This window comes from Amycolatopsis sp. NPDC104587 (genome assembly GCF_055583645.1).
The window spans coordinates 1-55,864 of sequence record NZ_JBVJNO010000018.1 but is presented as its reverse complement, the minus strand read 5'-3'; the positions used below and the strand labels follow the sequence as shown (position 1 = coordinate 55,864).

At 71.9% G+C, this 55,864-nt stretch carries 52 protein-coding genes and 1 pseudogene (1 of these 53 cut by a window edge); 29 read left to right on the top strand and 24 right to left on the bottom strand.

From position 1 onward, the window contains the following. On the top strand, positions 1 to 496 hold the 3' portion of the coding sequence (locus ACZ61C_RS41090) for a TetR/AcrR family transcriptional regulator (protein ID WP_465313356.1). 113 nt of this gene lie to the left of the window's left edge; the window shows 496 of its 609 coding nt (coding positions 114-609); the start codon falls outside the window, past its left edge; its stop codon occupies positions 494 to 496. On the opposite strand, the gene ACZ61C_RS41085 is transcribed toward ACZ61C_RS41090, so the two are convergent. Then, positions 481 to 1,689, bottom strand: a complete 1,209-nt coding sequence (locus ACZ61C_RS41085) for a fatty acid desaturase family protein (RefSeq protein WP_465313355.1) — start codon at positions 1,687 to 1,689, stop codon at positions 481 to 483. The genes ACZ61C_RS41090 and ACZ61C_RS41085 overlap by 16 nt on opposite strands. 16 nt (positions 1,690 to 1,705) lie before the next feature. Then, entirely contained in the window at positions 1,706 to 2,803 is a 1,098-nt protein-coding gene (locus ACZ61C_RS41080) for a ferredoxin reductase (protein WP_465313354.1), read from the bottom strand. A gap of 381 nt (positions 2,804 to 3,184) precedes the next feature. Between ACZ61C_RS41080 and ACZ61C_RS41075 the strand changes: the two genes are divergently transcribed. From ACZ61C_RS41075 to ACZ61C_RS41065, 3 genes are read left to right on the top strand one after another with little or no spacing between them, the layout of a single operon-like run. Further along, on the top strand, positions 3,185 to 3,721 hold the full coding sequence (locus ACZ61C_RS41075) for a YbaB/EbfC family nucleoid-associated protein (protein WP_465313353.1): 537 nt from the start codon (positions 3,185 to 3,187) through the stop codon (positions 3,719 to 3,721). Between the two features lie 14 nt (positions 3,722 to 3,735). Next, positions 3,736 to 4,071: a hypothetical protein gene (locus ACZ61C_RS41070; RefSeq protein WP_465313352.1), complete on the top strand. Its 336-nt coding sequence runs from the start codon at positions 3,736 to 3,738 to the stop codon at positions 4,069 to 4,071. Next, a complete protein-coding gene (locus ACZ61C_RS41065) occupies positions 4,068 to 5,414 on the top strand; it encodes a hypothetical protein (protein WP_465313351.1) in 1,347 nt (448 codons plus the stop codon). Before ACZ61C_RS41070 ends, ACZ61C_RS41065 begins: the two co-directional genes overlap by 4 nt. 54 nt (positions 5,415 to 5,468) lie before the next feature. Here the strand turns inward: ACZ61C_RS41065 and ACZ61C_RS41060 are convergent, their stop codons facing one another. After that, positions 5,469 to 6,119 carry a DUF4230 domain-containing protein gene (locus tag ACZ61C_RS41060; RefSeq protein ID WP_465313350.1) on the bottom strand — a complete coding sequence of 217 codons (651 nt, stop codon included), beginning with the start codon at positions 6,117 to 6,119 and terminating at the stop codon, positions 5,469 to 5,471. Positions 6,120 to 6,296: 177 nt separating this feature from the next. On the opposite strand from ACZ61C_RS41060, the gene ACZ61C_RS41055 reads away from it, so the two are divergent. Next, the gene (locus ACZ61C_RS41055) at positions 6,297 to 7,250 is read left to right on the top strand and encodes an NAD(+)/NADH kinase (RefSeq protein ID WP_465313349.1); all 954 of its coding nucleotides are present in this window, start codon (positions 6,297 to 6,299) and stop codon (positions 7,248 to 7,250) included. Between the two features lie 9 nt (positions 7,251 to 7,259). Continuing rightward, positions 7,260 to 7,832, top strand: coding sequence for a hypothetical protein (locus tag ACZ61C_RS41050; protein ID WP_465313348.1), 573 nt, complete (start codon positions 7,260 to 7,262; stop codon positions 7,830 to 7,832). Between the two features lie 63 nt (positions 7,833 to 7,895). Here the strand turns inward: ACZ61C_RS41050 and ACZ61C_RS41045 are convergent, their stop codons facing one another. Both ACZ61C_RS41045 and ACZ61C_RS41040 read right to left on the bottom strand, forming a co-directional pair. Next, entirely contained in the window at positions 7,896 to 8,651 is a 756-nt protein-coding gene (locus tag ACZ61C_RS41045) for an MBL fold metallo-hydrolase (protein WP_465313347.1), read from the bottom strand. A 20-nt stretch (positions 8,652 to 8,671) separates the two neighbouring features. Next, entirely contained in the window at positions 8,672 to 9,451 is a 780-nt protein-coding gene (locus ACZ61C_RS41040) for an alpha/beta fold hydrolase (RefSeq protein ID WP_465313346.1), read from the bottom strand. Positions 9,452 to 9,547: 96 nt separating this feature from the next. Between ACZ61C_RS41040 and ACZ61C_RS41035 the strand changes: the two genes are divergently transcribed. After that, positions 9,548 to 9,979, top strand: a complete 432-nt coding sequence (locus tag ACZ61C_RS41035) for a MarR family winged helix-turn-helix transcriptional regulator (RefSeq protein WP_465313345.1) — start codon at positions 9,548 to 9,550, stop codon at positions 9,977 to 9,979. Next, positions 9,979 to 11,217, top strand: coding sequence for an acetyl-CoA hydrolase/transferase family protein (locus tag ACZ61C_RS41030; RefSeq protein ID WP_465313344.1), 1,239 nt, complete (start codon positions 9,979 to 9,981; stop codon positions 11,215 to 11,217). The genes ACZ61C_RS41035 and ACZ61C_RS41030 overlap by 1 nt, the downstream gene beginning before the upstream one ends. A gap of 15 nt (positions 11,218 to 11,232) precedes the next feature. Here the strand turns inward: ACZ61C_RS41030 and ACZ61C_RS41025 are convergent, their stop codons facing one another. Both ACZ61C_RS41025 and ACZ61C_RS41020 read right to left on the bottom strand, forming a co-directional pair. Continuing rightward, on the bottom strand, positions 11,233 to 12,687 hold the full coding sequence (locus ACZ61C_RS41025; RefSeq protein ID WP_465313343.1) for a sulfatase family protein: 1,455 nt from the start codon (positions 12,685 to 12,687) through the stop codon (positions 11,233 to 11,235). A gap of 35 nt (positions 12,688 to 12,722) precedes the next feature. After that, entirely contained in the window at positions 12,723 to 14,327 is a 1,605-nt protein-coding gene (locus tag ACZ61C_RS41020) for a long-chain-fatty-acid--CoA ligase (RefSeq protein ID WP_465313342.1), read from the bottom strand. Between the two features lie 111 nt (positions 14,328 to 14,438). Here ACZ61C_RS41020 and ACZ61C_RS41015 point away from each other — a divergent pair, with 111 nt between their 5' ends. The 5 genes and pseudogenes from ACZ61C_RS41015 to ACZ61C_RS40995 all read left to right on the top strand — a co-directional run bounded on the left by ACZ61C_RS41015 (position 14,439) and on the right by ACZ61C_RS40995 (position 18,751). Next, entirely contained in the window at positions 14,439 to 15,377 is a 939-nt protein-coding gene (locus ACZ61C_RS41015; protein ID WP_465313341.1) for a beta-ketoacyl-ACP synthase III, read from the top strand. Between the two features lie 253 nt (positions 15,378 to 15,630). Next, complete coding sequence (locus ACZ61C_RS41010) at positions 15,631 to 17,265, top strand: alkaline phosphatase family protein (protein WP_465313340.1); 1,635 nt, start codon at positions 15,631 to 15,633, stop codon at positions 17,263 to 17,265. A gap of 110 nt (positions 17,266 to 17,375) precedes the next feature. Further along, positions 17,376 to 17,468, top strand: a pseudogene (locus ACZ61C_RS41005) (hypothetical protein); the annotation flags it as partial. Positions 17,469 to 17,649: 181 nt separating this feature from the next. After that, on the top strand, positions 17,650 to 17,811 hold the full coding sequence (locus ACZ61C_RS41000; protein ID WP_465313472.1) for a hypothetical protein: 162 nt from the start codon (positions 17,650 to 17,652) through the stop codon (positions 17,809 to 17,811). 109 nt (positions 17,812 to 17,920) lie between these two features. Then, entirely contained in the window at positions 17,921 to 18,751 is an 831-nt protein-coding gene (locus ACZ61C_RS40995) for an undecaprenyl-diphosphate phosphatase (protein ID WP_465313339.1), read from the top strand. Here the strand turns inward: ACZ61C_RS40995 and ACZ61C_RS40990 are convergent. Genes ACZ61C_RS40990 through ACZ61C_RS40970 form a run of 5 tightly spaced genes read right to left on the bottom strand, consistent with a single transcriptional unit; the run spans position 18,741 to position 23,659 of the window. Next, positions 18,741 to 19,043: a hypothetical protein gene (locus ACZ61C_RS40990; protein ID WP_465313338.1), complete on the bottom strand. Its 303-nt coding sequence runs from the start codon at positions 19,041 to 19,043 to the stop codon at positions 18,741 to 18,743. The genes ACZ61C_RS40995 and ACZ61C_RS40990 overlap by 11 nt on opposite strands. After that, complete coding sequence (locus ACZ61C_RS40985) at positions 19,040 to 21,679, bottom strand: ABC transporter permease (protein ID WP_465313337.1); 2,640 nt, start codon at positions 21,677 to 21,679, stop codon at positions 19,040 to 19,042. Before ACZ61C_RS40985 ends, ACZ61C_RS40990 begins: the two co-directional genes overlap by 4 nt. Beyond that, the gene (locus ACZ61C_RS40980; protein WP_465313336.1) at positions 21,676 to 22,356 is read right to left on the bottom strand and encodes an ABC transporter ATP-binding protein; all 681 of its coding nucleotides are present in this window, start codon (positions 22,354 to 22,356) and stop codon (positions 21,676 to 21,678) included. The genes ACZ61C_RS40985 and ACZ61C_RS40980 overlap by 4 nt, the downstream gene beginning before the upstream one ends. Continuing rightward, a complete protein-coding gene (locus ACZ61C_RS40975) occupies positions 22,353 to 23,036 on the bottom strand; it encodes an ABC transporter ATP-binding protein (protein ID WP_465313335.1) in 684 nt (227 codons plus the stop codon). Before ACZ61C_RS40975 ends, ACZ61C_RS40980 begins: the two co-directional genes overlap by 4 nt. Beyond that, the gene (locus ACZ61C_RS40970) at positions 23,036 to 23,659 is read right to left on the bottom strand and encodes a hypothetical protein (RefSeq protein WP_465313334.1); all 624 of its coding nucleotides are present in this window, start codon (positions 23,657 to 23,659) and stop codon (positions 23,036 to 23,038) included. The genes ACZ61C_RS40975 and ACZ61C_RS40970 overlap by 1 nt, the downstream gene beginning before the upstream one ends. 210 nt (positions 23,660 to 23,869) lie before the next feature. Here ACZ61C_RS40970 and ACZ61C_RS40965 point away from each other — a divergent pair, with 210 nt between their 5' ends. The 4 genes from ACZ61C_RS40965 to ACZ61C_RS40950 all read left to right on the top strand — a co-directional run bounded on the left by ACZ61C_RS40965 (position 23,870) and on the right by ACZ61C_RS40950 (position 27,668). Continuing rightward, positions 23,870 to 24,808, top strand: coding sequence for an ABC transporter ATP-binding protein (locus ACZ61C_RS40965; RefSeq protein WP_465313333.1), 939 nt, complete (start codon positions 23,870 to 23,872; stop codon positions 24,806 to 24,808). Next, the gene (locus ACZ61C_RS40960; protein WP_465313332.1) at positions 24,805 to 25,638 is read left to right on the top strand and encodes an ABC transporter permease; all 834 of its coding nucleotides are present in this window, start codon (positions 24,805 to 24,807) and stop codon (positions 25,636 to 25,638) included. Before ACZ61C_RS40965 ends, ACZ61C_RS40960 begins: the two co-directional genes overlap by 4 nt. Before the next feature lie 66 nt (positions 25,639 to 25,704). Continuing rightward, positions 25,705 to 27,000, top strand: a complete 1,296-nt coding sequence (locus ACZ61C_RS40955) for a sensor histidine kinase (RefSeq protein WP_465313331.1) — start codon at positions 25,705 to 25,707, stop codon at positions 26,998 to 27,000. Further along, positions 26,997 to 27,668 (top strand): response regulator, encoded by a 672-nt coding sequence (locus tag ACZ61C_RS40950; protein ID WP_465313330.1) that lies wholly within the window; start codon positions 26,997 to 26,999, stop codon positions 27,666 to 27,668. Before ACZ61C_RS40955 ends, ACZ61C_RS40950 begins: the two co-directional genes overlap by 4 nt. A gap of 1 nt (position 27,669) precedes the next feature. Here ACZ61C_RS40950 and ACZ61C_RS40945 read toward each other — a convergent pair whose 3' ends face one another. Beyond that, positions 27,670 to 28,143, bottom strand: coding sequence for an SRPBCC family protein (locus tag ACZ61C_RS40945; protein ID WP_465313329.1), 474 nt, complete (start codon positions 28,141 to 28,143; stop codon positions 27,670 to 27,672). 61 nt (positions 28,144 to 28,204) lie between these two features. After that, positions 28,205 to 29,083 (bottom strand): IniB N-terminal domain-containing protein, encoded by an 879-nt coding sequence (locus tag ACZ61C_RS40940; protein ID WP_465313328.1) that lies wholly within the window; start codon positions 29,081 to 29,083, stop codon positions 28,205 to 28,207. Between the two features lie 267 nt (positions 29,084 to 29,350). On the opposite strand from ACZ61C_RS40940, the gene ACZ61C_RS40935 reads away from it, so the two are divergent. Continuing rightward, positions 29,351 to 31,732 carry a helix-turn-helix transcriptional regulator gene (locus ACZ61C_RS40935; RefSeq protein ID WP_465313327.1) on the top strand — a complete coding sequence of 794 codons (2,382 nt, stop codon included), beginning with the start codon at positions 29,351 to 29,353 and terminating at the stop codon, positions 31,730 to 31,732. A 48-nt stretch (positions 31,733 to 31,780) separates the two neighbouring features. After that, on the top strand, positions 31,781 to 32,212 hold the full coding sequence (locus ACZ61C_RS40930; RefSeq protein WP_465313326.1) for a DUF6292 family protein: 432 nt from the start codon (positions 31,781 to 31,783) through the stop codon (positions 32,210 to 32,212). A 4-nt stretch (positions 32,213 to 32,216) separates the two neighbouring features. On the opposite strand, the gene nicT is transcribed toward ACZ61C_RS40930, so the two are convergent. Next, positions 32,217 to 33,326, bottom strand: a complete 1,110-nt coding sequence (gene nicT / locus ACZ61C_RS40925; protein ID WP_465313325.1) for a Nickel transporter NicT — start codon at positions 33,324 to 33,326, stop codon at positions 32,217 to 32,219. A 236-nt stretch (positions 33,327 to 33,562) separates the two neighbouring features. Here nicT and ACZ61C_RS40920 point away from each other — a divergent pair, with 236 nt between their 5' ends. The 4 genes from ACZ61C_RS40920 to ACZ61C_RS40905 are packed head-to-tail and all read left to right on the top strand — an operon-like array spanning position 33,563 to position 38,381. After that, positions 33,563 to 35,179, top strand: a complete 1,617-nt coding sequence (locus ACZ61C_RS40920; protein ID WP_465313324.1) for a DUF4331 domain-containing protein — start codon at positions 33,563 to 33,565, stop codon at positions 35,177 to 35,179. A 60-nt stretch (positions 35,180 to 35,239) separates the two neighbouring features. Continuing rightward, a complete protein-coding gene (locus ACZ61C_RS40915; RefSeq protein WP_465313323.1) occupies positions 35,240 to 36,553 on the top strand; it encodes a tetratricopeptide repeat protein in 1,314 nt (437 codons plus the stop codon). Then, positions 36,550 to 38,055 carry a nickel/cobalt transporter gene (locus ACZ61C_RS40910; protein WP_465313322.1) on the top strand — a complete coding sequence of 502 codons (1,506 nt, stop codon included), beginning with the start codon at positions 36,550 to 36,552 and terminating at the stop codon, positions 38,053 to 38,055. Before ACZ61C_RS40915 ends, ACZ61C_RS40910 begins: the two co-directional genes overlap by 4 nt. Before the next feature lie 2 nt (positions 38,056 to 38,057). Next, on the top strand, positions 38,058 to 38,381 hold the full coding sequence (locus tag ACZ61C_RS40905; RefSeq protein WP_465313321.1) for a hypothetical protein: 324 nt from the start codon (positions 38,058 to 38,060) through the stop codon (positions 38,379 to 38,381). Here the strand turns inward: ACZ61C_RS40905 and ACZ61C_RS40900 are convergent. The 6 genes from ACZ61C_RS40900 to ACZ61C_RS40875 all read right to left on the bottom strand — a co-directional run bounded on the left by ACZ61C_RS40900 (position 38,378) and on the right by ACZ61C_RS40875 (position 46,030). Beyond that, a complete protein-coding gene (locus ACZ61C_RS40900; protein WP_465313320.1) occupies positions 38,378 to 38,908 on the bottom strand; it encodes a sigma-70 family RNA polymerase sigma factor in 531 nt (176 codons plus the stop codon). The two genes, ACZ61C_RS40905 and ACZ61C_RS40900, sit on opposite strands and share 4 nt — an antisense overlap. Positions 38,909 to 39,019: 111 nt before the next feature. Further along, complete coding sequence (locus ACZ61C_RS40895) at positions 39,020 to 40,915, bottom strand: ABC transporter ATP-binding protein (protein WP_465313319.1); 1,896 nt, start codon at positions 40,913 to 40,915, stop codon at positions 39,020 to 39,022. Positions 40,916 to 40,984: 69 nt separating this feature from the next. Continuing rightward, positions 40,985 to 41,998 (bottom strand): NlpC/P60 family protein, encoded by a 1,014-nt coding sequence (locus tag ACZ61C_RS40890; RefSeq protein WP_465313318.1) that lies wholly within the window; start codon positions 41,996 to 41,998, stop codon positions 40,985 to 40,987. A 21-nt stretch (positions 41,999 to 42,019) separates the two neighbouring features. Then, entirely contained in the window at positions 42,020 to 42,502 is a 483-nt protein-coding gene (locus ACZ61C_RS40885; RefSeq protein WP_465313317.1) for a poly-gamma-glutamate biosynthesis protein PgsC/CapC, read from the bottom strand. Continuing rightward, a complete protein-coding gene (pgsB, locus tag ACZ61C_RS40880; RefSeq protein WP_465313316.1) occupies positions 42,502 to 43,680 on the bottom strand; it encodes a poly-gamma-glutamate synthase PgsB in 1,179 nt (392 codons plus the stop codon). The genes ACZ61C_RS40885 and pgsB overlap by 1 nt, the downstream gene beginning before the upstream one ends. A 1-nt stretch (position 43,681) precedes the next feature. After that, positions 43,682 to 46,030 carry a HAMP domain-containing protein gene (locus ACZ61C_RS40875; RefSeq protein WP_465313315.1) on the bottom strand — a complete coding sequence of 783 codons (2,349 nt, stop codon included), beginning with the start codon at positions 46,028 to 46,030 and terminating at the stop codon, positions 43,682 to 43,684. Between the two features lie 193 nt (positions 46,031 to 46,223). Here ACZ61C_RS40875 and ACZ61C_RS40870 point away from each other — a divergent pair, with 193 nt between their 5' ends. Further along, complete coding sequence (locus ACZ61C_RS40870; protein ID WP_465313314.1) at positions 46,224 to 47,138, top strand: hypothetical protein; 915 nt, start codon at positions 46,224 to 46,226, stop codon at positions 47,136 to 47,138. Position 47,139: 1 nt separating this feature from the next. Here ACZ61C_RS40870 and ACZ61C_RS40865 read toward each other — a convergent pair whose 3' ends face one another. Together ACZ61C_RS40865 and ACZ61C_RS40860 are read right to left on the bottom strand one after the other, a co-directional pair. Further along, positions 47,140 to 47,868 carry a VOC family protein gene (locus ACZ61C_RS40865; RefSeq protein ID WP_465313313.1) on the bottom strand — a complete coding sequence of 243 codons (729 nt, stop codon included), beginning with the start codon at positions 47,866 to 47,868 and terminating at the stop codon, positions 47,140 to 47,142. A gap of 50 nt (positions 47,869 to 47,918) precedes the next feature. Further along, on the bottom strand, positions 47,919 to 48,272 hold the full coding sequence (locus tag ACZ61C_RS40860; RefSeq protein ID WP_465313312.1) for a hypothetical protein: 354 nt from the start codon (positions 48,270 to 48,272) through the stop codon (positions 47,919 to 47,921). A 102-nt stretch (positions 48,273 to 48,374) separates the two neighbouring features. Here ACZ61C_RS40860 and ACZ61C_RS40855 point away from each other — a divergent pair, with 102 nt between their 5' ends. From ACZ61C_RS40855 to ACZ61C_RS40840, 4 genes are all read left to right on the top strand, one after another. Continuing rightward, positions 48,375 to 48,983, top strand: a complete 609-nt coding sequence (locus ACZ61C_RS40855; protein ID WP_465313311.1) for a hypothetical protein — start codon at positions 48,375 to 48,377, stop codon at positions 48,981 to 48,983. A gap of 245 nt (positions 48,984 to 49,228) precedes the next feature. Further along, entirely contained in the window at positions 49,229 to 49,981 is a 753-nt protein-coding gene (locus ACZ61C_RS40850) for an SDR family oxidoreductase (protein ID WP_465313310.1), read from the top strand. Then, entirely contained in the window at positions 49,978 to 50,748 is a 771-nt protein-coding gene (locus tag ACZ61C_RS40845) for an SDR family oxidoreductase (protein WP_465313309.1), read from the top strand. Before ACZ61C_RS40850 ends, ACZ61C_RS40845 begins: the two co-directional genes overlap by 4 nt. Beyond that, entirely contained in the window at positions 50,745 to 52,292 is a 1,548-nt protein-coding gene (locus tag ACZ61C_RS40840; protein ID WP_465313308.1) for an acyl-CoA carboxylase subunit beta, read from the top strand. Before ACZ61C_RS40845 ends, ACZ61C_RS40840 begins: the two co-directional genes overlap by 4 nt. Here ACZ61C_RS40840 and ACZ61C_RS40835 read toward each other — a convergent pair. After that, positions 52,289 to 52,801, bottom strand: a complete 513-nt coding sequence (locus ACZ61C_RS40835; RefSeq protein WP_465313307.1) for a dihydrofolate reductase family protein — start codon at positions 52,799 to 52,801, stop codon at positions 52,289 to 52,291. The genes ACZ61C_RS40840 and ACZ61C_RS40835 overlap by 4 nt on opposite strands. Before the next feature lie 188 nt (positions 52,802 to 52,989). Here ACZ61C_RS40835 and ACZ61C_RS40830 point away from each other — a divergent pair, with 188 nt between their 5' ends. Continuing rightward, a complete protein-coding gene (locus ACZ61C_RS40830; protein ID WP_465313306.1) occupies positions 52,990 to 55,644 on the top strand; it encodes a lectin in 2,655 nt (884 codons plus the stop codon). The last annotated feature ends 220 nt before the right edge of the window (positions 55,645 to 55,864 follow it).

Here is a 55,864-nt window from a genome sequence, read left to right as displayed (position 1 = left end):
GTCGGTGGCCGTGCGCGCCCGCACCAGCGAGCCGGTCCTCTACCGCCGCTGGGCCAACAAGGACGAAGTGGTGCTCGCCTCGATCGAGCACCACCGGAGCACGCACCCGGTCGAGGTCGCCGACACCGGCTCACTGCGCGGTGACCTGCTCACCCAGCTGACGGCGTTGAGTGACGCCTTGGCCGGCTTCTTCGCCGTCGCCGCGGCCGCCGCCTTCTCCGGGCTGCTGGCCGACACCGGTCTCACGCCCGCCCAGGCCCGCGACAAAGTCCTGGCCCAGGACCGGCTTCCCCCGCTGCGCGCCCTCTACCGGCGGGCCCACGACCGCGGTGAGCTCGACCTCGGCCGGGTTCCGGCGGCGGTCCTCGCCATGCCGTTCGACCTCGTGCGCCACGACCTGCTGATGAACCTCGAACCGCTGAAGCCCGCGCGGATCCGCTCGATCGTCGACGAGCTCTTCCTGCCCCTGGTGCGGGACGCTCAGACGCCTTCGTAAGGGCCGGGCTTCGGCCGCGGCCGCCCGCCCGGGAACGCCAGCCGCAGGATCGTGCGGTGCACCGTGCCGAGCTGCCGGGACAGCGGCCCGGTGTTGTACGGGAGGCCGTAGCGGCGGCAGATGTCCCGCACCTGTGGCGCGATCTCGGCGTAGCGGCTGCTGGGCATGTCCGGGAACAGGTGGTGCTCGACCTGGTAGCCGAGGTTTCCGCTCAGCAGGTGGAACAACGGCGACCCGGTGATGTTCGCCGCGCCGACGAGCTGCCGCACGTACCAGCCGCCGCGGGTTTCGTCGCGCACCTCGTCCTGGCTGAACGTGTAGGTCTGGTCGGGGAAGTGGCCGCAGAAGATGATCGAGTGCGCCCAGAGGTTGCGGATGATGTTCGCGGTGAAGTTCGCCCGGAACGTCGCGGCGAACGTGCCGCCGCCTTCCGCGCGGGCGGCGTCGAGCTCGCCCCGCGGCGCGCCCTTCCGGAGCCGGCCCACGGCGAGCGCGGCGAGCGCGCTGACGAGCGGCCAGCCGACGTAGTCCTTGAGGATCTGGTCGCGGGCCTTGCCGGAGATGCCCTTCAAGTCGTGCCAGACGTCCTTCATCGGCTTCTCGCCGGCGCGGATGGCTTCGACGTCCAGGTCGTGCACCGCGACGCCCCACTCGAAGAACGCCATCAGCAGCAGGTTGTACAGCGGCTGCGCCAGGTACGCCGGGTGCCACTTCTGGTGCGGGTCGATGCGCATGATCTCGTAGCCGAGATCCTTGTCCTTGCCGCGGATGTTCGTGTACGTGTGGTGGATGTAGTTGTGCGAATGCTTCCACGCCGTCGCGGTCGACGCCGTGTCCCAGTCCCAAGTGGACGAATGGATGTCCGGGTCGTTCATCCAGTCCCACTGGCCGTGCAGAACGTTGTGCCCGATCTCCATGTTCTCCAGGATCTTCGCGACGGCCAGGCAGCCGGTGCCCGCCGTCCAAGCCACCTTGGACCGGGAGCCGAGCAGCAGCGCCCGGCCGGCCACCGCGATCTGCCGGTGCAGCCGGATGACCCCCTTGATGTAGCGGCGGTCGCGGTCACCGAGGTCGGCGCGGACCCGGTCGTGGATGGCGTCGAACTCGCGGGCGAGCTCGTCCAGCTGGTCCCCGCTCAGGTGGGCGAACGGGTGTGCGCTCTTCGGGGGCAGCGTTGTCGTCGTCGAGGACATGGGTTCCCTTCTCCGCTCAGAGTTCGACCGTGACCCGGCCTTCGGCGCCGTGCACGCAGGTGCGCACGATCTCGTTGTGCTTCTCGCTGACGGCGTTGGTGCGCAGGTCGCGGATCCGGCCCTCCCGGATCGGCAGCACGCAGGTGTGGCAGACCCCGACCCGGCAGCCGAACGGCATCTCGACTCCCGCGTTCTCGCCCGCGACGAGGATCGGGGTGCCGGGCGGGCAGTCCGCGTCGAGGTTCCGGTGCGCGAACCGCACGGTGCCGCCCGTCCCGTCGGCGGTTCCGCCGCCGACGACCGGCTGGAACCGCTCGTGGTGGAGCCGGGCGACGTCGCCGTGGCTCTTCCAGTGCGCCTGCAGGGAATCCAGGAGCTCGCCGGGCCCGCAGCCGTAGGTTTCCCGCTCGCGCCAGTCCGGGCACAGCGTGTCGAGCTCGGCGGGGGAGAACCGGCCGTCGCGGCTGGTGATGCGCAGTTCGAGCCGGAAGCCGTCGTGCCGGTTCTCCAGCGCGGCCAGCTCTTCGCCGAAGGTGACCCCGTCGGCGTCCCGCGCCGAGTGCACGTGGACGACGTCCCGCAGGCCAGGGCCCGGGTCGAGGTGCCGCAGCATGCTCATGACCGGCGTGATGCCGCTGCCCGCGGTGACGAACAGCAGCCCGCGGTCGAGGCGCTCCGGCAGGGTGAAGGAGCCTTCGACCTCACCGAGCCGCACGACCTCGCCGGGGTGCGCCCGCTCGACCAGGTACGGCGAGACGACACCGCCGTCGACCTTCTTGGGGGTGACGGAGATGAGCCCGTCCGCGCGGTCCGGGCTCGACGTCAGCGAGTACGCGCGCCAGTGGTGGACGCCGTTGATGACCACGCCGAGCCGCACGTACTGCCCGGGCTCGTGCCCGACCCAGTCGAACCCGGGGCGGATCAGCACGGTCGCCGCGCCGCCGCGTTCGGGCCGGACGTGCTCGACCCGCCCGCGCAGCTCCCGTGTCGACCACAGGGGGTTGATCAGCTCCAGGTAGTCGTCCGGCCGCAGCGGCGTGAACAGCCAGCGCAGCGCGCGCAGGGCCCGCCGCCGCAGCGGCGACGCCGGCGGCCGCATCCCCACTTCGGCCATCAGGCGCCACCCCGTCCGGGACGGGTGGTCACGACCTCGGTGTGCACCATGCTTGTTGAGTGTACATGCGTGCACTCAATCCGCAGTGCGAGTCGGGCCGCCGAGGTGGGCCGGTCGCACCGTTCGTACAGCCCCCGGCGCTGACCGGACCGCGGCCGGGCATGCGGTCGGCGGCGCGGCCACCTTCGACCGGCACCCGCGCGGCGGCCGATCGCGGCTCCCGAAGCCGCCGGTGTTTTGTCCGGTATCACCGGCCGTTCCCGACGAAAACCTCGCCGATCCACGCCCCGTTCAGCCGACGGATCTGTGCGTGTCATCTCGAGTTAGAACGGCGCTGATTGACTTCTCAGCACTCCAGATCTTTCTCGCGACGAGGACAAATTGACACAGTCAGTGCCCCCCGGCGGCGGTGACGGCGACCCGCTGGCCGCGTTCAACGCCGAGCTCGAGCAGATTCAGGCCAAGGCCGCGGCGGCCCAGGAACGACTCCAGTCCGCCGTCGCCACCGTGCAGGCGCCGGACGGGGCGGTCCAGGTGACCGTCGGCCCGAGCGGGGTCCTGCAGGACCTCCGGTTCGGCCCCCGCGCGTACGAGCGGTCCCCGCAAGCCCTGTCCGGCCTGGTGATGCAGCTGATCGGCCGTGCGCAGCAGAAGGTCTCGGCCCAGGTCGCCGACGCGTTCGACGGCATGGTCGGCGAGAGCTCCGCGGCGCGTGAGCTGCTGTCGGAGTTCCTGCCGGCGCCCGAGCCGGACGAGGGAACACCGCCGGACGCAGGCGCCAAGTTCATGCCGGAGGGCGGCGACCGCCCGCCGCCCCCGCGTCCGCAGCCGCCGAGCCCACCGCAACCGCAGCGTGGTCAGCCGCGCCGCCGTCCCCGGCCCGAGCCGGAGGACGACGGCGAGAGCAACCCCTGGTAGGAGGAGGAGAACCAGTGGTTTCCGGAGACGGTTTCACGGTCGACCCGAACGAGCTGCAGAAGTTCAGCCAGTTCCTGTCGGGCACCACACAGCCGGCGGTGCAGGAGGCCGCGAACCGGATGCAGGCGGCGAACGGGTTCGACAACGCCGCGTTCGGCATCCTGCTCGCGCAGGTCCTCGCCGTGCCCTCGCGCATCACCATGGGCGTGATCGCCGGGGAGATCGGCAAGCTCGTCGGGGACATCGGCAAGTCCGCCGACGACGTCAAGAAGGCCGCCGACACGTACGCGACCCACGACTCGAACACCGCCAAGGGTTTGAGCACCTTCGAGACGGAGCTGGGCAAGTGACCGTTCCCATCACGGCATCGAACTCGACGACCGGCGCCGGCGTCTTCGACAGCTGGAAGCAGGTCGGCGACTCGATCGGCAAGGTCCAGACCGAACACGGCGGTGACCTCGCGGCCGTCAGCGTCGAGCTGGGCATCAACGTCATCAGCGCCGTGCTCGACACCGTCGCGTTCGCCATGGACCCCCTGGCCAAGCTGATCGCGGCCGGGCTGGGCTGGCTGATCGAGCACGTCTCGTTCCTGAAGTGGCCGCTGGACCAGGTCGCGGGCAACCCGGCCGAGGTCACGAAGGTCGCCAACGAGCTGCACAAGATCGGCGAGTCGCTGCGCCACACCGGCACCGAGCTCGACGAGACCCTCAAGTCGACGATCACCCAGTGGCAGGGCAAGGGTTACGACAGCTTCCTGAAGTCGATCAACGACCGGAAGGGCTGGATCGACGCCAACGCCAAGGCGGCCGACGTCGCCGGCTACATGGTCGAGACCACCGGGGCCCTGATCGGCGCGGTTCGCTCGCTGCTGCGCGACATCATCACGACCATCCTCGGCGACATCATCTCCACGATGCTGATCGCCCTCGCGCTCGCCATCCCGACGTTCGGCGCGTCGATCGCGGTCGGCGTGACCAAGTGCGTCGCCACGGTCTCGGTGCAGGTCGCGGCGATGATGGCGAAGCTCGCCAAGGTCATCTCCTACGCCGGTCGCACGCTGGCCCGGCTCACCGGGCTGTCGAAGCTGGTCAAGGGGAAGCCGGGCTCCGCATCGAGCGCGGGGCACGAGATGACGCCGATGCCGCCGCCGGGCACCGCGATCACCCACGACCGTCCCGGTGGTGGCGCCACGCCGAGCACCCGGCCCCCGGGTGACGGCACGACCCCCAACTTCTCGCGGCCGCTGCCGCCACCGGGCACCGCGATCACCCACGACGGCCCGCCCACGACCGGCGGCGGCACGCCGAGCACCCGGCCGCCGGGTGACGGCACCACGCCGAACTTCTCGCGGCCGACGCCGAAGCCGCCGGAGCCCCCCAAGCCGACGCCGCCGAAGTCGCACCTGAGCGACCACGACGTCTCGACGATCAAGAAGCACGAGGACTGGCTGAAGACGAAGTTCGGCGACAGCTACAAGAAGATGAAGTTCGTCGACGACTGGCTGAAGGCCAAGCACCCGGACTACTACCCGATGCTGAAGTCCCTCTCCGACGCCAAGAGCTCGAAGAACTTCGTCGGCTGGGCGGGCAAGGACATCGTCCAGGTCGACCGCGGGCTCACCGACATCCAGATGCAGGCCGAGGCCGCGTGGGCCGAAGAAGACAAGAAGGAACAGCAGCAACAGCCGCACTAGCACCGCGCGGCGGTCCGGTGGGCGGCTCCGCCCGCCGGACCGGTGCCGCGGGCGTCAGCCGCTGGCGTTGTCGGCGTAGTTCACCGTGATGTTCTTGAAGCCCAGGGACTGCAGCAGTCCGGTGAGCATCGTCTTCGTGTTCCGCTCGGCGTCGGCCACCAGCGTGCTCTTCGCGGCCGCGCCCTGGATCTGCTTCTGGGCGAGCTCGTACAAGGCCTGCTGGGAGTTCGGGTTCCCGCTGAGGAAGTCGTTGATCTTGGTGAACAGGCCCTGCCGCTCCGCGTATACGTGCGACTGGTGGACGTCCAGCGTGGCCGGCTCCAGCTGCGCGTGGCCCAGGGTGACCGTGGCGGACTGGCGGTCGTCGGAAACCTTGACCGCGTCACCCTTCAGCTTGGAGAAGTCGACAAAGGCGTTGTCCGTGCCGACGCCGATGAAGAGCGTGTCGCTGCCCACCAGGAAGCTGGGCAGGACCGAGCTGGTCGAGATGTCGACAACCACCTGGAACGAGCCGCTCGCCGCCTCGTAGCGGGAGAGCTCCACGATCGACTGCAGCAGCACCGGTCCTGAGTGCTCTTCGGTCTTTTCGGCGAACGGGTTGCGCAGCTGGGGCAACAGGTGCACGGCCGAGGCGACGAGTGCCGCCGCCGCCAGGACCACCACCGCCACAGCCAGAACGACGAGCCGCTTGCCCCAAGTTCCCATACCGGGAGGAATACCCACGCCGCCGCCGGGCTAAGCGGCTCCGTAGGCGGGCGGGCGGTTGCGCCGGACGGCCTAACGCCGGGAAACCCGTTGGCCTGCGGCGAAAGTCGTCCACAGAGGACGCCCGTGCGGGTGGGCGGGGGAGCGCTCCGGGCTCCGACCGGCCAGAATGGCCTCATGGGAGACTTCGGGATCGGCCGCGTCGGGGTGGTGGCGCACCCGCGGAAGCCGGTGCGGGATTCGGTCGAGGTGCTGGTCTCGTTCGCCGAACGGCACGGGGTCGGGCTGCTCGCGCGGGAAACCGATGCCGCGCAGGTCGGAGCCGGCGTGCCGGTGGTGTCCGACGCCGAGTTCGCGGCCGGGGTGGACGCCGTGGTCAGCCTCGGCGGGGACGGCACGATGCTGGGCGCGATGCGGCTGGCCGTCGAGCGGCCGGTGCCGGTGCTCGGGGTGAACTACGGCAACGTCGGCTTCCTCGTCGAGATCACGCCCCCGGAGCTCGCCGGGGCGCTGGAGCGGGTGCACGCCGGGGACTTCGAAGTCGAGCCGCACAGCTGCATCGCGCTGGCGGAAGGGGACGCGACGGCGGTCGCGTTCAACGACGTGGTCGTCGGCGGAGCCACGCCCGGCGCGACGGTCGAGGTCGACCTGCTCGTCGACGGGGCGCAGTTCGGCTACTACCGCTGTGACGCGCTGATCCTGAGCACCCCGACCGGCTCCACGGCGTACAACTACGCGGCCGGCGGGCCGGTGATCTCCCCGGCGGCGGAGGTGCTCGCGGTGACCCCGGTCGCGTCGATGTCCGGGGTCAGCCGCTCGATCGTGCTGCCCGCCCGCGACGTCGTCACGTTGCGCGGGGTGGCCCGCAGCGCCGCGCCGATGCTGCGCGTCGACGGGAACGCGTGGCGGCCGCTCGAAGCCGCCACGCCGCTGACGGCGACGCTGCGCCCGGACGCGGCCCAGGTGGTGCGCCTGGACCCCGGCCGGCACGCGCAGCGCAGCCGCGTCAAGCTCAGCCTGCTCGACCTGCCGCTGCGGCCCGAGCAGATGGCCGAGCTCCTGCCCACGGACATGCGTGAGGACCTCGCCCGCCTTCGCGAACGCCGTCAGCTGCCGGAACGCCGGGGTTAGGGTCACCGGGTGGTCAAGTCACGCAGTGTCCTCTTCGCCGTGCCGGGGCTCCTGCTCGCGGCTTTCGGCGCGGTCCATCCCGGGGTGCTCGACGCGGCCACCGCGCCCTGGTGGGTGACGCTGCACGTCATCCTGCTCCCGGTCTTCCCGCTCCTGGCGGTGGCGCAGTGGGTCCTGCTGGCTCCGGCGCCCCGGTGGCTCCGGTGGCCCGGCCGCCTGGCGGCGTACGGGTACGCGGCGTTCTACGGCGCGCTCGACGCGGTCGCGGGCATCGCGGCGGGCACGGTGGTCCACGCCCAGCACGGCGCGACCCCGGTCGTCGGCGCCCTGTTCGAGATCGGCGACCTGCTCGGTCTCATCGGGGCGGCGTGTTTTCTCGTCGCCAACGGTCTTGTCGTGGCCGCGGTCGTCGTGCGCGCGGGGTGGTGGGCGGCGGTGCCGGGTGGCATGGTTCTCCTGGTCGCGAGTGTGTCCTTTCTCGACAGTCACATCTTCTGGCCGCGCGGCGTGCTCACGATGATCGGTGTCGCGCTGGGGATGTCCTTGTCGGCTCTCGCTGGAGCGCCCGCAAGGGATCGGTAACTGTGCTGCGCCGACTTCCCGAAGAACCGCGCGACATGATCTCCGGGGTGAACCGACCCTCGCTCACGGGACCGTCACCACGGTTCCGGGCAACACCAGCCGCACCTCGATCTCCGGGGCCAGGCGCGCCACCGCGTCCGCGTAGTGGCGTGGGTCCTGGTCCGCCTTCGTGAGCATCCGGTCGCCCAGCCGTCCACTGTGGAACGCGTAGTGGTGCGGTACCGCCAACGCAGGCTTAAGCGCGGCCGTCAAACCCGCTGCCTCCTCGGCGTCCGTGACCACCTGTCGCAGGTCCAGCGGCCGGACGCACAAGCCGTTGGTGGGCAGGATGGCCAGGTCGACCGGCCCGAACCGGTCGGGGATCGTGTCCAGCTCGGGCACCCGCAGCGAGTCGCCGCCGAAGAAGACCGTGCGGCCGTGGGCCTGGATGACGAACGTGACCTCGTGGACGCCGTGCTTGCCCGGCGCCGCCGTCACGGTCAGGTCGCCGACTGTCGTCGCTTCCCACGCTTCGATGGCGCGGACGTCGCGGAAGCCCTTGTCCCGTGCGATGGCCGCGACCGTGCCCGGCCCGACCAGAGGCGTGCCGAGGTCGAAGCCGCCGTCGACGAGCGCGTCGAGGTCGCAGTGGTCGTAGTGCTCGTGGCTGACCACGACCGCGTCGACCCCGCCGAGGGACTCCACGGTCGAGGCCACCGGCTCGCCCTGGTGGTAGGTGGCGGTCTCGGTGAACCACGGGTCGGTCAGGACGCGGATCCCGCCGACGTCGATCAGCTGGCAGGCGTGCCCGATCCGGGTCACGCTCAGGGGAGTGCTCACGGGGTCTCCTTCGGGAAGGGTCAGAGGTCGAGCAGCGCGCCGAGGAGCTCTTCGGGCGTCTCCACCTGCGGCAGGTGGCCGGTGCGGGGCAGCAGCGTGAACTTCGCCAGCGGGATGGCGTCGGCGAAGGCCCGGCCGTACGCGGGGCCGGCGATGCCGTCGCTTTCGCCCCACAGCACGTGGACCGGGATGTCGATGTCGCCGAGCCGCTTGGCGAGCGTCGGGTCGGCCATCGCCGGCCCGGTGTAGCCGATCAGCGCGCGCACGTCGGGGCTCGGGCCGGCGCCCCCGCCCGGCGGGACCGGCGCATTGCTCGGGTCGTGGAAGGAGAACGCCCGGAGCTCGGCCGGGGAAAGGCCGCTGACGTCGGTGATCGGCTGGCCCTCGACCTCGATGCCGATGCCGTCGACGAGGACCGCGCCGCTGACCCGCGGGCTCTTCCGGAGGGCGATTTCGGCGGCCAGCCAGCCGCCGAAGGAGTTGCCGAGCACGGTCACGTCGGTGAGGTCGAGCCGCTCCAGCAGGTCGACGTACACCCCGGCCAGGTCGGCGACGCTGGTCAGGTCGTCCGGCTTCGGGGTGCCGCCGAACCCGGGGTGGGTGGGCAGCAGCACGCGGGAGTGGGTGCGCTCGGCGAGCAGGTCGGCGAAGCCGGCCATCGTCGCGACGCCGCCACCGCCGTGCAGGAGCAGGAACGGGCGGGTGCGGTCGCGGTCCTGGACGGTCACCTCGACCGGGCCGAGGGTGTGGGTTTCGGTGCGGGTGGGCCGGAGCGAGCCGGCGGCGGGGAGGGTCGTCATGGTTCCTTCTCGGGGATCGGAGGGGACTTACCTAAGGAACCTTATATAAGCTTCTTTAGATAAGCAACCTGTCTTCGATGAGCTAGGGTGGGCCGCATGAAGTACCGCCCCGGTGACGTCGGCCTGGCCGTCAAGCGCCTGCAGTACCGCCACCACCGCGCGCTGAGCCGGGCGCTCGCGCCGCTGGGGCTTTCGCTCGTGCAGTGGGACACGCTGCGGCACCTGCACCGCGAGCCCGAGGCGTCCCTGCACGAGCTGGCGGTGTTGACCTTCCAGACCGACCAGTCCTTCGGCTCGCTGGCCACCCGGATGGCCGACCGCGGGCTGATCGAGCGGGTCCCGGGGCCGGGCCGGGCCGTGCGGCACCGGCTCACCGGCGAAGGCGCGCGGCTGCGCGCCGAAGGGCAGTCGCTCGTGGACGAGGTCATCGAGTCCTCGTTCCGGAACCTGTCCCCGGCCCAGGTCGACCAGCTGGGTGAGCTGCTCGACCACGCCCTCGGCGACGACGACCCTGCCGCGGGGTGGTGATGCGCGTCCTGTCGGAGGCGCAGCTGGGCGCCGTGCTGTCCGGAGTGCCGGCCCGGCGGCCCCGGGTGGTCGTCAGCGGGAACTTCGCCACTCCCCGGCGGGCGCTCGCCGTCCTGGACGCGGCGCTGGCGGAGTACCGCCTGTTCGCCCTGAACGCGCAGGCCGGGATGCCCGACCGCGACGGCGTCCTGCTGGAAACGCCGTTCGTCGGCCCGGGCATGCGCGGCCGCGCCGGGCTCCGGTACTTCCCGGCCCGGCTGTCGCTCGTCCCGCAGCTGCTCAAGGAGTCACTGCCGCCGGACGTCGTCGTGGTGCACACGTCGCCACCCGTGGACGGCGTGGTTTTGCTGGGCACGGAGGTGAACATCCTGCCCGCGGCGGTCGAAGCGGCCCGGGCGCGCGGCGGTCTGGTCGTCGCGCAGGTCAACGCGCAGATGCCCTTCACCCACGGCGACGGCCTGCTGCCGGTCGAAGAGATCGACTACGCGCTGGAGGCCGATGAGCCGCTGCCGTCCCCCGAGCCGCGGTTCCTCGGCGACACGGCCCGCATGATCGGCGCGCGGGTGGCCGAGCTGGTCACCGACGGCGCGACGCTGCAGCTGGGGATCGGCGGCATCCCGGACGCGACGCTGGCCGCGGTCACCGGCCGCCGCGGGCTCGCGGTGTGGTCGGAGATGTTCAGCGACGGCGTGCTCACCCTCGACCGGGCCGGCGCGCTCGACCCGGCGGTGCCGGTGACGGCGTCGTTCGTGTTCGGCAGTGCCGAGCTCTACCGGTGGGTGGACCGCAACCCCCGGGTCCGCCTGCTGCGCACGGAGAAGACCAACGACCCGGCCGTGATCGCCCGGCAGCGCGGCCTGGTTTCGGTGAACAGCGCCCTGGAGGTCGACCTGTTCGCCCAGGCCAACGCCAGCCGGGTGCGTGGGGAGATCTACTCGGGTTTCGGCGGGCAGACCGACTTCGTGGTGGGAGCCCTGCACTCTCCCGGCGGCCGGGCGGTCATCGCGCTGCCGTCGTGGCACCCGAAGGCGGACGTCTCGACCGTGGTGCCGCGGCTGGCGGGGCCGGTCACGTCGTTCCAGCACAGCTTCATCGTCAGCGAGCACGGTGTCGCGGCGGTGTGGGGGCACGACGCGGGTGAGCAGGCCCAGCAGATCGTGGACCACGTCGCGCATCCCGACGCGCGGGAGGAGCTTCGGTTCCGGGGCGGGGAACTCGGTTTCACGCTTCGGCAGTGACTGCGGATGAGGTCCTCAGTGCCGGCAAGAAGCCGTCCCGTGGCAGGAGATCATGGCCTGCAGGGTGTCGTGCAGCTTCTTCGCGGTGTCCGGGGGCAGGTCGGCCGCGGTGTTGTGCAGCTGTAGCGGGTCCTTCGTGCGGTCGTAGTACTCCTTCGCGCCGTCGGTGTACTCGACGTAGGTGTAGGTCGCGCTGCGGATCGCCTCGTAGGTGACGGGGTTGCCGCTGTTCTTCTTCGGTTTGTCCGGGTCGGCCCGGTCGAAGTCCGGGCCGTGGTGCTCGACCAGCCCGACCTCGCGCCACGCCGGCGGGGTGGCGCCGCTCAGCAGCGGCGCCAGGTTCTCGCCGTCCACTTCCGGCGGGGTCCGGGCGCCGGCCAGCGCTTCGAACGTCGGGCGCAGGTCGATGTTCTCCACCGGCTGGTTCACGGTCGCGCCGGCCTTGACTCCGGGCCCGGTGACCACCAGCGGCACGTGCACGTCGGTGTCGAAGGCGGTCTGCTTGCCGGGGGTGAGCCGGTACTCGCCCATGTGGAAGCCGTTGTCGGAAGTGAACACGATGTCGGTGTTCCCGCGCACGCCCGCCTTGTCGAGCGCCTCCTGCACGGTGCCGATCATCTTGTCCACCGACTGCACAGCCTGCGCGCGCTTGCGGAAGTCGCGGTCGATGGTCTTCTTTTCCTTGTCCGTCAACGGGGTGCGGGAGGCGAGCCACGGCGGTGCCGACGACGGAAGGGTGTCGAACGCCGGTCCGCGCGGCGCGGTGAGGCCGGGGAAGGCGTCGGCGTCGCGGGGCGCCGGGGTGAACGGGCCGTGCGGGGCGAACGTCGCGAGCTCGATCGCGAACGGCGTGTGCGCGGCCGCCGAGTTCGTGACGAACTGTGCCGCCTTGCCGGCCATCACGTCGACCAGGTAGTCCTGCGGCGTCTTGCCGTAGTGCTTCACGGTGCCGTTTTCGTTGAGGTCGTAGTCGAACTCGCCGTAGCCGTTGCCGGCGACGTCCCACTCGTTCCAGCCCGGCGGTATCCCGTTGCTCTTGGGGTCGTAGCCGTTGAGGTACTTGCCCAGCATCGCGGTGCGGTAGCCGGCCTGCTGCAGCGACGTCGCGTAAGTCGACTTGTCGTCGCCGCGGCCGTGGAACGCGCCGTAGCCGCCGTCCGCGCCACCATTGGTGAACACGCCCGTGTTGTGCGGCAGCATGCCGGTGAACAGCGACGAGCGCGACGGGCAGCACAGCGAGTCGGTCACCGTGTAGTTGGCGAACGTGGTGCCGGTCTTGGCCATGTCCTGCACGTGGGGCAGGTACGGCAGCAGGTTCGCCGAGAGGTCGTCGGTGAGGACGAGGACGATGTTGGGCTTGCCGCTCGCGGCCTGCGGGGACGCCGGGGCGTCCGCGGTGCAGGCGACGGCGGTCGAGGCGACGGCCACAGCCAGGGCCGAGGTCAGGAGCAGACGGGCGCGAGAGGACATGCCCCGCACGCTAGGGCCGGCACGACAGAGCCCGATCAGCGTTGTGTTCGGGTTCGGTAATGGACGTCCGGGCCCGGCCGGTGCCAGACGGGATCGGCGCCCTCGAGTCCCTGCGCGGCGAGGGTGCGCTTGAGGATCTTGTACGTCGCGGTGCGCGGCAGGGCTTCGGTGATCCGGACGTAACGGGGGAGCTGCTTGGGGCCGAGATCGGGCTGCTCGGCGAGGAACGCCGCAAAACCGGCCGGGTCGAGCGTCGCCCCGGCCCGGGGCACCACGGCGGCCATCACCTGGTCGCCCACGGCCGGGTCGGGCACCCCGTACACGGCGACCTCGGCGACGTCCGGGTGCCGGGTGAGGATCCGCTCGATCGGCGCGGTGCCGAGGTTCTCGCCGTCGACGCGCAGCCAGTCGCCGGTGCGGCCGGCGAAGTAGCAGTAGCCCTCCTCGTCGACGTACCCGAGGTCTCCGCTGTGGTACCAGCCGTTGCGCAACCGGGACGCGTTCGCCTGCTCGTCGCCGTAGTAACCGGCGAACCAGCCCGCTCCGGCGGTGTTCACCAGCTCGCCGACGGCCTCCCGGGCGTTGGACAGCCGGCCGTCCGGGCCGAACTCGGCCGGGGGACAGGGTTTTCCGGTGTCCGGGTCGAGCACCACGGTGCCGTCGGTGAGCTTGCCGAGCGCGCCCGGCGGGGTGTCCGCGCCCCGGGCGATCGACACGCCGCCTTCGGTCGAGCCGAAGCCGTCGACGACCCGGCAGCCGAACCGTTCGGCGAACCGGGTCAGGTCCGCTTCGGCGCCCTCGTTGCCGTAGACGAAGCGCAGGGGGTTGTCCGCGTCGTCCGCGCGTGGCGGGGTGGCGAGCACGTAGGACAGCGGGCGGCCGACGTAGTTGGCGTAGGTGGCGCCGAACGCGCGCACGTCGGGCAGGAAGCCGGACGCGGAGAACCGGCGGCGCAGGGCGAGTGTCGCGCCGGCGGCGAGACCGACCGACCAGCCGGCCATGATCGCGTTGGAGTGGAACATCGGCATCGCGAGGTAGACGGTGTCCGATGTGGACAGTCCAAATCGGTCCGCGAGCGTCCGGCCGGGGAAGGCGATCTTCCCGTGGGTGCAGCGGACGGCCTTGGGATCGCCGCTGGTGCCGGAGGTGAAGATCAGCATCAGCAGGTCGTCCGGTGTGGCCGGCACTGGCGCGAGCGGCGAGTCCGCGTGCGCGGCGACGAGGTCGTGCCAGGCGGGGGAGTGCAGGTCGAGGACCCGCTCGGGGCCGAGGCCGAGCTCCAGGCCGGCCAGCAGGCCCGCGTGCCGGGGCTCGGTGAGGACGAGCTGGCAGTCGGCCAGCCGGACGTCCCGGGTCAGCGCCGTCCCGCGCCGGGTCGGGTTCAGCCCGACCAGGACCGCGCCGGCCAGCGCCGCCCCGCCGAGGGCGAAGGAGAACTCCGGCAGGTTGTCGGCCAGGACGCCGATGTGGAACGGGACTCCGGGCCGCCGCAACGCCGTGAAGGACGCCGCGTAGGCAGCCGACGTCTGGACGTGGGCGCGCCAGGACCAGGCTTCGTCTTCGAACCGCAGACCGGGGTGGTCGTCGGCCGCCCGGGCCAGCAGCAGGTCGGTGACGGTCGACGGGTCGGCTCCGGCCATGGGAAGAGAATACGGAGCGGGGACCTCCGGTGCGGGATGTATTCCTGAGGGTGTTGTTTAGATTCCGAACGATCGGTTGCTATATTGGCCGCCGACCCCGAGGAGGGACAGATGCCCGGCTCCCGTTTGACCGCGCTCGGCCACCACCAGCCCGGCCGTGTGCTGACCAACGCCGACCTGGAAGACCTGGTCGACACCTCCGACGAGTGGATCCGCCGCCGCACGGGCATCGTCACGCGGCACATCGCGGACGGCTCGGTGACCGACCTGGCCGCCGAAGCCGCGGCGAAGGCGCTGGCCACGGCCGGTCTGGAGCCGGGCGAGATCGGCATGGTCGTCGTCGCCACGTGCAGTGCGGTCGACCGCTGCCCGTCGATCGCCGCCCAGGTCGCGGGCCGGCTGGGCATTCCCGCCCCGGTCTGCTTCGACCTCAACAACGGCTGCGCCGGCTTCTGCACCGCGCTGGCCACCGCCGACCACGCCGTCCAGGCCGGTGCCGCGCGGCACGCGCTGGTCATCGGCGCGGAGAAGATGTCGGACGTGACCGACTGGACCGACCGCGGCACCTGCGTCCTGCTCGGCGACGGAGCGGGCGCGGCGGTCCTCAGCGCGGCCGAGACCGCGGCGGTGGGCCCGGTCGTCTGGGGCTCCGACCCGGCGCGCGGACACCTGGTCCGCTTGGTCGACGAGTGGCGGCCGTCCTTCGCCCAGGACGGCCAGTCGGTGTTCCGCTGGGCGACGCAGGAACTGCCTGCTGTCGCGGTGGAAGCTTGCCGCCGCGCGGGCATCGCGACGACGGATCTCGCGGGAGTCGTCACCCATCAGGCCAACCTGCGAATCATCGAGGTCCTGACCGGCCGCCTCGAGCTACGCGACGACGTCGTGATCGGGCGGGACGTCGTCGATTCGGGGAACACCTCGGCGGCGTCCGTGCCGCTGGCACTGTCCAAAATGGTGTCTCGTGGGGAGCTGCCGTCCGGGGAACCGGTGCTGTTGTTCGCTTTCGGCGGTGGGCTGTCCTGGGCAGGCCAGGTGGTGACGTGCCCGTAAGTTCTACGACTAGGTAGAAATTCTACATGAAAGTAGATTAAGCTGGTGTCCGCGACCGGCTCGCCGGCGCGGGACCGGGCATTTGTCCGAAACGGGCGAGTGGTGCCACGGTTCATCGTCGTGTCCGCCAGTGTGTCCACTATGGACAATCAAGACCGGCAGTTCACCTCCTGTTCGAGCGGAAGCCTTCTCCTGGCCGGTTCGGTGGCGTGGGATTCCGAACGCCCGTCCGGGCGCCACCGAGGAGGAAACGTTGCCCCCGAAACGAATTCGCGCCACCGCCGTGCTCGCTGCGATGGCACTGCTGCCGGTCGCGGCGCCCGTCGCTTCAGTCGCGGCCGAGCACGATAGCTCCCGTCATGTCCTGCTCATCTCCGTGGACGGCCTGCACCAGGCCGACCTCACCGCCTACGCGGCCCAGCACCCGGGCTCCGCGATGGCCGGCCTGCTGGCCCGGGGGACGGCCTACCGCGACGCGCTCACCCCGGTGCCGTCGGACTCGTTCCCGGGGCTGATCGGGCAGCTCACCGGGGGCACCCCGGCGTCCACCGGCATCTACTACGACGCCACCTACAACCACGCGCTGCTGCCGGCGGGCACCACCTCGTGCGCCGGCGCGAAGGCCGGTGCGCAGGTCGACCTCACCGAAAACCTCGACCGCGACCAGACGCGCCTGGACGCCGGGCAAGGGCTCGGCGGGCTGCCGGGCTCGGTGCTGAGCATGACCGGCACTCCGCAGACGCTGCTGAACCAGGCGCTGCTGCCGGTCGATCCGCGGACCTGCCGCCCGGTGCAGCCGCACCAGTACCTGCAGGTCAACACCGTTTTCGAGGTCGTCCGCCAGGCCGGCCTGCGGACTGCCTGGTCGGACAAGCACCCGGCCTACGAGATCCTCAACGGCCCGTCCGGCGCCGGCGTGCAGGACCTGTTCACCCCGGAGATCACCAGTACCGGTCCGGCCGGCAGCGGGGATTGGACCACCGACAACGCCGCCACCCGGCAGTACGACGGCTACAAGGCGCAGGCCGTCCTCAACGAGATCGACGGCTACGACCACAGCCGCGCGCACCGCGTCGGCACCCCCGCGGTGTTCGGGCTGAACTTCCAGTCCGTGTCGACCGCCCAGAAGCTGCCGGCTTCGGGTGGTGAGCCCGGCGGCTACCTGCCGGGCGGGGTCCGCCCGGGGCCGGTGCTGGCCGCCGCCCTCGACTTCGTCGACGCTCGGATCGGCGCGTTCGTCGCGGAACTGCGCCGCACGCACCTCGACCGGTCGACGACGGTCATCCTCTCGGCCAAGCACGGCCAGTCGCCGGCCGATCCGGACGCGCTGACCCGCGTCGACGACGCCAAGCTGCTGGCCGGACTCGACGCCGCCTGGGAAGCCGCCCATCCCGGCGCGGGCGCGCTGGTCGCCCACTCGACCGACGACGACGCGATGCTCCTCTGGCTGACCGACCGGTCCGCCGCCGCCACCGGCTTCGCGAAGCAGTATCTGCTGGCACAGAACGGAACCGGAACCGACCGCACCGGAGCGGCCAAGACGTTCACCCGGTCCGGGCTCCAGCGGGTGTACGCGGGCGCGGACGCCGCGCACTACTTCGACGTTCGCGCCGGCGACAGCCGGGTGCCGGACCTGTTCGGCGTTGTGCAGCACGGCGTCGTCTACACCGGTGGCACCAAGAAGATCGCCGAGCACGGTGGGGTCGCGCCGGACGACCGGGCGGTGCCGCTCGTGGTGAGCGGCCCCGAAGCCGAAGCGCGCACGGTCGCCGCGCCCGTCGTCACGACCCAGATCGCGCCGACCATCCTGCGGTTGCTCGGCCTGCGGCCGCAGGCGTTGCAGGCTGTTCGCGAGGAGGGAACGCGGGTGCTGCCCGGCCTCGGCTGAAGGCCGCGCCGCGGCGGTTTTTCTTGCTGGACGTTAACCCCGTCCTTGCCGGGGCCGAACGCGGAAGCGGATAACGTGACGGCACAAGCCCGGCAGCCGACAGGACCACCATGACCGATCCCGAGGGGGCTCCGAACACGATCCGCTGCTCGGACCGCGAGCGCGAAGGCACCAGGCAGCACCTGGCCGAAGCGGCGGGCGAGGGGCGTATCACGGTCGACGAAGCCGAAGAGCGGCTGACCCTGGTCGCCGCGGCCCCGCTTCCGGCACGAGCTCGACGAGGTCACCGCCGACCTTCCCGGACGTTCCCACCCGGCTTGCCGGCCTGCCGGGTGGTCGCCGGTTTTCGCCTCGGCGAAACGTCAGCTGGGCGCCGACCTCGGCGTGCTGCTCGGCCGAGGAGCCGACGTCACGAGCGGGCGACGCCGGGTGGTCGTGGCGCTGGCCGTGCTCGCGGCGGTCCTGGTCCTCGCGGCGCTGTTCCTGGCCGCGCTCCACGGCTTCGGCGACGACGGGTTCGAGCACCACGGCCTCGACCGCGGCTGAACCGCAACCGCACAACCCACCTCCCGACTTGGCAGGCACCCCCCGGGGCATCCCCCCTCCCCACCCCGGGGTGCCTGCCGACCTTTTGTGAAGGACCAGCTTCTTGAGCATGATCGACCTCGGACAGTCCGTGATCCTCGGTGTTGTGGAAGGGCTGACCGAGTTCCTGCCGGTCTCGTCCACCGGGCACCTGAAGATCGCCGAAGGACTGATGGGCATTCCCGTCGACGACCGGTCCGTCGTCGGGTTCACCGCGGTGATCCAGGTCGGGGCCATTGCCGCCGTCCTGGTCTACTTCTTCAAGGACATCGTCCGGATCGCCGGAGCGTGGGGCCGCGGCCTCGCGCACCGCGAAGCCCGGCAGGAGTTCGACTACAAGTTCGCCTGGTGGGTCATCTTCGCGACCCTGCCGATCGTCGCGGCAGGGCTGCTGTTCCAGTCACTGGTCAAGGGACCGCTGGCCTCGCTCTGGGTCGTCGCCGCGTCGTTGATCGCCGGGAGCGCGATCATGGCGGCCGCGGATCGCTTCGGTTCCGGTAAACGCACCGAGGCCGACAGCACGTTGTCCGACGCGATGCTCGTCGGCTCCTCGCAGATTCTGGCCTTGTTGTTCCCCGGGTTCTCGCGCTCGGGCGCGACCATCTCGACGGGTCTGCTCCGCGGCCTCGACCGGGTCGCGGCCACGCGGCTGTCGTTCTTCCTGTCGATCCCGGCGTTGACCGGCGCGGGACTGTACGAGCTGAAGGACGCTCTCGGCGGCGGTCTCGACGTCGTGCCGCTGCTCGCCGGGACCGTGGTGTCCTTCGTCGTGGCGTACGGCGCGATCGCCTGGTTGCTGAAGTTCGTTGCCGCGCACACGTTTACGGCCTTTGTCGTGTACCGGCTCGTCGTCGGGGTCGCCCTGCTCGGCCTGCTCGCCGGCGGTGTCCTCAACGCGTGACCTCGGGGTAGGGCGACCGGCCGGTGAGCAGGGGTTCCTCGCGGCCACGGGTCGCGCGGTCGGCGAAGGCGCGGAGGTGGGCATCGGTGATGTCCAGACCTCGGGTGCCGTCGATCGGTCCGAGCGTGACCAGTGTGTGCCTGCTCGTGCGGCGGCTGCGCCGGGTCGCGGTCGTGCCGAGCCTGCGGCGGCTGCGGGGCGCTGTGCTCTGCAGCGGGGCTCGCCCGGAGCTGCTCGTGGTGTCCGCCGTGCTCGGGATGTTCGCGAGCGCGCTGGCGGTTTTAACACTCACAGGTCCCGAAGCTCCTCCACCGCGGGCCGCGTGGACGCACGGGCGCTGGTCAACGCCGCGAGGACCAGCGCCGCCGCCACAGCCGCCACCGTCACGGCCAGGTACGTCCACGGCACGGCGACCGAGTCCGGTGGTGGGTCGAACACTCCCGTCAGGACCTTGACGAGCATCCGGGACAGCCCCCACGCGATGAGGCCGCCGCCCAGCAGGCCGCCGGTGAGCACGACCAATCCCTCGCCCAGCACGAGGCCGCGCAGCTGACGTCGCCTGGCGCCCAGCACCGCCATGATCGCCAGGCTGCGCCGGCGTTCGGCCAGTCCGACCGCCAGCACGATGCCACCGGCGCCCGCCGCGATCAGCACGGCGAAGGTGAGCTCGAGCCGGGTCAATCCCCGCAGGTTGACCGAGGTCAAGCTCGAGCCGACCTGGGCGCGGGTCTGCGTGAGGTCGGTGACGGTCGCGGTGGTGCCGACCCGCGCGCGCAGCGCGTCGGCGACTGCCGGCTGGCCGGTTCCCCCGGTGTCGACGAGGAACGCGCCGACCGCGTCGGAACCGGTGACCTGGGCGACGTACGCGGCGTTGGCAACGAAGAAGCTGTCCTTGGGCGCGGTCGGGAACTCCTTGACGATTCCGCTGTAGTGGAAGGGCACGGTCCGCAGCTCCTTGGTGCGGGAGTCCTGGATCCGCAAGTTCAGCGGATCACCCGGGGAGAGCTGGAAGTCCTTGACCGTCTCGGCGCTGACGAGGATCGAGTCGGGCCGGCGGGCCAGCGTCGCCAGCAGGTCCGCGGCGGTCCCGCCCTGGAAGTAGCCGTCCTGCAGCGCGGTGACCTGCCGGATGGTGTCGGGCCGGATCCCGTACAGGTCCTGGAGATCCGCTCCGACGTAGGCGAACCGGTGCTGGACGGGCTCGACGTGCCGCACGCCGCCGACGTCCTGCAGGCCACGGCCCGCGGCCGGGGAGACCTGGGCGGCGGGTGGTTCGGTGACGGTGACGTCGGCGCCGTTGGTGAGCTGGGCGTCCGCTTCGGCCTGCTGCTGGTAGGTGCTGTTGAACACCGCCGTCGACGCCGCGAACGACAACGCGAGCGCGAGCAGGACGATCGCCCGGGCCAAGGGCCGGCGTTGCCGGGCCAGGCCTGCCGCACCCGGCAGGGCCAGCCGGCCCGACAGCGGCCGCAGGAGCCGGCCGAGCGGGGCCCGTCCGTGCTTGAGCGCGAGCGTGGTCAGCCGCCACAGCAACGCCGCGGCGCCCAGCCACAGGAACGCCGGCCCGAGGAACGCCCAGTAGGACACCGAAATGGTCGCGACGCCTTCCGGCGCCAGCACGAGCGAGTAGTCGTTGCCGCTCGAAGCCCAGAACACGACGAGCGCGGCGGCGATGAGCAGCACGTCGATCCCGGCCTTGGCCCACCACGGCGAGCGATGCGCGCCGATCACCTGCCGCCCTTGGGAGACCGTCCGGCTCCGCAGCCCGACGACGGCGGGCACCAGCACCGTGACGGTGGTGATCACGAGCCCGGCCCCGAACGCGATTGCATACCAGGCCACGCTCCGGCCTTCCGATGCCGCGCCGAAGGCAAGCCGGCCGGCCAGGTCCGCGACGACCAGCCCGGCGACACCGCCGACGACGGCGACGAACGCCGCCTCGCTGGCCGCGATGGCGAGCACCGTCCGCTGCGGGTGGCCGCGCGTCCGGAGCAGTGCCTGCTCGGCCCGGCGTCGATCACCGCCGGCCTCGACGAGTGCGCTGGTCAGCAGCGCGGCGAGCACCACCCCCGGCAGGCCGAGGAAGAGGAACAACATCTGGGCGTACGCTGCGTCGCCGCGTGCTGCGTCGAGAGCCGCGCCCACATTGTTGCCGACCAGCGCCGCGCCCGAGACCTGGGCTTCGAAGTTGTGCGCGGCGGCGACCTCGGCCTGGTACGCGGTCGCCGGATCGTGCGCGGCGGGTGCGTCCCGCCGGACGTGGAACTGGGTGACCGGGACGGGCGCGCCGGCCTCGCCCGTGAGGCCGGTGAACGTGGCCTCGGGGAGCAGCAGCACGTTGTCCGGCGGCGCGCTGGGCTGGGACTGCGGCGGTGCCCCGACCTTCCGGAAGAGCGAATCGGCCTGCGGGAGATCGGCGACGCCGCCGATGGTGACCGGCCGCGATGCCGCGCTGCCGAGCCCGACCAGGACCTGGTCGCCCGGGCGGACGTGGAGGTTCGACGCCGTCTGCTGCGTGACGAGGACGCCGTCGGGCGAGCCGGCCAGCAGCCGGACCTGGCCGGGGAACGCGTCCGCGTAGCCGGGCGGAATCCCCAGCACCACGCCGGGGCCGGTCGTCTGCGTGGTGCCGTCTGCCGTGGCGCGCAGCCCGGTGGTCGGCACGACGTGGACAGTGCGGACCCCGGTTGTTCCCGGCGTTTCCTGCAGCCGTTGCAGCACGACGTGGGCGTCACCGCCGGGCTGGACTTCGACCTGCCAGTCCACCGCGACCGAGCGCAGGGCCCGGGTCGTCATCGTGGCCTGTGCGGAAGCGAGGAACGAGCCGAGCGCGGCGGTCAGGGCGACGGCGAGCGCGATTCCGGCCGCCGTCGCCAGCAGGCGGCCGGCCCGCCGTCGCAGCAGCCCGCCCAGCCAGAGCGTGATCATGACGGCACCGCCCGCGGGGTAGTGGTGTGCAGCCGGCCTTCGTGCATGGTCCAGCGCGTTTCGAGCCGGTCGATCACGGCTTCGTCGTGGGTGGTCACGACGAGGGCGGCGGCCAGGCGGTCGGCGACGGTCAGCACCGCGTCCATCAGCCGCCGGCCCGCGGCCCGGTCCAGCTGTCCCGTGGGCTCGTCGGCCAGCAGGAGCCGGGGCCGCTGGGCGAGCACCCGGGCGACCGCCACGCGCTGTGCTTGGCCGCCCGAGATCTCTTCGGGCAGCTTGGCCGCGAGGTCGTCGATGCCGAGCAGGGCAAGCGCTTCGGACACGCGCCGGCTCCGCTCGGGTTCGTCGACGCCGGCGATGACGAGCGGGAGCGCGGCGTTCTCGTGGACGTCCAGGGCCGGGACCAGGCTGGGGCTCTGGAACACGACCCCGACGTGCCGGGCGAGGTCCGCGGCCTCACCGAGCGCGGGCCAGCTGACGGTGCCGTTGGTCGGCGTCTCCAGCCCGGCCAGCAGGTGCAGCAAGGTCGACTTCCCGGAGCCGGACGGCCCGGCGATGGCGACGCGGGCTCCGGCGTGGACGCGGCAGCTGGATCCGTGCACGGCGACGACCGCCGCCGGGCCGGCGCCGAACGTCCGGGCGACCTCGTCGCAGACGACGAAGGGTTCGGTGCTCACGCGGCCACCACCCCGTCCTGGATGGTGAGCACCCGGTCGGCGATCGCGACGACTTCGTCGCTGTGGGTCACGATCAGCAGCCCGGCGCCCTGGCTGGCGCGAACGCGGAGCAGGTCGAGGATCTCCCGTTCGGTGTGCCCGTCGAGCTCGCCGGTGGGCTCGTCGGCCAGCAGCACGGACGGCTCGTTCGCCAGTGCGACGGCCAGGCCCGCGCGGGCCAGCTCACCGCCGGACAGCTGCGCGGGTGTCGCTCGCGCGCGAGGGCCGAGACCGACCTGCTCCAGCAGCTCGGCGACCGACGGCCGGAAACCGGTGTGCCGCCAGGCCCGGCGAGCCAGCTGTACGTTGCCCCGGACATCGAGGTGGGGGAGGAGGTTGCGGGACTGCGTCAGCACACCGATCCGGTGCGCGCGGATCTTCGCGCGCACGGCTTCGGGGCGATGGCTGAGGCGTTCACCGCCGACTTCGACGCTGCCGCCCGCGGGTTCGTCCAGGCCGGCCAGGCAGGCGAGCAGCGTCGACTTCCCGGAGCCGGAAGGGCCGACCACGGCGACGGTTTCGCCGCGTGCGACGGTCAGCGAAACACCGCGCAGGGCCAGGGTTTCGTCGTCGCCGGCGCGGAAGAACCGGTACAGGTCCCGGGCCCGCAGCGCCGGTGTCGACCAGTCGTGGGTGTCCATCACGACCACTGCAGGGAGTCGGTGACGATCTTCCAGGGATCGACGTTGTCGGCGTTCGCCGGCCCCGACAGGGTCAGGTCGACCCGCAGCCCCGCCCGGAAGAAGCTGTAGCGCTCGAACGCGTCGCGCACGACCTTGCCCGTGACCGGGTTCGGCGCGGAGTCACCCTGGTAGGTGAGCAGGATTCCCGGCCCCGCCGCCCGGGTCACGGTCGAGACCTGGCCCATGGCGAAGTTCGGGGTCTTCCCCTTCAGCGCCGCGACGTCGGTGGTGGAGACCGACGCCGTCGTCGGTGCCGCACCGACGTGGGACGCCGTCACCTGCACCTGGTTGAGCTTGTCGGTGAAGGTGGTCGTCGCGCCCTGGGGCGAGGAGGCCCAGCCTTCCGGGATCTTGACGGTGAAACCGCCGCCGGGCGGGGCGAACGGCACGTAGGCCTGGTTGTCGGGGATGTCCCCGGCGGGGTTGGTCTCGGTTTCCGCCGCCCCGCTCGCCGAGGTGCCGCCGGAGACCGGGCCGGCCGAGGTCGGAGCCGGTCCCGGTGACGCGGTGCTGCCGCACGCGGCGAGCGCCGCCGTCAAGAGCGTCGCCAAGACGAGCCGGACCGGCGTGGCTGTGAACATGGGTTCTCCCTGCGCTGCCATTTCCCGCACGGTAGGACCCGGCGCGGAAGCGGACTGCTGGCGCGAGGTTCGAGAACGGCAAAGTGGTACCGCGGTACCACGCGCCGCGCCGGACTCCCGCCCTCGGTACGACGTTCCGGCGCGGTTCCGTTCCTACCGTGGGGGACGAACGGGACGGGGTGACCGGACCGCGGATCCAGGGGATGAGCGATGATCGAAGCACACCAGCTGACCAAGCGGTACGGGGAGAAGACGGCGGTCGACCACCTGGACTTCACCGTCCGGCCGGGCACCGTCACCGGGTTCCTCGGGCCCAACGGCGCGGGCAAGTCCACCACCATGCGGATGATCGTCGGGCTGGACGCGCCGACCGGCGGGTCGGTCACGGTCAACGGCCGCCGCTACGCCGAGCACACCTCGCCGCTGCAGGAGGTCGGGGTCCTGCTCGAGGCGAAGTCCGTCCACAGTGGACGCTCGGCGTTCGACCACCTGCTCGCGCAGGCCCAGACCCACGGCATCCCGCGGCGGCGGGTCGACGAGGTGATCGAGCTGACCGGGCTGCAGTCGGTGGCCAAGAAGCGCGCGGGGAGCTTCTCCCTCGGCATGGGCCAGCGGCTGGGGATCGCCGCCGCCCTGCTCGGCGACCCGGCCACGATCATGCTCGACGAGCCGGTCAACGGCCTGGACCCCGAAGGTGTCCTCTGGATCCGCACCCTGCTCAGCGGGCTCGCCGCCGACGGCCGCACCGTGTTCGTCTCCTCGCACCTGATGAGCGAGATGGCGCTGGTCGCGGAACACCTCATCGTCGTCGGCCGCGGCCGCCTGCTCGCCGACACCACCGTGCACGACCTCGTCCGCGACGCCGGCGGCGACACCGTCCACGTGGCCACCGCCGACCCCGCACGCCTGCGTGAGGTCCTCGCCGGTCCCGGCGTCGAGATCGCCGGCCGCACGGGCTCCGAAGAACTGCAGGTGAAGGGCCTCTCCGCCCGCGCCATCGGCACCACGGCCGCCGAGCACGGCATCGTCCTGTTCGAGCTGTCCGCCCGGACCGTCTCCCTCGAGGAGGCCTTCATGGACCTGACCCGCGACGCCGTCGAGTACCACGGCGTCACCACCGGCATCGACGCGCTCGGGAGGGCGGCATGAGCACCTCGACCCCGGAAGCCCCCGCCCGCACGGTCCGGCCCGGCTACCGGGTGACCGGACGGCACGTCCTGCGCTCGGAATGGACGAAGCTGTGGTCCCTGCGCTCCACCTGGATCACCCTGGGCCTCGGCCTGGTGTTCCTGGTCGCGTTCGGGCTGATCTCGGCCGCGCGGTACCAGTCGAACATCAGTTCCGGCGAGCGGCTGGACCCGGACTTCGCGCACGCGACCGCCCTGAGCCTGTCGCTCTTCGGCACGAACTTCGCGCAGCTCGCGCTGGGTGTGCTCGGCGTGCTCGTGACCGCCGGCGAGTACTCGACCGGCATGATCCGCTCGACGCTGACCGGGGTCCCGCGCCGGCTGCCGGTGCTGTGGTCCAAGTCGGCCGTGTTCGGGGTGGTCGCGCTGCTCGTCGGCACGGTCGGCGCGTTCGTCGCCTTCGTCTTCGGCAACGCCATCGCGGCCGGGACGCCCGCGGCGATGTCGCTGTCGGACCCGGGTGTCGTGCGCAGCCTGCTGGGGACCGGGCTCTACCTGGGCCTGGTCGGCGTGATCGGGGTCGCGCTCGGCGCGCTGCTGCGCTCGGTCGCCGGCGGCATCTCGGTCCTCGTCGGCGCGCTCATGCTGATCCCGGGCCTGATCTCGCTGCTGCCGGCGTCGTGGCAGGGCGACATCAGCCCGTACCTGCCCAGCAACGCCGGGCAGGCGATGTTCGCCCTGACCCACGACACCACGACGCTCTCGCCGGCTGCCGGGCTGCTGGTCTTCGCCGGCTGGACGATCCTCGCGCTCGGCGGCGCCGCCTACCGGCTCGCGCGCTCCGACGCCTGACCCCACCGCCGGCGCGGCCCTGGTGCCGCACCGGCGGTTTTCCGCGACGATGAGCAGGTGACACCCGTGCCCGACGACCTCCCCGCCGCGGTGCTGCCGTGGACCGGATCGCCGCTGGTCGCCCGGCTGACCGGGTACGGCCGGCGGCTGCGGCAGGCCGACCGGCGCCACCCGTGGGTGCTGGACCTGGCCGTGATCGCCGGGCTGTTCCTGCTGTTCTGCGTGCCGGACCTGGTCCCGCACGACGAAGGGCGCGGTCCCGAGGAGCTGGGGCTCACCTTCGCCCACCTGCCGGCGGCCGGGACGCTCGCCCTGCAGGCCGGGCTGCTGCTGCCGCTGCTCTGGCGGCGCCGGGCGCCGGTGGTCGCGCTGGGCCTGGTCGCGGTCGCGTTCGTCGTCCAGTGGTCGCTCGGGGTGTTCCTGCGCGCCGACGTCGCCCTGCTCGTCGCGCTCTACAGCGTCACCCTGCACGGCCGGCTGCGGCACCTTCCGTGGGCGTGTGCCGGGGTGGTCACGCTCCTGCTGCCGGTGGCGGCGCGGGTTTCGCGCGCGGTGTCGTTCTGGGAGGCCCTGTTCTTCCTGCTCACCGCGGTCACCGCGGCCGTCGCGCTCGGGCTGGCCGTCCGGATCCGCCGGGCCCAGCTGGCGAGCCTGCGCGACCGCGCGCGGCAGCTGGAGATCGAGCGGGACCAGCGCAGCAGGCTGGCCGCCGCCACCGAACGCAGCCGGATGGCCCGCGAGATGCACGACATCATCGGCCACAACCTGTCGGTCATCATCACGCTGGCCGACGGCGGCGCGTACGCGGCCGACGTCACCCCCGAACGCAGCAAGCAGGCACTCGAGCTGGTCGGCGACGCGGGCCGCCAGGCACTGGGGGAACTGCGGCGCATGCTGGGCGTCCTGCGGGAGAAGGCGGACGCCCCCGAGCTGAACCCCCAGCCGGGGGTCGGCGACCTCGACGCGCTGTGCACGCGGATCCGCGCGGCCGGACCGGAGATCTTCCTCCGGTCCGCCGGCGAGCCGGCCGCGCTCGACCGCGGCGTGCAGCTGATGACCTACCGGATCGTCCAGGAGGCGCTCACCAACGCCCTCAAGCACGCCGGGGCGCGCACCCGGATCGACGTCTCGGTCGCCGCCGAGGGGCGGGCGCTGCGCATCGGCGTCCAGGACACCGGCCCGCCCGACGGCGACCGGCCGGCCGGGCCCCCCGAGGAGGGGCACGGGATCGCCGGGATGCGCGAACGCGCGGCCCTCTACGGCGGCAGCGTCACCGTCGGCCCCACTCCCGGCGGCGGGTGGGCCGTGCAAGCCGTCCTGGACCTGACCCCGATCGCCGTCTCGCCCGGGGGTGCGCTGTGACGACCGTCCTCATCGTCGACGACCAGCCGTTGCAACGGTTCGGCTTCCGGATGCTGCTCGACGCGACGCCGGACACCGAAGTCGTCGGCGAAGCCGCCCACGGGGCCGAAGCGGTGCGCCGGACGGCGGAACTGCGTCCCGACGTCGTCCTCATGGACATCCGCATGCCGGGCATGGACGGCATCGAAGCCACCCGGCAGATCCTCGCCGCCGGTGGCCGGTCCCGCGTGCTCGTCCTGACGACCTTCGACCTCGACGAGTACGCCTACGCCGCCCTGCGCGCCGGAGCGAGCGGGTTCCTCCTCAAGGACGCCCATCCCGAAGAGCTGCTGGCCGGCATCAGGGCGGTCGCGGGCGGTGACGCCGTGATCGCCCCGGCGCTGACCCGGCGGCTCCTCGACACCTACGCCCAGCGGCTCCCGGCCGACAGCGCCGGCCCGCCCGAGGATCCGCGGTGGCTGTCGCTGACCGAACGCGAACAGGAGATCCTGGTCGCGATCGGCAACGGGTGGACCAACGGGGAGATCGCCGAGCGCCTGGTGCTGTCGGAGTCCACGGTCAAGACCCACGTCGGCCGGGTGCTGGCGAAGCTGGGGGCCCGGGACCGGGTCCAGGCGGTGATCTTCGCCTACGACCTCGGCTTGACCCGCCCGAACCCGCGGAGCTGAGCTACCTCGTGCCGGATTCGACGGTCCGGGCGAGGATGCCGAGCGTGGCCCGGAGCGCGGCTTCGGGGATGACCGGGAAGATGTCCTTCTCCCGGTAGCGCTGGTCGATCTCGCTCCAGTCGTAGTACGACGTGAGCAGGGTGCCCGCGCCGTCGGCTTCGAGCCGGTAGCCGTAGCGGTGCTTGATCGGGGGCTGGATGGTTCCGGAGATCGTCCATTCGATCAGGGCGTCCTGCTCGAAGCGGGTGATGATCACCGTGACGTCGTACTTGCCCATCGGGAAGTCGTTGAGGGCTTCGCGGTCCATGTGGACGACGAACTCGTCGCCTGCCGCCCGGACCGGTTCTCCGTCGGCGGACTGGAGCATGCCCGAGCTGTCGATCGCGACGTGGCCACGGGGATCACAAAGCAACCCGAAGATCTTCGACGGGGCCGCCGCGATCCGGCGCTGCACTTCGAACCGTTCAGTAACCATGGTCTTCAGCATGCCTCAGCGGACGGTGGGCCTCCCGGCGAACCGGGAGGCCCACGCCGGATCAGTGGGGGAGGTGGACGTCGTTGCCGGAGCCGATGGACAGGTGGCTCAGGTCGGCGCCGATGTTGCCGCTGAGGGCGCCTTCGCCGATGTTGCCGACGACGTCGTGGACGTCGGAGACGCCACTGGTGTGCGAGGCGATGTCGCCGACGTGGCTGGTGACGTCGCCGAGGGTGCCGTTGTGCGAGATGTCGCCGAGGTGCGTGGCCACGCCGGTCGCGTGGCTCGCGATGTCGCCGACGCCGTGCGCGGTGACGTCGCCGATCGTGTGCTCGAGGCCGGTGCCCACGCCCAGCGAGCCGGTGAGGTCGCCGATCGTCGAGCCGACACCCTGGGCGCCGTCGACGGCCGAGGTGACGCCGGAGACGTGGTCCAGGCCGGACGTGAGGTCGAGGGCGCCGGTGGTGTCGCCACCGGTGACGTCGCCGACCGCGCCGGTGACCGCGCCGGTGACCGTGGTGACCGGGTCGAGCTGGCCGCCGCCGACGTGGTCGATGCCGCTGGTGAGGTCGCCCGCGGCGCTGAACGGGTCGGTGATGTTCTGGGTGAGGGCGGTCATCCCGCTGACCGCGCCGAGCACGTTGTTCTCGGACGTGGCGTCGCCGAGCGCGAGGTTCTGGGTGAGGGCCTGGAGCTGCTCGATGGCGCCGGCCTGGCCGGTGGTGATCGAGTCGAGGTTCAGGCCGTTCTCGCCGCCCAGGTTGCCGACGTGGGCGAAGTCGAGCACGAGCGGGAGGATGTCGTGCAGGTCGGCGCCGGAGATGTCGCCGAGGCCCGCGTCGTTCAGCGTCTGCTGCGGGTCGCTGCCGAAGGCGCCGCGGGCGGACGGGTCGTTGAGCAGGTTGAGCGTGAATTCGTACAGCGACTGCGCCGGGTTCATGGATCAGGCTCTCTGGTGGGGGACGTCGGCGATCACCGACCACCCAGACGTTATGGCGGTCGCGGCCGGGCGACATCGGGGTTGACGCCTAGCCACGATTTTGGTCATCCCTGAGGGGGATGCATAACCCGTTAGGGGATCGACCCCGAGTGTGGCGTGGGTCTCTTCCTGAGAACAGGGGCCCGAACGCCCATCTGCTGCGCCGCGTGGGCTCGAACCCGTACGGGTGACCAGAGCGGATCACCGCGTTCGGAGGTGCCGGCCGTCATGAAGGAGCTGCTGCCCGCGCAGCTGCACGATCTGGTGACCGGGGTCGACACCCGTCCCGCCGACCCGGTCCGGGTGATCCTCTCCGGCCCGCCCGGACACGGGAAGTCGACGCTGCTGGGCGCGATCGCCCGGCACTACCGCGCAGCCGGCGTGCCCGTGATCGGCCGTGACGAGCTCGCCGGGGACACCTCCGCGGCCGGTGCGGCGATCCTGCTCGACGACGCCGACACCCTCACCGGCGCCGCCCGGGAAACCCTCGCCGGCCTGGCCGGGCGCACGCCACGGCTGGTGCTCACGCACACGCCCGGGGCGAGCGGGTCCCTCGCCGCGGGGCTGGTCGGCCCCGGGGTCCGGCACATCCGGCTCACCTCGTGGACCGTCGCCGACATCACCCGGTTCGCGCAGGGGGTGCTCGGTCGTGCGGTCTCGCCGGAGCAGGCCGCCTCCCTGCACCGGGCGACGGCGGGCGTGCCACGGCTGGTGACCCGCTGGCTGCGCGCGTCCGGTCCCGCCGAACTGGTCGACGAGCTGCGCGCCCGGCTGGACCTGCTCGGCGAGCCGGGACTGACCTACCTGGTGGCGGCCGGCGCCGGGGGCAGCCGGGATCTCGAGGTCCTCGCGGCGGCCCTGGACCAGGACCGCGACGACGTCTCCGCGGTGGTCGCCCAGGTCCGTGCCGCCGGGTTCCTGGCCGCCGACGACAGCGTGCCGCCGGTGACGGCGCGGGCGGTCCGGGACCACGTCGGTGTGGACCGCGCGCTCACCGTCCTGGTCCGGATGCTCGAAGTGCTGCTGGCCGCCGGCCGGCCGGTGCTGCCGGTCGCCCGCGAGCTGCTGCGGCTGGGGGCCGCCGGCGAGACCGTCCGCGCCGGGCTCGAGGCGGCGGCCGCGGAAGTGCTCACCGGCGAGCCGGCGCTCGCCGCCGACCTCTACGCGGCCGCGGCGCGGGGCGGCAGCTCCCGGACGCGGCTGGCCGCCGGATGGGCCGAGGCCGCGGCGCGGTCGGGACGGCCCGGCACGGCGCTGCGGCTCGCCGACGAGCTCCTGACCTCGGAGATTCCCGAAGAACGGACTCGCGGCGCGGTCGTCGCGGGGACCGTCATCGCCCGCCGCGGCGACCTGGCCCGGGGCGCCGAGCTCCTGCGCTGGTCGGGAGAGCCCGGGGCGAGCCGGCTGGCGGACCTCGCCGGCCTCGCGCTCGGCGAGGACCGACCAGGCCGGCCCGAGACCGGCACGCCGCTGCCGGCCCGCGGCCATCTCGCCGGACAGCTGCTGGACGGCATCCGGGAGTCCGTGACGGGCGGGGCCGAGACCGCGCTGGCCACCCTGCTGGCCGCGGCCGACTCCGCGGCGGCCGCCGGCGGCGGGCACCTCCTGCCGGACTCACCCGCCGCGCTCGCCGCCCTGGTGGCGTTGCAGACGGCCGAGTTCGACCTGGCGCACGGCGTCCTCACCCGCGCCACCGGCGGTGAACGGCACACGCTCCTGCTCGGCTGGACGGCGATGCTCCGCGGTGACCTCGCCGCCGCGGAAGCCCACCGGGCGGCCGTGCACGACCTGGACGTCGAGCTGGCTCCCCGCGACGAGCTCTTCCTGCGCACCCTCGAGCTCGGGCTGGCCCGGCGCGGCGAGACCCCGGACGCCGTCCGCACGGTCTGGCCCGCGGCCTACGACGCGATGATGCGCCAGCCGGTCGACCTGTTCACGCTGCTGCCCCTCGGTGAGCTGCTCGTCGCGGCGGCGCGGGTGGACGAGAGCGCCCGCGTCACGGCACACCGGGCTCGTGCCGTCGCGCTGCTGGACCGGCTCGGCTCGCCGCCGCTGTGGTCGGCGTGGCTGAACTGGTCGATGTTCCACGCAGCGGTCCTGGCCGGCGACCACCAGACCGCTCGCCACGCTCTGCGCCCCCTCGCCGCGGCGAGGGGGCGTCCGGCGCCGGCCCTGGCCGCGGCCGGTGCCGAGTGGCTCGCCGTCGTCGAGGGCGCGGTCGACCCCGGCGCGGTGCTGGCCGGCGCCGAGCGGTTGCACCGCGCCGGACTCCGCTGGGACGCCGCGAGGCTGGCCGGGCAGGCGGCGATCCGGGCGACCGACCGGACCGCGATGGTGACGTTGCTGCGGGCCGCCAAAGGGTTCTCCTCCGGGGTCACCAGTCGGCCGGCCTCACCGGGCCCGTCCGCGTTGCCCACGCTGACCCCGCGTGAACGCGACATCGGGCGGCTGGTCGTCGAGGGGCACACCTACCGCGAGATCGGGGAACGGCTCCACATCTCGGGCAAGACCGTCGAGCACCACATGGCACGCATCCGCGGCAAGCTCGGCGTCACCGACCGCCGCACGATCGCGACGATGCTGCACGGCCTGCTGGGCGAGACGGTCTGACCGCGGCCGGACCGGCGCGGCCGGGGTGACGCGGCTACCGTGGCGGACATGGAGTCCTCGGAACCGGACCTGATCCGGGCGCTGGAGCGCGGGCTCGGTGCGTACGTGCAGGCGGTGGCCGCCGTGATCGGCGTCCCCGCGGAAGGCACGACGGTGGAGATCAGCGACACGGCCACGGCCTACCTCGGGCTGTCCCGCCCGTGGCCGGGCCGCCCCCACCACGACGTGATGCTGCTGTGGAGCGAACGCCGCGGCTGGACGGTCGCGATCGAGACCGCGCCCAGCGAAGAGCCCGACGTCGTCGCGAGGTGGACAGGCGACGAGCTCGTGCCGCCGCCGGACGAAGTTCGGGCGTTCCTCGATGCGGCCGCGGCGGGCGGGCCCGGGGGGCAAGCGGGCCTCGAGCCGGCCGCCCTCAGCCGCCGGGTGCTGGCCCGGCGGCTCGACGAGTACGTCCCCGCCCGGACCGGCGAGCCGTGACCGGTCAGCTTTCCGGCCTCGCCGCGGGGCGTGACCACTTCTCCTCGACGTGCCAGAAACGCCAGATCGCGAGCGCGGCCAGCCATGTGCCGACGAAGAGCCCGACGATCACAAAACCGACGTGGTCCAGGTCGACCCCGGCGACGGCCGCGAGCGGGCCGGTCGTGATGCCGAGCTCGGGCACGAGGATGGACAGCAGCTCGATCGTGCCGATGATCAGGGCGATCGCGACGGACAGCGCGGTGATGGTGATGTTGTAGAAGATCTTGCGCACCGGCTTCGCGAACGCCCATTCGTAAGCGAAGTTCATGAAGCACCCGTCGGCCGCGTCGAAGAGGGTCATGCCGGCCGCGAACAGGATCGGCAGCACCAAGATCGCGTACCAGGGCAGGGAAAACGCCGCGGCGCCTGCCGCGAGGACGAGCAGGCCGATCTCGGTGGCGGTGTCGAACCCGAGTCCGAAGAGGACACCGACCGGATAGATGTGCCAGGGCTTGCGGACGGCTTTGGTGACACCACCGAGGATTCGGTTCATGAAGCCGCGCTTGTTCAGCTGAAGCTCCAGTGTGGCTTCGTCGAAATCGCCGCCGCGCATGTCGCGGAAGACCCGCAGGATCCTTACCAGGACGACAAGGTTGACGATCGCGATCAGGTACAGGAAGACGCCGGACGTCGAGGTGCCGATCAGCGTCGTCGCCTGGTGCAACGCCGATCCGTCGTCGGTCACCTGACCCGCGAGCGCCCGGATTCCCAGTGACAGCAACAGACACAGCAGGAACACGACGGTCGAGTGCCCGAGGGAGAACCAGAAACCGACCGAAAGGGGCCGTTTTCCCTCGGCGAGCAGCTTGCGGGTGGTGTTGTCGATCGCGGCGATGTGGTCGGCGTCGAAGGCGTGCCGCATGCCGAGCGTGAACGCCGTGACCCCCAGACCCACGCCGAACACGCCGGTAGAGCCCAGTGCGTAGTGCTGTGGTGCGACCACGAGCCCGAGCACACCCCAGCCGACCAGGTTGAGCGCCAGGATGACCGTGGCCATGCCGGCGATGGACCGCCAGTCGCGGCGGGACAGCGTGCGGCCGCCGGTGGGGGAGGCGCTGGGGATGGTGTTCATGGCCGCCTCGCGTCCGGGGAACAGGTGAGCGGGAATATCTGCGACCCTAGACAGATGAACAGGCTGAAAGCAATGCCTTTCCGGTTTCACCTGTTCGGTGGTGAACCGGAGCGCGGACGTCTCCGAATGGTTCGTGCTCGCCCGGAAAACGGGAGAGCGAGGGCCCTGTTTCCGCATCGGGCGGGAGCGACCCGGAACGGCGCCGGCGACGGTGCCGTCTGCGAAAGGTCTGCTGCATGCCAGTACAGCTCCCGTCCCGCCGGATCCGGCGTGTGGGACTCTCCCTGCTCGCGGTGGGGAGTGTCGTGCTCACGAGCGCGCTGGTCGGCCTGGGAACCGATCTCGCCGCCGCCTCGAGCCACCGCGAAGCGCCGCTCATCGCCGGCGACCCGCCGGTCGACAACACCGACGTCTACGCCTTCGTCAGCCCGGACAAGCCGGACACCGTCACGCTGGTCGCCAACTGGTACCCGTTCGAGGAGCCCAACGGCGGCCCGAACTTCTACCCCTGGGCCACCGACGCCCACTACGACATCAACATCGACAGCGACGGCGACGCCAAGCCCGACCTGACCTACCGCTGGACGTTCAAGACCGACGACCGGCGCGGCAAGTCGACCTTCCTTTACAACAACGGCCAGGTGACCTCCCTCGACGACGAGAACCTGCTGTTCCGGCAGAGCTACAACCTCGACGTCATCGACAAGTACGGCCGGTCGAAGAACCTGGTGCGCTCGGGCAAGACCGCCCCGTCGAACACCGGTGCCGCGTCGATGCCGAACTACGGCGCGCTGCGCGACCAGGCCGTGACGAACCTGCCCGGCGGCGGCAAGAGCTTCGCCGGCCAGGCCGACGACTCCTTCTTCCTCGACCTGCGCGTGTTCGACCTGCTCTACGGCGGCAACCTGTCCGAGGTCGGCCAGGACACGCTGCGCGGCTACAACGTCAACACCATCGCGCTGCAGGTCCCGAAGTCCGCGCTGGCGCTGAACGGCAACGCGACCCGCAACCCGGTGATCGGCGTGTGGAGCGACACCGAACGGCAGTCGCTGAGCATCAAGACGCCGGGCAAGGACACCCAGGCCGGGCCGTACGTCCAGGTCTCGCGCCTGGGCAACCCGCTGGTCAACGAGGTCGTCGTGCCCGCCGGGCTCAAGGACAAGTTCAACGCGCTCACCCCGGACCAGGACCACAACGTCCCGGACCTGGTCAGCCGGGTCACCGACCCCGAGGTGCCGAAGCTGATCCAGGCCATCTACGGGATCCCGGCCCCCGCGACCCCACGCAACGACCTCGCGGAGATCTTCCTGACCGGTGTCACCACCAAGGCCGGTGGCCCGATCAAGGCCGATCTCAACTCGCAGCTGAACAACGCCGACGTCAACGCCAAGAGGTTCACACCGTCGGAGATGCTGCGGCTCAACACCGCGGTGCCGGTCGCGGCGAACCCGAACCGGCTCGGCGTGCTCGCCGGTGACCTGCAGGGCTTCCCGAACGGCCGCCGGCTCACCGACGACGTCGTCGACATCGAGGTCCAGGCCCTCGAAGGCGCCGCCCAGACCGGCGTGATCGTCCCGGCGCTCGCGACCGGGGACAAGGTGAACGCCAACGACGTGCCGTTCGGGAGCGCCTTCCCGTACGTCGCGCTGCCGCACAACTCCGCGGTGAACGCGGGTGGTGGCGGCGGAGGCGGGGCCGTCGGCGGAGGTGCCACCTCCGGGGGAGCGGCTGCCGGTCCCGCTACCGGCGCGACCTTCCCGGTCAAGCCCGCCCTCGGCGGCCTGGCCGCCGCGGTGCTGCTGGGGTCGGGCGTGTGGTTGCTGCGCCGCCGTCCCGGGACCGCGGCCGAATAAGTCCACCGACGCCGGTGGCGGGTGCTCCCCGCCACCGGCGTCCGGCTGTGAGGTCTCCGCATGTCCGAACGCTCCACCCGCCCACGCCGGATCCTGGCGGTCGTCGTCCTGGTCGCCGGTGCGGTGACGCTCGTCGCCAGCGTCTCGGCCGGGCAGTCCGCGCCCGCCACGGGCCCCGCGCCGGTCCCGGTCGCCCAGGACACGCTCACCCACAGCATCAGCGTCGCCCAGGACAAGCTCCGCCGGGCGCCGCAAGACCCGCTCACCTGGGCCCAGCTCGGCACGGCCTACGTCGAACAGGCCCGGATCACCGCTGACCCCGCGTACTACCCGAAGGCCCAGGGCGCGCTCGAGAAGTCCCTGCGGCAGCAGCCCGATGGGAACGGCGCCGCGCTGATCGGGATGGGTGCGCTCGCCAACGCCCGGCACGACTTCGCCGCCGCGAAGACCTGGGGCGAACGCGCGGAAGCGGTCTTGCCCGACACCGCCGAGTCCTACGGCGTGCTTGCCGACGCCCTGACTCAGCTCGGCGAAGCCGACGCGGCCACCGACACGATCCAGCGGATGCTCGACCACAAACCCGGTGTCTCCTCCTTCACCCGCGCTTCCTACGACCTGGAGCTGCACGGCCGGATCGACGACGCCCGCGCCGCCCTGCAGCGCGCGGTCGCCGACGCCACCAGCCCGAGCGACGTCGCGTTCTGCCGCTACTACCTCGGCGAGCTCGCCTTCAACTCCGGCAAACTGGACGACGCCGCGAGCGAGTACGACCAGGGGCTGGTGGTCGATGCGCAGAACGTCTCGCTGCTGGAAGGCAAAGCCAAGGTCGCTGCGGCGCGCGGCCGGGTCGACGAGGCACTCACGAGCTACCGCGACATCGTCGCCCGGGTGCCGTTGCCGCAGTACCTGCAGGAGTACACCGACCTGCTCGTCGCGGCCGGGCGCAAACCCGAGGCCGAGCAGCAGTACGCGGTGCTCGACAGCCAGCAACGGCTCTTCGCCGCGGCAGGTGTCACCGACGACCTGACCGCGTCCGCTGTCGCCGCGAGCCGCGGGGACAACGCCGGGGCGCTGACCCACGCGCAGGCGGAATGGGGACGTCGGCAGAACGTGCTCGTCGCCGACGCGCTCGGCTGGGCCCTGCACCTCAACGGCCGTGACGCCGAAGCGCTGCCCTACCTCGACCGCGCCGGCGCCCTCGGCGGACGCACCGCCGCCGTCGCCTACCACCGTGGTTTGACCCTCGCGGGCCTGGGCCGCAAGGCCGACGCCGTCGCGGCACTGTCGGGGGCGCTCGACACCAACCCGTACTTTTCCCCGGTCGGCGCGCCCGACGCGCGGCAGGCGCTCGAAAAGCTCAAGGCGGCGCGATGAAACGGCTCGTGGCCGTCCTGTTCGGACTGCTGGCGCTCGGGTTGCTCGCCGCGCCCGCCGCGGAGGCCCACCCGCTCGGGAACTTCACGGTCAACCACTACGACGGCCTGACCCTGCGTCCCGGCGGGGTCGACCTGCTGTCCGTTGTGGACAGTGCGGAGATCCCGACCGTGCAGGACAAGCCGTCCATCGACACCGACCACGACGGAATCGTCAGTGCCGCCGAGGCTGGTACTCGCGCGGCCGCTGACTGCGCGGCCCTGCTGTCGGCCACACCCGTCACGGTCGACGGCGGGAACCTGGCTTTGACGCTGCGGTCCAGCACCCTCGAGTTCCCGCCGGGGCAGGCGGGGCTCCCGACGAGCAGGCTCACCTGCGCGATGTCGGCGTCCGCCCGGCTGGACCGGGCCGCGACGCTGGTGATCCGCGACGACTTCCGCACCGACCGGATCGGCTGGCGCGAGATGACCGCCGTCGGCGACGGCGTCCGGCTCCCGGCCGACGGACTGCCGACCGCGAGCGTCAGCAACGAGCTGCGTGCCTACCCCGACGACCTGCTGGCCAACCCGCTGAACGTCCGCGAGGCCACCCTGCGCCTCGAACCCGGCATCGGCGGTGGTTCCGCGGCCGACGCCGCCCCGCACCTCGGCCCGCTGGACGCGGTGGTCGGCACGGTCACCCGGACGTTCACCGACCTCGTCGGCGCCGACGACCTGACCCCGGCCGTCGGGCTGCTGGCCGTGCTGCTGTCGCTGGTGCTGGGCGCGTCGCACGCCGCGCTGCCCGGGCACGGCAAGACGTTGATCGCCGCCTACCTCGCGGGCAAGCGGGGATCCACCCGCGACGCGCTGGTGGTCGGTGCGACGGTGACGGTGACCCACACGGCCGGGGTGCTGGTGCTGGGGTTGCTCATCAGCGGGTCGAGCGCGCTCGCGGGAGAGAGCGTGCTGAGCTGGCTCGGTGTCGCAAGTGGACTGCTGGTGACGGGCATCGGCGTCTGGCTGCTGGTGTCCGCGGTGCGCAACCGCGCGAAGCGGGTGGCTGAGGAGCCGGTGCTGGTTGCCGCCGGAGCCGTGGCGGAAGCCCACGGACACGGGCATGGGCACCACCACGGGCACGGCCACGGTCATGGCCACGGGCACGGCCACGGTCACGGGCATGGACACGGCTTCGGGCGTGGCGGGCTGATCGGGATGGGCGTCGCCGGTGGGCTGGTCCCGAGCCCGTCGGCCCTCGTCGTCCTGCTCGGCGCGGTTGCGCTCGGCCGCACCTGGTTCGGTGTCCTGCTGGTTCTCGGGTACGGCTTCGGCATGGCCGCGACGTTGACCGCCGTCGGCCTGCTCCTGGTCCGGCTGCGCGACCGCCTGGAAACGATGCGCCGCATGGATCGCCTGCGGGCCCGGGCGGCCCGGCTGTCGGGCTGGATGCCGGTGCTGACCGCGACACTGGTGCTGGTGGTCGGGCTCGGCCTGGCCGTCCGCGCCGCGACGGGAAACGGATGACGATGCGCACGACCCTCGCCCTGGCCTGCTGTCTCCTGGTCGTCTCCTGCTCGGCCGCCCCGCCGGATCCCGGGCCGGTGTTCGACAACGAGGGCAACCAGGCGGTCGGCTGCATGAAGCACCAGCCGGCCGCGCCGGGCGCCCGCTACCGCGATCCGACGCGGGTCCGGACGGACGAAACCCTTCCCTTGCTTCGGTATTACACCGCCAACGGCCGCAAGGCCTATTGCGACCGCGCCGCGCCGTCGGACGCCGACCGGGCGTGGGCGGGCGTGTACGTCAGCCTCGGAGCGGACCGGGCGAACGTCGCGGGCATCCTGGCCTAGCGCGTGATCAGGCCTCGGAGCTTGGCCGCGGCGAGCCGGACGCGCGACTTCACCGTGTTGACCGAAACTCCCAGTGTGGCGGCGATTTCGCGGTAGGTCACCTGGTCGACGTAGGCCTGGGTCAGCAGAGCCCGCTGCTCCGGCGGCAGCTGAGCCAGCGCCTCCCGGATCCGGCCGGCTTCGACCCCGTCCAGGACGTGCTCGCCGGGGTCGGGTTCGGTCGGGATCAGCGCCTGCCGCGCGATCAGGGTGTCGCGCTCGCGTGCGGCCTGGGCCGACCGGACCCGGTCGACCGCCCGGCGCCGCGCGATCATCGTGACCCACCGGGCGCCCGTGCCGTGCGTTCCGTCGAAGCGGGCGGCCGTCGCCCAGAGCTCGAGGAACGTCTCCTGAGTGACCTCTTCGGACTGTGCGTGGTCCTGCACCACCGCGAAGACGGTGTGGAAGACGAGCCCGAAGAACTCGCGGTACAGCAGCTCGAAGGCGGACCGGTCGCCACCGGCCACCCGTTCGAGCAACTCTTCCATGGACCGGTCCCTGCTTCGGCTGTCCTGCCGGAAAAAGGCGAACGACTTTCAGCAGCGAGGTCCGGGCCGCCTCTTCACGGAACGTTCGAGGCACAGCCGGGGGGAGCTTGGTCAGGCGGCGGGGGAGCGGTGCAGGGTGCTGCCGTCGCGGAAGCGGACACCGTCGGCGCAGCGGACTTCGATCTTGCCGCCGGCGAACTGCTCGGTGTAGAGCTGCGCGTACAGGCCGTCCTGGGCGAGGAGCTCCGCGTGGGTGCCGCGTTCGACGATCCGGCCGTCCGCGACGGCGAGGATCAGGTCGGCGCCCAGGATCGTCGAGAGCCGGTGGGCGATCGCGATGGTCGTGCGGCGGTGGGTGGCCGCCTCGAGCGCCTGCTGGACGAGCCGCTCGCTGGTGGTGTCGAGGGCGCTGGTCGCCTCGTCGAGGATGAGGATGCGCGGGTCCTTGAGCAGGACACGGGCGATCGCCAGCCGCTGTTTCTCCCCGCCGGAGAGGCGGTAGCCGCGCTCGCCGACGAGGGTTTCGTACCCGTCGGCGAAGCTCATGATCCGGTCGTGGATGTTGGCAGCGCGGGCCGCCTCCTCGAGTTCGGCGTCCGTGGCCTCGGGTTTGGCGTAACGGAGGTTGGCCGCGACGGTCGCGTGCAGCAGGTAGGTGTCCTGGGTGACCATTCCGATCGCGTCGGCGACCGAGGTCTGGGTGAGCTCACGCACGTCCTGCCCGTCGAGCAGGACCCGGCCGCGGGTGGTGTCGTACAGGCGCGGGACCAGGTAGGACATTGTGGTCTTGCCCGAGCCGCTCGGTCCGACGACGGCGACGAGCTGCCCGGGTTCGACGACGGCCGAGACGTCCTGCAACGCCCAGCGGCGGGTCTCGGTGTCGGCGGTTTCGGTGGTGTCGGTGGTTTCGTCGGAAGCCGGGTAGGCGAACCAGACCTGGTCGAACTCGACTCGTCCCGTCGGGTCGTCCAGGGTGCGGGCGTCCGGCGCGTCGACGATGCGCGGGTTCAGGTCGAGGTAGGCGAAGATCCGCCCGAACAGCGCCAGCGAGGTCTGGACGTCGAGCGCCACCCGCAGCAGGTTGACGGTCGGGAACAGCAGCCGGGTCTGCAGGGTGGTGAACGCGACGATCGTGCCGGCGGTGACCGCGGCGCCGCTCGCGTTGGCGATGAGCAGCCCGGCCACGAGGTAGACCAGGGCCGGCGTGATGCCCAGGAACGTCTGCACCACCGCGAAGAACGACTGGCCGGTCATCGCCTGGCGCACCTGCAGGTCGACCTGCCGGGCGTTTTCGGCGGTGTAGCGGGTGACTTCGTCGGCCTGCCGGTTGAACACCTTGGCCAGCAGCACCCCGGACACCGACAGCGACTCCTCGGTGATCGCGGTCATGTCCGACAGCGACTCCTGGGTGCGCCCGGCCAGCCGGCGGCGGACCCGGCCGACCCGCACCTGCAGCAGCACGAACAGCGGCACCAGCGCGACCGCGACGATCGTCAGCTCCCACGACAGCAGCACCATCGCCACCAGCGCGGCGACGACGGTGACGACGTTGCCCAGGATCGAGGTGGCCGTCTCCGACAGCACGGTCTGCACCCCGCCGACGTCGTTGGCCAGCCGCGACTGGATCGCCCCGGTGCGGGTCGCGGTGAAGAACGCCAGGTCCATGCGCTGGAGGTGAGCGAAGAGCCGGGTGCGGAGATCGGCCATGACGCGGTTGCCCAGCAGCGTGGTCTGCCAGGTCTGGAACACGCCGATCAGCGCACTCACGAGGGGGATCGCGATCATGCCGGCGACCAGTAAGACCAGCAGCCGCACGTGCACGCCGCTGCCGTCGGTGGGGAACAGGGCGCGGTCGAACGTGGCCTGGGTCAGGAACGGGGTCAGGATCCCGAGCCCGCTGGACACCAGCACCGCCAGCACCGTCGCGACCAGCGCCGCCCGGTAGGGGGTGAACAACGCCCAGACCCGCCGCCCCAGCCGGGCCGGCGCCGGTTCCTCGTTCGTCATCGGTACCTCCCGCTCAGCGGACGGTACTGGAACTCCCGTTCGACGGCGAACCAGCCGCGGCGCGACGCGTCAGATGCGTTTGGCCGCGCGGAACGCCTTGGCGTAGGTGCCGGACCCGTCGATCAGCGACACGCCGCCCGCGTCGCCGAAGGTCGGGCCGTTGGCGACCTTCCGGCTGGACAGCACGCGGTGGTGACCGTCGCTGTCGATGCCCAGGTAGATGCCGGTGTGGGAGACCTGCGAGCCGAGCTGCGGCTCGAGGTTGAAGAACAGCACGTCGCCCGGCTGGAGCGTGCTGAAGTCCGTGGCCTGCTTCTTCTCGTCGTGGACGACTTCGGTGCCCGGCCCGAGCTCCGAGAGCGCCCACGCCCGGCGCGGCAGGCCCGGGCCCTTCGTGTTCGTCCCGAGCAGCGGGTAGCCCGACCGGTAGCCGTACACCATCCGCACGAAACCGGAACAGTCCAGCGACCGCGCCCGCGCCGGCTCCGCGGCCTCGTGGACGCCGCCCGGGAAGTCCCAGCCGATGCCCAGGTAGTCGTAGAAGTCCGACTTCTCCAGCCGGCCCTCGGCGCTGTCCGGGCCGAAGTTGGCGTCCCCGCCGATCCGCAGCTTCTTGGCGATCTGGTCGGCCGCGCCGTCGGTGTACTGCAGGGCGATCGCGAGGATGTCCGGGTCGGTGTCGCCGACGGCCTTGGGCAGCCAGTCGGTGAACCACTGCTGCTTCTCCGCACCCGCCTGCCACACTTCGGGCGCGAGCCGGATCCACGCCGTCGAGGTGATGCTGACCTTGGTGAACTTCGGCTCGGTGAAGGTTCGCGAGCGCCCGGTGATCATGACCGTGCGGGAGCCGTCGGTGAAGGACGCCAGCTGCGCGCCCGCCGCGTCGCGGACCACGGTCCGGGCCGGGCCGTCCAGCCGCTCGTAGGTGTACCCGCCGGTGACCGCCGCGCCGGACGGGGCGGCCGACGCCGAGATCGCCGTGATCTCCTGTTCCCGGTCTTGTGCGAAGTACAGCGCGGCCGCGCCGGACACGCCGATGACCGCGGCCAGCACGCCGATGCGGATCGCCCTGCGCAGTGCCATCTCCTCAGTCACCTCCGCTACTCATACGGTCGGGACCAGCCCGATCAGCACCCCGCTGATCAGGACCGCGTAGCTGGCCAGGCTGACGCCGCCGGTGGCGAGCATCGTGGCCACCGGCTTCTGCCGGACGAGCTGGTAGGCGACCAGGCCGGGCACGACGAACCCGAGCGTCTGGTGCACGAACAGCAGCGGGAAGTCGGCCTGCAGGACGAGCAGCAACGTCGTCTGCAGCACGACGCCCAGCAGCACGACCGCGGCGAACAGCCGCTTGCCGTACAGGATCACCATGCGCTGCAACAGCTTCGTGCCGCCGAAGGTCAGCGCGGTCATCGCCGCGATGATCGCCGCGCGGCGGTAGTCCTCGACCATGGTCAGCGCGATCCAGCCGGGCGTGATCATGCCGCCGGGGGACAGGTTCGTGGTCAGGTAGCAGACCAGCGACAGCAGCAGGCCGATGGCGAGCCCGACGGTGGCGACCTCGGGGGCCAGGGACGTGGTGAGCATCAGGCGACCGGTTCCAGTTTCGCGAGTTCCTCGATGAGCAGTTCCCCCTGGCCGTGGATGTTGCCGATGGCGATCAGCGACGCGTGCCGCTCGACCCCGCCGACGATCCCGCGCAGCAGCTCACGCGGGGACCGCGAGCCGCCGAGGTCGACGACGCGGTCGTGCCACTCGCTCGGGATGGCGGCACGGGCGCTGCGCGTCGGGTCGCCGATGAGCACCACGCGTTCCGGCGCGATGCGGGGGATCAGCGCGCCCATCTGGCCGTTGCGCTCGACGCGGTCGGGCCGGCAGTTGATGATGACGTGCAGCGGGTCGGAGATCGCGCCTTGCGCGCGGAGCTGGTCGATGTTCAGCAACGTCGATTCGGGGTCGTTCGCCGCGAAGACGTTGGCGAAGCGCAGGTGACGGCGGCCGGCGCGGTACTGGTGGACCTGCAGCACCCCCGGGTCCGGCGGCGCGGCCCACATGCCTTCCAGCGCCAGCTGCCGGTTGACGTTCAGCAGGTCCGCGACGGCCAGCGCGATCGCGACGTTCTCCTTGAACGTGATCCAGCCGAAGCCGCGCATCTCTTCGTCGGTGACCGTTTCGGGGTCGACCGCGATCAGCTCGCAGTCCCGCTTGTCGGCCTCCTCCTGGAGGATGTGCAGCCGGTCCCGCTCGGCCGTGAGGCAGATCCCGCCGACCGGCATCGACCGCGACAGCGACCGCGCGACGTCGTCGAGCGTCGGGCCCATCTCGGCGAGGTGGTCCTCACGGACGTTGCACAGGACGCCGATGGTCGAGCGGATCAGCTTGCTCTGGTTGATCTCCTGCAGGTCCGGCATCACGGCCATGCACTCGATGACGAGCGCGTCGGGCCGGTAGGCGGCGGCGCGGCGGACGATCCCGATCTGCTCGACGACGTTGGCGATGCCGAACTTGCGGTAGACGGGTTCCTCGCTGCCGTCGGGGTGGATGAAGCGGGCCGCGGTGCCGGTGGTCTTGGCGGTGGTGACGAGCCCGCCGCCGCGCAGGGCGCCCGCGCAGAGGCGCGTGATCGAAGACTTGCCGCGGATGCCGTTGACCAGCACCCGGGTGGGGATGCTGTGCAGGTGCCGGTAGTGCTGGCGCTGTTCGGTGATGCCGGCGACCAGCATCGTCGCCGACGCCAGGACCAGCACGACGTAGAGGAACGTCACGTCAGACCCCGGCCCCGTCCAGCCAGCTCAGGTAGTCGCTCTTGGCCTTCTCTTCGGGGGTCCGGGCCGGCATCCGCGGCGGGGTCTGCGGCCGCGGCCGGCCCGCCGGTTTCCGTTGCGCGGCCGGGGGCTTGCGTTCGACCCGGGGTTCGGGCTCGTCGACGATCTTCTGGAGCAGTTCGGTCTCGTCGGTCGCCGCGCCGGTCGGGCGCCGGACCTCGCCGAGGCGGTCGCGGCCGTCGAGCAGGGCCTGGCGGCAGATCTCGACGCAGGAGGCGATGGTGCCGATCTCATCCTGGCGCTGGGGGTAGACGACGGCGCCGGTGTCGCCGGCCGCGATCCGCCGCGCCTCCTCGCCGACCCGCCGCAGCGGCCGGACGACCACCAGGAAGTGCCAGGCGAACAGCATCACCGCGACGACGGCGGTGAGCAGCGCGGCGACCCGCGCGCCCGACCGCACGGTGTTGTCCGCGACCCCGAGCGAGCCGATCGGCTGCTCGGCGACGACGACCCACTTCAGCGACGCTGCGGTGCCCTTGTCGGCCAGGCGCTGGGCCGCGACGAGCGCCGCCGGCGTGGTCTCGCGGGCGTCTTTGCCCGACTGCGCCGCGTCGACGTTCTTGATCAGCGTCGCGTCGGTGAGCGAGGAGAACGCGAGGTACCCCTGGGTGTCGGCGATCGTGCGCTTGCCCTCGTCGACCACGCGGACGCGGCCGCCCGCCGCGCCGAGCAGCTCGGCCATGCGCGGCACGTCGTACTCGCCGACCAGGACGTTCTTCGAGTCCGGCAAGGGTGTGAAGGCGTAGACGACCGGGACGCGGCCGCTGGTGTTGTGCTGGCGCAGGCCTTCGCCGTCGGGCAGCTTGCCGGGTTCACGCAGGGAGTCGCGCCCGGCCAGCAGCCGGACCGCGCCCTGGGCGTCGGCGACGTAGATGCTGCGGAACCGGCTTTCGGTTCCGGCGAGCCGGTCCAGCATGCCCCGCAGCTGGTCGGGTTCCTTGCCCTTGCCCAGCTGGGCGACCGACTTCAGGTCGCTGAGGCCTTCGGTGAGGCTTCGGCGCAGCGTGTCGGCGGAGCGCGTGACGCGGACCCCGTGCTCGCTGAGCATGGTCGGGGAGACCTCGGCGTGCTGCCGTCCGAGCGTCGCGGCGACCACCCCCGACCAGCCGAGCAGGGTCAGCGCGACCGCCGCGATGACGAGCTGCGCGGAGAGCAAGGCGCGTACTCCGGGTGCGGGCTTGCGGCGCCGCAGCTTCGAACGCGACCGCTCGAGGGCGGCGGTGACCCGGTTGACCTCTCGGATCCGTGACTGCCGGACCGGCTTGCCCAGCACACCGGCGGCGACGGCGAGGGCGTCGGCGCGCAGCCTGCGGATCGGCGCGACGACCGTGCGCCGCAGCAGGAAGAAGCCCGCGGCGGCCAGCACGAGCAGGGCGGCGGCGGGGATCAGGCCGGGCCAGCGGGCCGGCACGGCCTCGACCGGGAAGCGGCTGAACGCCACGACCGACAGGCCGAGGCTGCCGCCGATGCTGGTGGGGGACACCGGGGCGTAGGAGACGACCGGGGCGCGCTGCTTGCCCTTCTCCGTGACCGCCGAGCCGGTGAGCACGCCGGACTGCCCGGCGGCGGCCGCGGTGGCGGCCTGGGCGAGCAGCTGCTGCGCGGGCGTGTCGGTCGCGGCGACGTCGGAGCCGTGCGTGTGCAGCACGGCGCCGTCCGCGGTGACCAGGCGGACCTGCTGCTGGGTGTCCTTGTCGAGGTCGCCGGCGGTGGTGCGCAGCGCCGTCGATACGACGAGGAGCTTGCCGGCGCGTGCGCCGGAGAGCGGGAGGGCGGTCAGCACGAGCGGGGTGTCACCGGGACGGGCGACCGGGCGGACTGTGAGGTTCGCGACGGCGATCCCGCGCAGCGTCTCGACCGGCACCGGCTCACCGCGGGTGGCCAGGACCTTCTGCGCGGCCGGGTCGTAGACGGCGATCCCGCGCCAGTCTTCGTAGGTCTCGCCCAGCCGGGCGAGCAGGGCGGTGTCGTCGGCGACGTCGAACACCCCGGAGCCGGCCGCGACCTGGAGGTCGCCCGCGGCGGCGGTCGCCGAGGTCGCGACGCTTTGGGCCAGACCGGCGGTCGTGCGCTGCTGGCCGGCGGTCACCTCGTCGGGGACGCGGCCGGCGGCGTCGTTCGCGCGGATCAGGGACAGCGGGCCCGCGGTGGACAGGTACAGGGCGGTGAAGGCGGCGATGACCAACAGCAGGACCAACGCGGTCGCCGAGGCGACACCGGCGCCGCGGGGGAAGCCCGCCTCCGGAATCTGCGCGCGCAACCGCGCCGTTCGCTCTTCGTGCTGTTTCAAGAGGGTCTCCCCAGGCCCTTCCAGTCACATGTCCCGATGGACCACCGGCCACCGCGGCCGCTAGCAAAGAACCCCACCCGTTCGGGTTACATGACGGTATCAATGACGTCGTCGGTGACGTTACAGCTAGCCCCATCGGGGGACAAACGACGGCTAAGGCTAACTATCGGGTGATATCGGTACACTCCGGGTTGTGATCACCCGACCGCGGATGTTGCTCAGCGTGGCCGGCGTGGCCGTCGCTCTGGCGTTGGCGCTGACCTTGGTGCTGACCCTCGGTGACGACGCTCCTCCGACGTCCGCCCCGGAAGCCGGTCCGGAGCCCCTGGACTCCCTGGTGACCGGCTTCACGGCCAAGTTGTCGGCCGACCAGGGGTACCGCTCACCGAAATCCGACGAACGTCGGACCGCGTCCGCGGGGTTCGCGGCGGTCCTGGACCGCCGGGGGACCGCGGATCTCGGGAAGCTCGGTTTTTCGGTGCACGACGACGTCGACCCGGCGACCGGACGGCCTTACACGATCGTGGTCAACGAGCCCGGCACCGAGCGCGCGTGGGGTTTGTACGTCATCGACCGGTCGGCGCCGCCGTCGCTGGCGGTGGAGGTGCCGCACCCGGCGTTCGACCTGCGGACGGAGCTGTTCGGCGTCGACTTGTTCCGCCGGACCCCCGGCGCGGTGCTGATGGTGGCCGGCGCGCACCGGAAAGCCGACGACAGCAAGGCCGACGTCGCGCACGAAGAGGACTCGGTCTTCCACGTCGTGGCTTCGGTGCTGGCCGCGCGCAAGCTCACGCAGGTCCAGCTGCACGGCTTCCACGACGAAAACCTGCCGTCGAAGGACATCGTGCTGTCCTCGGGGGCTTCGGCAGCGGGTGACGCGGTTCGCCGCACGGCAACGCGTCTGGAGGCGAACGGGTTCGCGGTGTGCCGGGCCTGGGAAGAGCGCTGCGGAGCGCTCGAAGGGACGAAGAACGTCCAGGGCAAACTGGCAGCGGCGGACGACACGGTGTTCTTGCACGTGGAGATGAGCCGAGCGGTGCGGGAATCGCCCGAACGACGAGCCGGCGTCGTCCAGGCGCTGAGTGACGCCGACCTCGGGCACTCGTGATTCAGGTGGCGTTTTTGGTGCGCCGCAACGCCTTCGGCGATGGCCACACGCAGAACTCGGTGCCATCCGGATCCGCCAGCACGACGGTGCCGTCGTCGCGCGCGGCGAGCTGAGCGGCGCCGAGGGAGATCAGCGCGTCGACCGCGTGCCTCTGGTCGCCGTCCGGGAGCAGCTCGAGGCGCTGCCGGGGCGCCTCGGGTGTGCCATCCCAGGTGTCCCAGGCGATTTTCGTGCCGCCGCTCGGCGACTGGATCGCGGTCTGCGCGCCCTGGTCCCACACCAGGGGCCAGTCCAGCGCCCGGCTCCAGAACGAGCCGGCCTGCCGGGAGCCGGCACAGGTGAGCTCACCCAGCGGGCCGCACCCGGCGAGGTAGCCGTTGCCGGGTTCGATCACGCAGAACTCGTAGCCCGCCGGGTCGGCCAGGACGACGTGTGTCTCCTCGGGTTGCTGTCCGACATCGACATGACGGCCGCCGAGTCTCAGGGCCGTGTCCACTGTGTGCCGCTGGTCGTCGAGGTCGGCGCTGGTGAGGTGCAGGTGCATCCGGTTCGCGCCGAGGCGGCCGTCGCGGCCGGGTACGAACCGGAGGCCGAGCTGGGTGTCCTTGCCCGGCAGCAGTACACCGCCGGGCTCCTCGACGATCTCTCGGCCGAGGAGGTCGGCCCAGAAGCGGGCCGGTTCAGCCGGGTTGTTCGCCTCGAACGTCACTGCCAGGAGTCGCGAAGGCATGACCGGAACGTAGACACCGCCCTAATGGCGCGGCAAGGCAATATCTCCGGTCAGCGCAACCAGCGCAAGGCCGCGTCGACGCAGTCCTCGGGGTTGCTGTCGAACGCGATGGCCGCGGCAGGGGCGTGCTGCCGGACCAGGTTGACCACCCGCTCGAACAGCTCGAGCAACGGCTCGTGCGTGCGGAGGCCGCCGCCGATCACGACACAGTCGTAACTGTTGCCGGTCAACGCCTCCGCAATGGTTTGCTCGGGGCGCTCACCGAGCGACACGAGGCAGTAGTCGGCCTCGATGCGGTGATCGTCGAAGCGATCCTGACCGCGCGCTATCGCAGCCAGGACCGGTGCCGGGTCCCAGCCTTCGAGCTTCGCGGGGTCGAGACCGACAACGAGCACTCGTGCCATCGTCGGGACGATACGCCTACGGCGGCCCGCCGACCGTACACCGCCTTCCGCCGGACCCACCGCCGTACCCGGCCGGGTCATGCCACGCCGGGCCGTCGTGGGGTGGATCGTCTTCTTGGCCGCGTTTCTCTCCGTGAGCTTGTCGACGGGCTGCTCAGCGATCGCACGTTGCCGTTGCCCGACGCGCCCACGGCCGACGTCGTCGCGTACTACACCGCCAATCCGGCTGCGGCTTGGGTGGCTGCCGGCTTGCAGGTGATCTCGGTCCTCGGGTTCGCGGTGTTCGCCCGCACGGTGAGCGGGACGGCCGGCGATCCTGCCGCCGCTCGGCGGCTGAATGTCGTGGGAATGGTTTCCGTGGGGGCCATGCTCGTGTCGTCCGTGCTCACCTGTGCCGTGGTGATCGCGGCTCCTGCGGCGGCGCCGCAGACGGTCGTGGGTCTCCGGATGGCGAGTTTTTACGCCGGTGGCGTGGTCAACGTCGTCACGCTGGGAGCCGTTGTTCTCCTCGCCGCGCTGGCCACGGCGTGGCTGCGGAAGCCGGCTCGGACGTTCGGCTGTGTGGCGGGTGGGCTGGCAGTCCTGTCCCTGGTTTCCCTGTTCTTCTACTACGCCAGCGTGCTTTTACCGGTGGGCCGGGTCCTTTGTATGGTGTGGACCATTGTCGCGGCGGTGGCCCTGACCCGCGCGGCAGCGCGAACCACGGAGTGAGCCGCTTCTCCGACGCCAGGGGCCTGTTCAGCAGGGCCGACCGGGCTTGGGCACCGGTGCACCTCGTCCGGCGACTGACAGGCACCATCGCACCAGCAACCACCCAGCGTCACAAGTGAGCACGCAGGGTGGTGATCCGGTGTGACGGAGGTCGGCCTTGAGAGGATGGCCTCATCGCGCATAATGGGCCCGGTAAGCGACTGCTTGGTATGTGCCGCGCACCACAGCGAAGGAGACACACTGTCGTGAACTCGTTCAAGGATCGCGTCGCGATCGTCACCGGGGCGAGCCGGGGCATCGGGCTCGGGATCGCGAAGACGCTGGTCGAGCGCGGGGCGAAGGTGTGCATCACCGCGCGCAAGCCCGAGGCCCTCGAAGAGGCCGTCAACTCCCTCGGCGGCCCGGACGTCGCCATGTTCGTGCCCGGCAAGGCCGACGACACCGACCACCAGGACGAGGCCGTCGCGAAGACGGTCGAGACCTTCGGCCGGCTCGACTACCTGGTCAACAACACCGGCATCAACCCGGTCTACGGGCCCACGCTGGACATCGACCCCGGCGCCGCGGCCAAGATCCTCGGCGTGAACGTGCTCGCGCCGCTCGGCTGGACCAAGCGCGCCCGCGACGCGTGGATGGGGGAGCACGGCGGTGCCGTCGTCAACGTCGCCTCCGTCGCCGGCCTCGGCGCTTCGCCCGGGATCGGGCTCTACGGCGTCAGCAAGGCCGCCCTGATTCGGCTGACCGTCGAGCTCGGCGCCGAGCTGGGGCCGAAGATCCGCGTCAACGCCGTCGCGCCCGCCGTCGTCAAGACGAAGTTCGCCACCGCGCTCTACGAAGGCCGCGAGGAGGAGGTCGCCTCCGCGTACCCGATGAAGCGGCTCGGCCTGCCCTCCGACATCGCCGGCGCGGTCGCCTTCCTGCTGTCCGACGACGCCGGCTGGATCACCGGCCAGACGATGGTGCTCGACGGCGGCGTGACCCTGGGTGGTGGCCTGTGACCGGCGTGGTCGTCACCGGGGGCGGCGGGGGCATCGGCGCCGCGCTGGCCCGCCGCTTCGCCGCGGACGGCGCGAAGGTGCTCGTCGCCGATCTCGACGGCGACAAGGCCTCGGAAGTCGCGAAGGAGGTCGGCGGGACGGCGTTCGTCGGTGACGTCGCGAGCGTCGACGGCGTCGCGAAGCTGGTCGAGAGCGCCCGCGAGACCCTCGGCGAGATCGACGTCTTCTGCGCGAACGCCGGGATCGCGCCCTTCGGCGGCGCGGAAAGCCCGGAAGAGGTCTGGGCACGCACCTGGGACGTCAACGTCATGGCCCACGTCCGCGCGGCCACCCTGCTGCTGCCCGCGTGGCTCGAGCGCGGTAAGGGCCACTTCATCGCCACGGTCTCCGCCGCCGGCCTGCTGACCAGCCTCGGCTCGGCGCCGTACTCGGTGACCAAGCACGGCGCGCTCGCCTTCGCCGAATACCTGGCCGCCACCTACAAGCACCGCGGGATCACCGTCCAGGCCATCTGCCCGCAGGGCGTGCGGACCGCGATGCTGGAGAGCACCGGCGCCGCGGGCCAGCTGCTGATGGGCGCGTCGGCGATCGAACCGGAGCAGGTCGCGGACGCGCTGTTCACGGCCATCGAGGAGAAGCGGTTCCTGGTGCTGCCGCACCCCGAGGTCGCGGGGTACTACGCGGCGCGGGCGACCGACACCGACCGCTGGCTCGGCGGGATGAACAAGCTGCAGCGCAAGGTCGAAGCGGCGTTCGAGGCGGAATGACCTGGCAGCCGGAGGTCGACGAGATCGCCCGGCGGCGGGCGCTGGCCGAACGCATGGGCGGCCCGGACAAGGTCGCCCGCCAGCACGCCGCCGGGCGCTCGACGGTCCGCGAGCGGATCGAGGCGCTCGCCGACCCCGGCAGCTTCGACGAGATCGGCGCGCTCGCCGGCACGGCGTCCTATGTGGACGGCTCACTGGAGTCGTTCACCCCGGCCAACTTCGTGGTCGGGACCGCGAAGCTCGACGGGCGGCGCGTGGCGATCGGCGGGGACGACTTCACCGTGCGCGGTGGCGCCGCCGACGCCGCGATCATGGAGAAGCAGGTCTACGCCGAACGGCTCGCGAACGAGCTCGGCCTGCCGATGGTGCGCCTCATCGAGGGCACCGGGGGCGGCGGCAGTGTCAAGATGCTGGAGCAGCACGGGTTCACCTACGTCCCGGTCAACCCGGGCTGGGACCTGGTGGTGGACAACCTCTCCACGGTGCCGGTGGTGGCGCTGTGCCTCGGCCCGGTCGCCGGGCTCGGCGCCGCGCGGGCGGTGATGGCGCACCTCAACGTCCTGGTCGAAGACGTCGGGCAGCTGTTCGTCGCCGGGCCGCCGGTGGTGAAGCACGCGACGGGGGAGGACCTCACCAAGGAGGAGCTCGGCGGCGCGGACGTCCACCGCCGCAGCGGCGCGGTCGACCGTATCGTGGCTTCGGAGGCCGAGGCTTTCACGTTCCTGAAGCAGTTCCTGTCGTATCTGCCGTCCTCTGTGGACTCGCTGCCGCCGGTCGGGTCCACTTCGGACCCGGTCGACCGGCGCGAAGAGACACTGCTTTCGCTGGTGCCGCGCAACCGGCGGCACCCCTACCGGCTGCGGCCGCTGCTCGACGGCGTCTTCGACGAAGGTTCGGTGTTCGACTACGCGGTGTCGGGCGGCTCGGCCTACGCCGGACTCGCACGGCTGAACGGCCACCCGGTCGGGGTGCTCGCCACCGACCCGTACCGCGGCGCGACGCTGACACCCGAAGGGGCGGACGTCATGACCCGCCTGGTCGACCTGTGCGAGACGTTCCACCTGCCGCTGGTGTCGCTGACCGACCAGGCGGGCATGGTGATCGGCGCCGCGGCCGAGCGCGCCGGCGCGATCCGGCACGGCGCCCGCGCGGTCACCGCCGTGTACCAGGCGCGGGTGCCGATGGCCGAGGTGATCGTCCGGCGCGTGTTCGGCGTCGGCGGCGCGGGCCAGGTCAACCGGCACCGGCTGGTCCGCCGCTGGGCGTGGCCCTCGGGTGACTGGGGCTCGCTGCCGGTCGAAGGCGGCATCGAAGCGGCGTACCGGGCCGAACTCGACGCGGCCGACGACCGGGAGGCGCGGATCGAGGAGATCCGCGCCCGCCTGGACGCGGTGCGCTCGCCATTCCGCACGGCGGAGCGGTTCTCGGTCGAGGACGTGATCGACCCGCGCGAAACCCGCGCCCGCCTGTGCGACTGGGTACCGGACGCCTACGCGGTCCTGCCGAAGCTGGTGGGCCGCCCGTCGTTCGGGATGCGGCCTTAGCGCACGCGGTACCAGTGCGGCCGCAGCTCTTCGAGCCCGACCGGTTTCCCGCCAGGCCGGTCGAACATCCGAACCCCGTCACCGAGCAGCACCGGGACGGGCATCGCGAGAATTTCGTCGAGGACCCCGGCTTCGAGGCACTGCCGGGCGATGTCGGCGCCGAGGACGTTGACGTACTTCGGGCCGGCTGCGTCTTTGGCCGCGGCGACCGCGTCGACCAGGTTGTCGACGAACGTGACGCCGGGCGCCGGGGCGGCGGGACGGTGGGTGAGCACGAACTGCGGCCCCTCCCAGCCGCCGCCGAACGCCTTGCCTTCGCCTTCGGTGCCGCGGTGCGGGTCGTCCCCGCCGTAGGTCCGGCGGCCGACGAGCAGCGCGCCGATCTCCGGGACCAGCTCGTCGACCAGCGGGTCCGGGCCCAGGTACGGGGTCAGCCAGGACATGTCGCCGCCGGGGCCGGCGACGAAGCCGTCGACCGAGCAGCTGAAGCCGTAGAGCAGTTTCGCCATGATGTCTCCTTTGGGGCGGTTCGCGGACTTCAGTACTGACGGCGGGGCCGGGAAAACTCATCGGCTTCACCCGGTCGTGTCCGGAACGCGACAGGTTCACCACGGACCGTTGACAACGGTGTCAGGCCACGAGGACCGTTCCGATTCGCATCGGCTGAACTTGTGCTCAACGGCGAAGGACAAGTGACATGGTCTTGCGCAACCTCCTGCGGCTTTCCGCCGCCACCGCCCTGGCCCTGGCCGGGCTGATCCCCGTACCCGCGTCCGCGGCGCCGCTGGTCACCGACCCGGCGTCGCTGGTGAACCCGTTCATCGGCACCTCCAACGCCGCCGACGACTTCCCCGGCGCGGACGTCCCGTTCGGCATGCTCCAGTGGAGCCCCGACACGCCCAGCCGCCCCGACGGAGGCGGCTACGAGTACAAGGATTCCGCCATCACCGGGTTCAGCCTGACCCACCTGTCCGGTCCGGGCTGCGGCGCCGACGGCGACGTCCCGATCCTGCCGACGGTCGGCGCGGTGAACACCGGCGCGACCGTGCCCTTCGGCCATACCAACGAATCCGCGAGTCCGGGCGCGTACTCGGTGAACCTCGGCAACGGCGTGAACACCGAGCTGACCGCCGCGCTGCGGTCCGGGATCGGCCGGTTCACCTTCCCCTCGACGTCCCAGGCGAACCTGCAGTTCAAGCTCAACGGCAGCCAGAACGGCACGACGAACCAGACGTGGACGGTGGTCAGTCCGACCGAAGTGTCCGGTTCGGTGACCTCCGGGCATTTCTGCGGCGCGGGCTTCACCTACACGCTCTACTTCGACGTCGTGTTCGACCGGCCGTTCAGCTCCAGTGGCACCGCGGCCGCGGCGGCCGTGACCCCCCAGGCGTCACCCGGAAAACTGCACGGGGAGGCGGCTTCGGCGGCGGCACCAGCCGCGGGACCGGGCAGCGCCTACGTCCGGTTCGACACGACCACCAACCGGACCGTGCAGGCCAAGGTCGGCATCTCCTACGTCTCGGTGTCCAACGCCGTCGCGAACCGGGCCGCGGACATCCCGGCGTTCGACTTCGCCGCGACCAAGCAGGCCGCGCACGACAGCTGGAACTCCCTGCTCGGCCGGATCCAGGTCGCGGGCGGCACGGCGGCGCAGCAGCGGGTGTTCTACACCGCGCTGTACCACTCGCTGTTGCACCCCAACGTCTTCTCCGACCGCAACGGCCAGTACATCGGGTTCGACAACCAGGTGCACACCGTCGCGAGTGGACACTCGGCGCACTACGCCAACTTCTCCGGCTGGGACATCTACCGCACGCAGGCGCAGCTGTCGGCGTTGGTGGCCCCCGCGCAGACGGGTGACATCGCGCAGTCGATGATCGCCGACTACGCGCAGGGCGGCGGGCTGCCCAAGTGGTCGCAGAACAACGGCGAGACGTACGTGATGGTCGGCGACCCCGGAACCGCGATCTTGGCGAGCTACTACGCCTTCGGGGCGCGGAACTTCGACACGTCGGCGGCCTTGCAGGCCATGCTGAAGGAAGCGAGCGTGCTGAACAACGTCCGGCCGGGGCTGAACGCGCTGAACGCGCCGGGGTACCTGCCGGCGAACGGCACTTACCAGTGCTGCAACTTCTACGGCCCGGTCTCGACGCAGCTGGAGTACAACACGGCGGACTTCGCGCTCTCGGCGTTCGCCGGGGCGCTGGGGGACACGGCGAACCAGCAGTTCTACGCCGGCCGCGCGCAGAACTGGAAGAACACGTTCAACCCGGCGAGCGGTTTCATGCAGCCGCGCGACGCGGGCGGCGGCTGGACCGGCGGTTTCAACCCGGCGAGCGGCTCGAACTTCGTCGAAGGCACGTCGTGGCAGTACACCGGCATGGTGCCGTTCAACGTGGCCGGCTTGGCCGCGGCGCGCGGCGGTAACGCGTCACTGGTCAGCTACCTCGACAGTGTGCTCGCGGGGTTCCACGGCGCCGGCGGGTCGCAGGCCGACCTCGGCAACGAGCCGAGCCTGGAGCTGCCGTGGGAGTACGACTACGTCGGGCAGCCGTACAAGACGCAGAAGGTCGTGCGGCAGGTGCAGGACCAGATCTGGACCGACGCGCCGGGTGGGCTGGCGGGCAACGACGACCTCGGCGCGATGAGCGCGTGGTACGTGTTCTCGGCGCTGGGTTTCTACCCGATGACGCCGGGAACGGCGGATCTGGCGCTGGGCAGCCCGCTGTTCACGCAGGCGGTGGTGACGCTCCCGAGCGGCAACACGCTGACGCTGAACGCCCCGGCGGCGGCCGACAACGCCCCGTACGTCCAGAGCGCGTCGTGGAACGGCTCGGCGTGGAACAACGCGTACGCGCCGACGTCGGCCCTCACCTCGGGCGGGACGTTGTCGTTCGTCCTCGGCACTGCGGCGAACACGGGGTGGGCGGCGTCGAACCCGCCGCCGTCCTACGACGGGACGTTGCCGCACCTGGGTCCGTTGACCTCGGGGGTCGCGGGCAAGTGCGCGGACGTGGCCACCAGCGGCACGGCGAACGGGACGCACGTGCAGCTCTACACGTGCAACAGCACCGGAGCGCAGAAGTGGTTCTCCGGCCCCGACGGAACCCTGCAGGCCCAGGGCGGCTGCCTGGACGTCAGCAACAGCGGGACGGCGAACGGCACGAAGGTCCAGCTGTGGCAGTGCAACGGCTCTGGCGCCCAGACGTGGCAGCCGGGCACGGCCGGCGCGCTGGTGAACCCGCAGTCGGGGCGGTGCCTGGACGACCCGGGCAGCACCACGACGGACGGGACCCAGCTGCAGATCTACGACTGCAACCAGAGCGCGGCCCAGAAGTGGACCCGAGGCTGAGGTGGGGGGGGGGGGGGGGGGGGGGGGGGGGGAAAGAAGGAGGGGGGGGGGGGGGGGGGGGGGGGGGGGGGGGGGGGGGGGGGGAGGGGAAGGAGGGGGGGGTGGGGGTGGGGGGGGGGGGGGGGAGGGGGGGGGGGGGGGGGGGGGGGTAGTGCAGCGCCCGGCGGCGCGCGGCCGGGACGTGCACCGCGGCCAGTCGGTCGACCGCCCGGGCGAACGC

Excerpts from the sequence above, each read along its gene's own strand:
- ACZ61C_RS41085 (WP_465313355.1), bottom strand. The coding sequence starts at position 1,689 with ATGTCCTCGACGACGACAACGCTGCCCCCGAAGAGCGCACACCCGTTC.
- ACZ61C_RS41080 (WP_465313354.1), bottom strand. The coding sequence starts at position 2,803 with ATGGCCGAAGTGGGGATGCGGCCGCCGGCGTCGCCGCTGCGGCGGCGG.
- ACZ61C_RS41060 (WP_465313350.1), bottom strand. The coding sequence starts at position 6,119 with ATGGGAACTTGGGGCAAGCGGCTCGTCGTTCTGGCTGTGGCGGTGGTG.
- ACZ61C_RS41055 (WP_465313349.1), top strand. The coding sequence starts at position 6,297 with ATGGGAGACTTCGGGATCGGCCGCGTCGGGGTGGTGGCGCACCCGCGG.
- ACZ61C_RS41040 (WP_465313346.1), bottom strand. The coding sequence starts at position 9,451 with ATGACGACCCTCCCCGCCGCCGGCTCGCTCCGGCCCACCCGCACCGAA.
- ACZ61C_RS41035 (WP_465313345.1), top strand. The coding sequence starts at position 9,548 with ATGAAGTACCGCCCCGGTGACGTCGGCCTGGCCGTCAAGCGCCTGCAG.
- ACZ61C_RS41030 (WP_465313344.1), top strand. The coding sequence starts at position 9,979 with ATGCGCGTCCTGTCGGAGGCGCAGCTGGGCGCCGTGCTGTCCGGAGTG.
- ACZ61C_RS41025 (WP_465313343.1), bottom strand. The coding sequence starts at position 12,687 with ATGTCCTCTCGCGCCCGTCTGCTCCTGACCTCGGCCCTGGCTGTGGCC.
- ACZ61C_RS41020 (WP_465313342.1), bottom strand. The coding sequence starts at position 14,327 with ATGGCCGGAGCCGACCCGTCGACCGTCACCGACCTGCTGCTGGCCCGG.
- ACZ61C_RS41015 (WP_465313341.1), top strand. The coding sequence starts at position 14,439 with ATGCCCGGCTCCCGTTTGACCGCGCTCGGCCACCACCAGCCCGGCCGT.
- ACZ61C_RS40995 (WP_465313339.1), top strand. The coding sequence starts at position 17,921 with ATGATCGACCTCGGACAGTCCGTGATCCTCGGTGTTGTGGAAGGGCTG.
- ACZ61C_RS40985 (WP_465313337.1), bottom strand. The coding sequence starts at position 21,679 with ATGATCACGCTCTGGCTGGGCGGGCTGCTGCGACGGCGGGCCGGCCGC.
- ACZ61C_RS40975 (WP_465313335.1), bottom strand. The coding sequence starts at position 23,036 with ATGGACACCCACGACTGGTCGACACCGGCGCTGCGGGCCCGGGACCTG.
- ACZ61C_RS40970 (WP_465313334.1), bottom strand. The coding sequence starts at position 23,659 with ATGTTCACAGCCACGCCGGTCCGGCTCGTCTTGGCGACGCTCTTGACG.
- ACZ61C_RS40965 (WP_465313333.1), top strand. The coding sequence starts at position 23,870 with ATGATCGAAGCACACCAGCTGACCAAGCGGTACGGGGAGAAGACGGCG.
- ACZ61C_RS40960 (WP_465313332.1), top strand. The coding sequence starts at position 24,805 with ATGAGCACCTCGACCCCGGAAGCCCCCGCCCGCACGGTCCGGCCCGGC.
- ACZ61C_RS40945 (WP_465313329.1), bottom strand. The coding sequence starts at position 28,143 with ATGGTTACTGAACGGTTCGAAGTGCAGCGCCGGATCGCGGCGGCCCCG.
- ACZ61C_RS40940 (WP_465313328.1), bottom strand. The coding sequence starts at position 29,083 with ATGAACCCGGCGCAGTCGCTGTACGAATTCACGCTCAACCTGCTCAAC.
- ACZ61C_RS40935 (WP_465313327.1), top strand. The coding sequence starts at position 29,351 with ATGAAGGAGCTGCTGCCCGCGCAGCTGCACGATCTGGTGACCGGGGTC.
- ACZ61C_RS40930 (WP_465313326.1), top strand. The coding sequence starts at position 31,781 with ATGGAGTCCTCGGAACCGGACCTGATCCGGGCGCTGGAGCGCGGGCTC.
- nicT (WP_465313325.1), bottom strand. The coding sequence starts at position 33,326 with ATGAACACCATCCCCAGCGCCTCCCCCACCGGCGGCCGCACGCTGTCC.
- ACZ61C_RS40920 (WP_465313324.1), top strand. The coding sequence starts at position 33,563 with ATGCCAGTACAGCTCCCGTCCCGCCGGATCCGGCGTGTGGGACTCTCC.
- ACZ61C_RS40915 (WP_465313323.1), top strand. The coding sequence starts at position 35,240 with ATGTCCGAACGCTCCACCCGCCCACGCCGGATCCTGGCGGTCGTCGTC.
- ACZ61C_RS40910 (WP_465313322.1), top strand. The coding sequence starts at position 36,550 with ATGAAACGGCTCGTGGCCGTCCTGTTCGGACTGCTGGCGCTCGGGTTG.
- ACZ61C_RS40905 (WP_465313321.1), top strand. The coding sequence starts at position 38,058 with ATGCGCACGACCCTCGCCCTGGCCTGCTGTCTCCTGGTCGTCTCCTGC.
- ACZ61C_RS40900 (WP_465313320.1), bottom strand. The coding sequence starts at position 38,908 with ATGGAAGAGTTGCTCGAACGGGTGGCCGGTGGCGACCGGTCCGCCTTC.
- ACZ61C_RS40895 (WP_465313319.1), bottom strand. The coding sequence starts at position 40,915 with ATGACGAACGAGGAACCGGCGCCGGCCCGGCTGGGGCGGCGGGTCTGG.
- ACZ61C_RS40890 (WP_465313318.1), bottom strand. The coding sequence starts at position 41,998 with ATGGCACTGCGCAGGGCGATCCGCATCGGCGTGCTGGCCGCGGTCATC.
- ACZ61C_RS40885 (WP_465313317.1), bottom strand. The coding sequence starts at position 42,502 with ATGCTCACCACGTCCCTGGCCCCCGAGGTCGCCACCGTCGGGCTCGCC.
- ACZ61C_RS40865 (WP_465313313.1), bottom strand. The coding sequence starts at position 47,868 with ATGCCTTCGCGACTCCTGGCAGTGACGTTCGAGGCGAACAACCCGGCT.
- ACZ61C_RS40860 (WP_465313312.1), bottom strand. The coding sequence starts at position 48,272 with ATGGCACGAGTGCTCGTTGTCGGTCTCGACCCCGCGAAGCTCGAAGGC.
- ACZ61C_RS40840 (WP_465313308.1), top strand. The coding sequence starts at position 50,745 with ATGACCTGGCAGCCGGAGGTCGACGAGATCGCCCGGCGGCGGGCGCTG.
- ACZ61C_RS40835 (WP_465313307.1), bottom strand. The coding sequence starts at position 52,801 with ATGGCGAAACTGCTCTACGGCTTCAGCTGCTCGGTCGACGGCTTCGTC.
- ACZ61C_RS40830 (WP_465313306.1), top strand. The coding sequence starts at position 52,990 with ATGGTCTTGCGCAACCTCCTGCGGCTTTCCGCCGCCACCGCCCTGGCC.